Source organism: Bacillus sp. DB-2 (genome assembly GCF_003315125.1).
Classification (GTDB): domain Bacteria; phylum Bacillota; class Bacilli; order Bacillales; family Bacillaceae_G; genus Bacillus_A; species Bacillus_A mycoides.
In genome coordinates, this window is sequence record NZ_QNRN01000008.1 from 1 (window position 1) to 57,671 (window position 57,671).

The following is a 57,671-nucleotide window of genomic DNA, read 5'->3' on the forward strand; positions in this document are numbered from 1 at the left end:
TTAGTCATGAAAAATCCCCTCCAAGTAATAGTGTAACATCCATGTATGTACATGGTCTTTTTACACTGTCTACCTAAAGGGGATAATATCAATATAATGGTCTCATTTTTTTATCGGTATGTGAAAACTTTGTTCTATCTTCTGAAGCGAGCTTGCACTTTATTTCTCTTACGATCTCTGTGTAAGACGAAGCCGCCGAAAATATAAAACCCGAGTGCAAAGCAAAGAGCGCCGATTAAAAATTGTAACCATAATATAGGGATTGGGGAGAATAAAATCCCAAATACAGTATCTCTCATTAGTTTAATACCAAGCACGGCTAATGAAATTGGGATGAGTGCTAATGATAGAGCGAGGTAACGCTGCATACATAACGCTCCTTTTCAGATTATTTTGTGTATTTTAATGATGTTATATGGAATGGGGGTTTGTCAAGAGGTTGCTGAACGAGTAAGATAAGAATGTGAAAAATTTTGCAGAGATACTTCGAGAGGAAGTGTAATGTATGAAACAAAATGTGTTAATTGTTGGAGCAGGTGAAGGTGGGAGTACACTGCTGAGTCTGTTGCAAAATTCGAATATATTTCAAATTATAGGGGTTATTGATATTAATCCAATTGCGAAAGGATTACAAATCGCAAAGGAACATGGAGTTCCGATTGGTGATAGTGTAACTCCGTTTCTTTCTATGCATATTGATGTAATGTTTGATATGACAGGTGATTATGATTTACATAAAGTGTTATTGGGAAGTAAGCATAAAGATACTCTTCTTATACCAGGGGATATTGCAAAAATTGTTACGAGACTAGCGCATGAGAAGGAAAGTTTAATTGGAAAGCTAGAAGAACAGACGCAACAAGGGAATTTAATTTTAAATTCAACGCATGACGGTATGATTGTTATAGACCAAGAGGGACAAGTTCGTCTGTTTAATAAAAGCGCAGAGCGTATTACTGGATATAAAAAAGAGGAAGCAATAGGGAAATATATTTTAGAAGTTATTCCAACGAGTAAGTTGCTTCGTATTATACGCACGAAAAAAATAGAAGTGAATCATGAACTGACGTTAGAGAATGAAAAAAAGATTATTACAACGCGTATTCCGATATTAAAAGAAGGTGGAGAGGTTCAAGGGGCATTTGCGATTTTTAAAGACATTACAGAAGTTGTAGATTTAGCGGAAGAAGTTACAGACTTAAAAGAAATTCAAACGCTACTTGAGGCGATTATTAACTCATCTGAGGAAGCAATTTCGGTTGTTGATGAGAAAGGAAGAGGACTAGTTATAAACCCTGCTTATACGAAGTTAACGGGTTTGACTGAAGAAGAAATTATTGGGAAGCCGGCTACAACTGATATTGTGGAAGGTGAAAGTATGCATATGAAAGTACTTCGGACGCGCCGAGCGGTACGAGGAATACATATGAAGATTGGGCAAAAAAAGCGAGATGTAATTGTAAACGTAGCACCGGTTATTGTCGATGGAATATTGAAAGGGAGCGTCGGGGTAATTCGCGATGTATCAGAAATTCAAAAGTTAACAAATGAATTGAATAGGGCAAGACAAATTATTCGAACGTTAGAAGCAAAATATTCATTTGATGATATTGTTGGTGATTCAGATGAAACGACGGCAGCTATTGAACAAGCAAAACTTGGAGCGAATACACCGGCAACAGTATTGCTTAGAGGGGAATCTGGTACGGGGAAAGAGTTATTTGCACACGCTATTCATAACAGTAGTAATCGAAAATACAATAAGTTTGTACGAGTAAACTGTGCTGCTATTTCTGAGACCTTATTAGAAAGTGAATTATTCGGTTATGAGGAAGGTGCGTTTTCTGGAGCGAAAAGAGGCGGGAAACGAGGATTCTTTGAAGAAGCGAATAATGGAAGTGTTTTTTTAGATGAAATCGGAGAGTTATCTGCAAATACGCAAGCGAAGCTCCTTCGTGTGCTACAAGAAAAGGAAATTGTGAAAGTAGGGGGAACGAAAGCGATACCTATTAATGTTCGAGTGATCGCTGCGACGCATGTGAATTTAGAAAAAGCTATTTTAGAAGGGAATTTCAGAGAGGACTTATATTATCGTTTAAATAAAATCCCGATTCAAATTCCTTCCCTTCGTCAGCGTAAAGGAGATATACCAGCGATTGCAGAAAGGTTAATTCAAAAAATTAATCAAGACTATGGTCGTAATGTAGAAGGACTCACCGATTCAGCCGTTTCGTATTTACAATCATATGAATGGCCAGGGAATGTTAGGGAACTTGAAAATATTTTAGGACGAGCTATTATCTTTATGAATTATAACGAGATATATATTGATGTACATCATTTACCGCCTTTACATAAAGAAGAACAAGTAGAGACGAAACAAAATAATTTATTACCTGAATTAGAAGAGAAGGCCCTTGAACACCTAGTGACAGAATTTGAGGGGAATATTATCCGTGAATATTTAGAGAAATTTGATGGGAACAAAACGAAGACTGCAAAAGCGTTAGGAATTTCAGTTCGAAACTTATATTACAAGCTAGAAAAGTATGACTGTGCAAAAAATAGCATGCAATAAATTGCGTACCGTGCAATTTATTGCATGGTATACAAAAAGCGACAAAACGAGACAGAATATTTCGTTGTTTTCCAAAGTATTGATTTTACTGCATTTTGAATGCGTTTTCATTATTGGTAAGACCACTTTTAAAAGTTGGCACGGTATTTGCTTAATGAATAGACGAGGGACGACGGAAAGGGTTGATTACAAAATATGAAGTTAGAACACTTAATTGATCAAGCAGCAGGACAGCCTAAAAAAACTGTGGCTGTAGCAGTAGCTGAAGATCATGAAGTAATTGAAGCTGTAGCGAAAGCAATCAAGTTACAGCTAGCTCAATTTCGTCTATATGGAAATCAAGAGAAAATAATAGGGATGCTACAAGAGCATGGGTTACAAACTTCAGAACATATTGAAGTGATTGCAGCAGCGTCAAGTGCTGAGGCTGCAGAACTTTCTGTTAAATCTGTAAGCAATGGCGAAGCAGATGTGCTAATGAAGGGGAACATCCCAACAGCAAATATTTTGAAAGCTGTATTAAATAAAGAGTGGGGACTTCGTAAGGGCAGCGTGCTTTCACATGTTGCAGCGTTTGAAGTTCCAAATTACGATCGTCTTATTTTTGTTACAGACGCAGCGATGAACATTGCACCTGATGTAACACAAAAAGCTGCTATTATACAAAATACTGTAGAAGTTGCCCAGGCAATAGGAATTGATTTGCCGAAGGTAGCGCCAATTGCAGCGGTAGAGGTTGTTAATCCTGCGATGCAAGCGACAATTGATGCAGCGATGTTAACTCAAATGAATCGCCGCGGACAAATTAAAAATTGTGTCGTTGATGGACCACTTGCTTTAGATAATGCAGTATCACAAATTGCAGCAGAACATAAAGGCATAGTAAGTGATGTAGCAGGTAAGGCAGACATTTTACTCGTCCCAACGATTGAAGCTGGAAATGTGCTATATAAATCACTCGTCTATTTTGCAAATGCAAAGGTAGGAGCGATGATTGCTGGCGCTAAAGCACCGATTGTTTTAACATCACGTGCTGATTCAGCAGAAACAAAAGTATATTCATTAGCATTGGCAGTTGCGACTGCTTCAAAATAAACCAAATAGGGTAAAACAATTAGGGGGAAACGACAATGACATTAGAAATCTTCGAATACTTAGAAAAATATGATTATGAGCAAGTGGTATTTTGTCAAGATAAAGAATCTGGTTTAAAAGCAATCATTGCAATCCATGATACAACACTTGGACCAGCTCTTGGTGGAACAAGAATGTGGACATATGATTCTGAAGAAGCGGCGATTGAAGATGCATTGCGTCTTGCAAAAGGGATGACATACAAAAATGCAGCAGCTGGTTTAAACTTAGGTGGTGCAAAAACAGTAATTATCGGTGATCCACGTAAAGATAAAAGCGAAGCGATGTTCCGTGCATTAGGACGCTACATTCAAGGACTAAACGGACGTTACATTACAGCTGAAGATGTTGGTACAACAGTAGATGATATGGATATTATCCATGAGGAAACTGATTTTGTAACAGGGATTTCACCATCATTCGGTTCTTCTGGTAACCCATCTCCAGTAACTGCATACGGTGTTTACCGTGGTATGAAAGCAGCTGCAAAAGAAGCATTTGGTACAGATAACCTAGAAGGAAGAGTAATTTCTATTCAAGGTGTTGGTAACGTAGCGTATCACCTATGCAAACATTTACACGCTGAAGGAGCAAAATTAATCGTTACAGATATTAATAAAGAAGCTGTACAACGTGCAGTAGAAGAATTCGGTGCAACAGCAGTTGAGCCAAATGAAATTTACGGTGTTGAATGTGATATTTACGCACCATGTGCATTAGGCGCAACAGTTAATGATGAAACTATTCCACAACTTAAAGCAAAAGTAATCGCAGGTTCTGCAAATAACCAATTAAAAGAAGATCGTCACGGCGACCTTATTCATGAAATGGGTATTGTATACGCACCAGACTATGTTATTAATGCAGGTGGCGTAATTAACGTAGCAGACGAATTATATGGATACAATAGAGAACGTGCATTAAAACGTGTTGAGTCTATTTATGACACAATTGCAAAAGTAATCGAAATTTCAAAACGCGATGGCATAGCAACTTATGTAGCAGCAGATCGTCTAGCTGAAGAGCGCATTGCAAGCTTGAAAAACTCTCGTAGCACATACTTACGCAACGGTCACGACATTATTAGCCGTCGCTAATCATTCATATATAACTTTTACAAAAGGTGTGGTTACCTCTTATGAGGTTTCCACTTCCTTTTAAATTTATTAGTGGAGGTAGCAACATTGTCTGTAAATCGAATTCTTGTTATTAACCCAGGTAGTACATCCACAAAGATTGGTGTTTTTGATAATGAAAGACCCGTTCTAGAAGAAACTATTCGTCATGACGTAGAACAGATTGGAAAATATAAGCGAATTATCGACCAATATGAGTTTCGTAAAGAAACGATTTTAGAAGTTCTACATTCTCATGGTATTAACATTTCAAAATTAAACGCTGTTTGTGGGCGTGGTGGATTACTTCGTCCAATCGAAGGCGGTACGTATACAGTAAACGATGCGATGTTAGAAGATTTGAAAAATGGGTTTAGCGGTCATCACGCTTCAAACCTTGGAGGCATTTTAGCATATGAAATTGCTTCTGGATTAAACATTCCTGCATTCATTGTGGATCCTGTCGTTGTAGATGAAATGGAGCCAATTGCTCGTATTAGCGGTATTGCTGGTATGGAACGTAAAAGTATTTTCCATGCATTAAACCAAAAAGCGGTTGCTCGTAAAGTAGCAGATGAATTAAATCACAAATATGAGGATTTAAATTTATTAGTTACACATATGGGCGGCGGTATTACAGTTGGTGCTCATAAAAAAGGAAAAGTTATCGATGTGAATAATGGCTTAAACGGAGAAGGACCATTTAGTCCAGAGCGTGCTGGTACAGTACCAGTAGGACAATTAGTTGAAATGTGTTTTTCTGGTGAGTATTACCGAGACGAAATGGTTAAAAAACTTGTCGGACAAGGTGGACTTGTAAGTCTTATCGGTACAAACGATGCAATTAAAGTAGAACAAATGGTTGAAAAAGGTGATCCTGAAGCAACACTTATTTATAAAGCAATGGCGTATCAAGTTGCAAAAGAGATTGGCGGAGCTAGTGCTGTACTTCACGGGAAAATCGATGCAATCGTATTAACTGGTGGACTTGCGTACAGTAAAATTCTTGTCGATGAAATAAAAGAACGTGTTCACTGGATTGCAGATGTTATCGTACATCCAGGAGAAGATGAATTACAAGCGTTAGCAGAAGGAGCACTTCGTGTATTACGTGAAGAAGAAGCTCCAAAAGAATATATTGTACGAGAAAAACAAACAGTAGCTAGGGGTTGAGATAATGGCAAGAGAATATGATTTAGTCATCGTTGGCGGCGGTACTGGTGGATATGTTGCTGCTATTCGTGCATCACAACTAGGGTTAAAAACTGCACTTGTTGAAAAAGAAAATCTTGGTGGTACTTGTTTACACAAAGGATGTATTCCTAGTAAAGCTCTTTTACGTAGTGCGGAAGTATACGCAACTGCTAAAAAAGGAGAAGAGTTCGGAGTTATTGCAAGTAATGTAGAACTAAACTTTGCTAAAGTACAAGAGCGTAAAGAGAAGATTGTAACGCAGCTTCATAAAGGCGTTCAGCATTTAATGAAACAAGGTAAAATTGATGTGTTTGAAGGTATTGGCCGTATTCTTGGCCCATCTATTTTCTCTCCAATGCCAGGTACAATTTCAGTTGAACTTGCAAGTGGAGAAGAGAATGAAATGTTAATTCCAAAAAATGTACTTGTTGCAACAGGTTCTCGCCCAAATTCATTACCAGGATTAGAGTTAGACGGAGAGTATGTAATGTCTTCGGATCATGCCCTAAAAATGGAAACGCTTCCTAGCTCAATCATTATCGTTGGTGGCGGTGTAATTGGTATTGAGTGGGCATCTATGCTTGCTGACTTCGGTGTAGAAGTTACTGTATTAGAATATGCGAAAAACATATTACCACTAGAAGATAATGACGTTTCAAAAGAAATGCAACGTCTATTCAAGAAAAAAGGTATTAAAGTGGTAACTGGTGCAAAAGTATTACCAGAAACATTGGTAAAAGATAATGGAGTAACAATTCAAGCTGAACATAACGGTGAGAACAAAGCATTTAAAGCAGAAAAAATGCTTGTATCTGTAGGAAGACAAGCGAATACGCAAAATATGGGCTTAGAGAACACAGATATTGTTGTGGAAAAAGGATACATTCAAACAAATGAGTTTTATCAAACGAAGGAATCTCATATTTACGCAATTGGAGATGTAATCGGTGGCTTGCAACTTGCTCACGTTGCTTCTCATGAAGGAATTGTTGCAGTAGAACATATCGCTGGTAAAGAAGTTACACCAATTGATTATTCTATGGTATCAAAATGCGTATATAGTAGTCCAGAAGTTGCTTCTGTCGGCTTAACAGAACAAGAAGCAAAAGAAAAAGGCTATAAGTTAAAAGTAGGTAAGTTCTCATTCCGTGCAATCGGAAAGGCACTTGTATACGGAGAATCAGACGGTTTTGTAAAACTTGTAGTTGATGAAGAAACAAATGACATTCTCGGTGTTCATATGATCGGACCACATGTAACAGATATGATTTCTGAAGCTGGTCTTGCAAGAGTACTTGATGCAACACCTTGGGAAGTGGCACATACAATTCATCCGCATCCATCATTATCTGAGGCGATTGGTGAAGCTGCACTTGCTGTAGATGGAAGAGCGTTACACGCATAAAAATGTGGATTTAGGAGGTTATGAAAAATGGCAGAAGTAAAAGAAAAGCGCCATGAAGAGCTTGGCTTAAGCGATGAGCAAGTATTAGAAATGTTCCGTACGATGTTACTTGCACGTAAAATTGACGAACGTATGTGGTTATTAAACCGTGCAGGTAAAATTCCATTCGTAATTTCTTGTCAAGGACAAGAGGCTGCACAAGTTGGAGCGGCGTTCGCTCTTGATAGAGAGAAAGATTATGCATTACCATACTACCGTGATATGGGTGTTGTACTAGCGTTTGGTATGACAGCTAAAGAGCTTATGTTGTCTGCTTTCGCAAAAGCTGGAGATCCAAACTCTGGTGGTCGTCAAATGCCTGGTCACTTCGGTCAAAAGAAAAATCGTATTGTTACAGGATCATCACCAGTAACAACGCAAGTACCACATGCAGTTGGTATTGCACTAGCTGGAAAAATGGAGAAGAAAGATTTAGTAACGTTCGTTACATTCGGAGAAGGCTCTTCAAACCAAGGTGACTTCCATGAAGGAGCAAACTTTGCTGGTGTACACAAACTACCTGTTATTTTCATGTGTGAAAATAACAAATATGCAATCTCTATTCCAGTTGAAAAACAATTAGCATGTAAAAACGTATCAGATCGTGCAATTGGTTACGGCATGCCTGGATATACAATAGACGGAAACGATCCGCTTGCAGTATATAAAGCTGTAAAAGAAGCAGCAGACCGAGGTCGTCGTGGTGAAGGTCCGACTTTAATTGAAGCAGTATCATATCGTTTAACAGCACATTCTAGTGACGACGATGATCGTGTTTATCGTGATAAAGAAGAGGTAGAAGAAGCGAAGAAAAAAGATTCAATTATAACATTTGCAGCTTATTTAAAAGAAGTTGGTGTGTTAACTGAGGAATTTGAAAAACAAATGCTAGACGAAATCATGCATATCGTAAATGAAGCAACAGAATATGCAGAAAATGCTCCGTATGCAGCACCTGAAGATGCATTGAAGCACGTATACGCAGAATAGGGGGGAACGTTTCATGGCTGTAATGTCTTATATTGATGCTATTACATTAGCAATGCGCGAAGAAATGGAACGCGATGAGAAAGTATTCGTTTTAGGAGAAGATGTTGGTAAAAAAGGTGGCGTGTTTAAAGCGACACACGGTTTGTATGATCAATTTGGTGAAGATCGTGCGCTTGATGCACCGCTTGCAGAATCTGCAATTGCTGGGGTAGCAATTGGTGCGGCAATGTATGGTATGCGTCCAATCGCTGAAATGCAGTTTGCTGATTTCATCATGCCAGCAGTAAACCAAATTGTTTCTGAGGCAGCAAAAATTCGTTATCGTTCTAACAACGATTGGACTTGTCCAGTTACAATTCGTGCGCCATTCGGCGGGGGTGTTCACGGTGCATTGTATCATTCACAATCTGTAGAAGCGATGTTTGCAAACCAACCAGGTTTAAAAATTGTTATCCCTTCTACACCATATGATGCAAAAGGCTTATTAAAAGCTGCAATTCGTGATGAAGATCCAGTATTATTCTTTGAGCATAAGCGTGCATATCGCTTAATTAAAGGTGAAGTGCCAGAAGATGACTATGTATTACCAATCGGAAAAGCAGATGTAAAACGCGAAGGTGATGATATTACTGTTATCACTTACGGATTATGTGTTCACTTTGCTCTTCAAGCAGCTGAGAAGTTAGCACAAGATGGAATCTCTGCACACATTCTTGATTTAAGAACGGTATATCCGTTAGATAAAGAAGCTATTATTGAAGCGGCTTCTAAAACAGGTAAAGTTCTTCTTGTAACAGAAGACAATAAAGAAGGAAGTATTATAAGTGAAGTGGCAGCTATTATCGCTGAAAATTGCCTGTTTGATTTAGATGCACCAATTGCACGTCTTGCAGGCCCAGACGTTCCAGCAATGCCATATGCACCAACAATGGAAAAATTCTTTATGGTAAATCCAGATAAAGTTGAAAAAGCAATGCGTGAACTTGCGGAATTTTAATCGGGGGGACTATACATGGCTGTAGAAAATATTACAATGCCTCAGCTCGGGGAGAGCGTTACAGAGGGCACAATTAGTAAGTGGCTCGTTAATGTTGGCGATCACGTAAATAAGTATGATCCGCTTGCAGAAGTAATGACGGACAAAGTAAATGCCGAAGTACCATCTTCTTTCACTGGTATTGTGAAAGAGTTAATAGCTGGCGAAGGTGAAACGTTAGCCGTAGGTGAAGTTGTTTGTGTCATTCAAGTAGAAGGCGCAGATGAAGTAGCAGCAACAACTGTAGAGGAAAAAACGAAAGAAGAACCAAAGGCAGATATAACTACGCCTGAAAAAGCACCGAAAGCAAAACAACCAACTGATGGAAAACCACGTTTTTCACCAGCTGTTTTAAAACTTGCGGGTGAGCATAATGTTGATTTAGATTTAGTAGAAGGTACGGGAGCAAATGGCCGTATTACTCGTAAAGATATTTTAAAGCTAGTGGAATCTGGAAATATTCCGCAAGCAGGTGCCAAGAAAGAGGAAGTTGTTGCAGTAGCAGAGCGTCCAGAAGCACCAAAATCAGCGGCAGTAGCACCGGTAGCGCAAAAAGTAGAAGCTGCAAAACCAGTTTCTGTGCCGACAATGCCTGGAGATATCGAGATTCCGGTAACAGGTGTGCGTAAAGCAATTGCAGCAAATATGTTACGCAGTAAACATGAGGCACCTCATGCTTGGATGATGATTGAAGTAGATGTGACAAACCTTGTATCATACCGTAACTCAATTAAAGGCGATTTCAAAAAGCGTGAAGGCTTTAACTTAACGTTCTTTGCTTTCTTCGTAAAAGCAGTAGCACAGGCGTTAAAAGAATATCCTCAAATTAACTCAATGTGGGCTGGCGATAAAATAGTTCAGAAGAAGGACATTAACCTTTCTATCGCTGTTGCAACAGAGGAAGAACTATTTGTACCAGTAATTAAGCACGCGGACGAAAAAACGATTAAAGGCATCGCTCGTGAAATTACAGAGCTTGCAGGAAAAGTACGTACGAAATCGTTAAAAGCGGACGAAATGCAAGGCGGAACATTTACAATTAATAACACAGGATCATTCGGTTCTGTTCAATCTATGGGTATTATTAATTACCCACAAGCGGCTATTTTACAAGTTGAATCAATTGTAAAACGCCCAGTAATTATGGATAATGGTATGTTCGGTGCTCGCGACATGGTTAACTTATGTTTATCACTTGACCACCGTGTACTAGATGGCCTAATTTGTGGTAAGTTCTTAGGACGTGTAAAAGAAATTTTAGAAAATACGTCAGAAAATAATACATCTGTATATTAATAAAAAGCTCGCTTATGCGAGCTTTTTATCATCTTATTTCTTCATCTGCATCCTACTATATGTACAAAACTTTTCCCAGTAATCTTACAATGAACGATTATGTATTAGAAATTTACGAAAATACATTGCTGATATATGGTATATAGATATAAAATAAGAAAAGAATAATTTTTTTGGCAAATCTTACTGATGAAACTGTAGTATAATATATTGTATTGTATGAAAAAGAGAGTTATTCTATATAAGTGTTTTATAGATAATGTGTAATCAGTCGTCAAAACATGAAGAATGTTGACTCCTGGTTTTTTATTTTGCTGTAACAATGTTTCAGGAGGATGTCATGAAAAGAAGTACCGAGTTTCTAAAAAGTTTAGATGTAAAATTAATTTTAATTTTGTGTGCATTTTGTGTTATAAGTATAACTGCTATATATAGCAGTCAGCAAACCGGACAGTATGGAGATGCAAACTTTGCTATGAAGCAGGGAGTTAACTACATAATTGGGGTTGTATTGTTACTTCTTGTTGCTAGCATCGACTTAGATCAGTTGCAAAAATTGTCTTGGCCGCTTTATATTGCTGGGTTTGCTTCACTTATTCTTTTGAAAGTATTACCAGCATCAGGTTTCACACCTGAAAAGTTAGGGGCAAAAAGGTGGTTCGTTTTTCCAGTACTTGGACAAATTCAGCCATCCGAGTTTTTCAAAATCGCATTGCTTCTTGTAGTAGCAAGTATAGCAGTGAAGCATAATGCACAGTATATGGCAAGGACATTCCAAACGGATTTAAAATTAGTAGGTAAAATTATGCTAGTATCCCTCCCGCCTATGGCCGTTGTATATAGCCAACCGGATACAGGTATGGTGTTCTTATATGCAGCAGCTATCGCGTGTATTTTATTTATGTCAGGAATTCAAAAGAAATTAATTGCGTTATGTACAGTCATTCCGGTGACCATATTGTCTACATTAATATTTATATTTGTAAAATATCCAGATTTCTTCTTTAATAAATTAGTTACTTTGTTAAAACCTCACCAACAATCACGTATTATAGGTTGGCTAAATCCATTTGAGAATGCAAATGAAGGCTATCAAACACAGCAATCGATTTTAGCTGTAGGTAGTGGAGGTATGGAAGGGAAAGGATTCGGTGAAGGGAACGTCTATATTCCAGAGAAACACACTGACTTTATTTTCGCTACAATTGCCGAAGAAGGTGGATTTATAGTAGCGGCGTTAGTTGTGTTCTTGTTCCTATTACTACTATATCGAACAATTATTATCGGTTATTCTGCTGATAATTTATTTGGTACATTATTATGTGCTGGATCAATAGGAATACTAACGGTTCAAATATTCCAAAACATCGGTATGATCGTTGGATTAATGCCTGTAAAAGGTATCGCATTACCTTTCTTATCATATGGGGGAAGTTCCTTATTTTCGAATATGATTATGATGGGGCTCATATTATCGGTACGGAAAACGTATAAAAAATATATGTTTTCAGTTAAGTAAAAAAGCTAGTTCGTGTAAAAACGAACTAGCTTTTTTACATATATGCCCTTAAACGTTGCAAACTAAGACAGAATAGCAGTTTGAGACGGGTAAGGAGTGCAAAGTGATGCATATGCATATTTTTGAAGGAGCACGGCATCTATCTAATGGTGAATGGGTTATTCGAGCTATCATAGCATACATATTTTTAATATTAGTTGCGAAAGCGATGGGACAAAGGTCCATCGCACAACTTCGTTTTTTAGATGTCGTATTAGTATTATTGCTTGGTGGGAATATTTCTAACGCATTATCTGATGAAAAAGTGGGGTTACTCGGCTCGATGATTACAACGTTCATACTCGTTGTACTTCACATTATAAGCTCAGTCTTAATGTTGAAATGGGATAGATGGAGACGATTTTTAGAGCCAGCACCTATTATTCTTATACACAATGGTTCCATTGATTTTAGCAATTTGAAAAAAGCGAGAATTACGGTGGAATATTTATTTTCGGAAATTCGTATGCGAAATGTGAGCGATATTCAAACGATTAAATTAGCATTGTGGGAAGCGAATGGTGTTGTTTCTATATTTCAGTATCCAGAATATGAAGCAGTTTCGCGGCTTGATCTGAAAGTGGCGGGAAGAAGATCTCCAGTTTCTTTTGTATTAGTAAAGGATGGGAGGATTCAGCAAGATGTTCTAGCTTTAGTAGGAAAAACAGAAGAGTGGGCGAAAGAGTGTTTAGAGAAGAGTGCAGAAATCGAATCCATTATGTTAGCTACAGTAGATGAAGCGCATAAAATAAATGTTTTGTTAAAAAAATGAAAAATATACGCATTTTGTCGTTTCATACATATGATACAATAGTGTGGACAACGAAAAAGGAGGGATACGATGGGATATGTAGAGGAATTACGAAAAGTAGTTGGTCATCGCCCTTTAATTTTAGTTGGTGCTGTTGTACTCGTTATAAATGAAAGTGGATATGTATTATTACAGCAAAGAACAGAGCCGTACGGAAAATGGGGGTTGCCTGGCGGGCTAATGGAGCTTGGTGAATCACCAGAAGAAACAGCTTACCGTGAAGTATATGAAGAGACAGGAATAGAAGTAAAGAACCTCCGATTAATCAATGTATTTTCTGGAGCGAACTATTTTTCAAAATTAACAAACGGTGATGAGTTTCAATCCGTAACGACAGCCTATTATACCGATGAATACGAAGGGAATTTTGTTATGAATAAAGAAGAAGCGGTTCAGCTTAAATTCTTCCCGGTAACAGAGCTACCTGATTATATTGTAGGATCGCATAAAAAAATGATTACGGAGTATATAAAGGCTATGGGAAATAAGATATAATATAATGAAAGAGATACAAAAACACAGTTCTGGTCGGTAGTCCAGACGCATGATTTCATGTCAGTAACCTTCCCCTCCGGGATGTCCAGTATTTCTAATTTTTTTAAAGGAGGGGCTGTCAATGGATTTGACAGTATATCACGATGGTCAATTTTTCATAGGAATTATTATGCATAAAGAAAAAGGGAAATTGTATGGAGCAAGGTATATTTTTGGAATGGAACCTTCAGATGAAGAAGTACTTATATTTGTGAATGGTCCAATGTTAGCATATTTCCAGCACGTTGCAAAATGCGGTGTGGAAGTGAAAGAAAAACAGCGTCCCAAAAATATAAAACGTATCATACGACAAGCGGCAAAAGAAGTAAATGTAAAACGTTTTACTAAGGCACAAGAAGCGATTAGTTTATCTTATGAATTGTATAAACAAGAAAAGAAAGTGCAGTCTAAAGAGAAGCGAGAAGCTGAAAAACAAAGAAGACGTTTAATTAAAGTACAAAAAGCAAAGCAAAAGCATCGTGGCCATTAAAAAAAGGTGTTAGAGCAAGGGCTCTAACACCTTTTCTATGCCTAAATACAAGTAAACTTACTTGTATTTCATAAACATTAACTGGTAAGATACAAATAGGTAGAATTAGAGGAGGGAAAAGATTGATTAACTTTAACTTTTTTATGAATGATGTTGTCCGTCAAGCGCGTGAAGAGATTGTCTCTGCGGGATATACAGAATTGACGACACCAGAAGCAGTCGAAGAAGCATTTAAAAGAAATGGTACAACACTTGTAATGGTAAACTCTGTATGTGGTTGTGCAGGTGGCATTGCTCGTCCTGCTGCTGCACATTCCGTACATTATGATAAACGCCCTAACCACCTTGTAACAGTATTTGCGGGTCAAGATAAAGAAGCAACAGCAAGAGCTCGTGAATATTTTGAAGGATATCCACCTTCATCTCCATCATTTGCGTTATTGAAAGATGGAAAAATTGTAACGATGGTAGAACGTCATGAAATTGAAGGTCATGAACCAATGCAAGTAATTGCAAAACTACAATCTTATTTCGAAGATAATTGCGAAGAACTATAAGGAAGAAAAAAAGGCGGTACGTCCACAATCAAGTGGGTGTACCGCCTTTTTTATTTAGTTTTTAAAATAATTAAACATGCAGGAAGTTGTTGTTTTATGCATGTTTTTATGCATTGGCGACAGCTTTAATGCTGTTCTTTTATTTATTTTTATTTTAAATATTGCATAAAAATGAAAGTGCTGATACAATACAAACATCGAATAAATATTCTATTAAACTTTTAAATATACATTATTAGGGGGAAGAAAGATGAAGAAGTTATTATCAATATCATTTGCACTTATTTTAATTGTAAGTATGTTCAGTGCTTGTAGTAATGGGGAAGAAAAGGCGAATGGCAAAAATAAAAAAGTACTCGTTATGGGGACTTCAGCAGACTATAAACCGTATGAATACGTGGAAGCTTCAAAAAGTGATGAAATTATCGGCTTTGATGTTGATATTGCCAAATATATCGGAAAAGAACTTGGATACGAAGTGAAAGTGAAAGACATGGATTTCGGCGGATTATTAGCATCTCTTAATTCAGGAAAAGTTGATTTCGTTATGGCAGGTATGACGCCAACTGCAGAGCGTAAAAATAATGCTGATTTCACAGATATATATTTTGTTGCTAAAAATATGATCGTTTCAAAAAAGGGTTCTAATATTAAATCGTTAGAAGATTTAAAAGGGAAAAAAGTAGGGGTACAAACAGGGTCAATTCAAGAAGAAAAGGCAAAAGAATTTCAGAAACAAGTCGATTTCAAAGCTGAGGGACGTGACCGTATACCAGAAATCGTACAAGAAATTAAAGCTGGTCGTTTTGATGCTGCAATTATAGAAGACACGGTTGCAAAAAATTATTTAGAAAAAATGAAAGAACTACAAGGAATTGAAATTCAAGAAGCTCCAGAAGAAGTAGGGGCAGCAATTGCTCTTTCAAAAAATAGTGATAAAACAGAAGAATTTAATAAAGTAATTAAGAAAATGCAAGAAAATGGAGAGATGGATAAATTAGTTAAGAAATGGTTTGGCAGCGGAAAATAAGCTGCCTTTCACTTTTCTGTGAGGGGAATGAAAAGGATGAATTTGGATTTTTCGGCAATTACGCCTTCAATACCATATATATTAAAGGGCTTAGAAGTTACATTAAAAATTGTAGCTGCATCAGCTTTAGCAGGATTTATTTTAGGGACGTTATTAGCACTTTGCAAAATTGCTAGAATACGAGCATTAAATATTGCAGCAGATATATATACTTCAATATTTCGTGGTACACCACTAGTATTACAATTAATGATTATTTATTTCGGTGTTCCGCAAATGATTGGATATGAGATACCAGCCTTTTTAGCAGCTGTACTTGCATTTAGTTTAAATTCAGGTGCATATATGTCAGAAGTAATTCGTGCCGGCATTCAAGCGGTTGATAAAGGACAAACAGAAGCAGCTATGGCTTTAGGGATTCCTTACGGGAAAATGATGAAAAATATTATTTTTCCTCAAGCTTTAAAAAATATATTACCAGCACTTGTAAATGAATTTGCGACTCTTACGAAAGAATCGGCTGTAGTAACTGTAATTGGAGCCACAGATTTAATGCGCCGTGCTTATATTGTAGGCGGTGAAACGTTTAAATATCTTGAACCATTACTGTTTGTTGGACTTATTTATTATATGTTAGTCATTATTCTTACATTAGTCGGGAAAGCCATTGAAGGGAGAATGAAGAAAAGTGATTAAAGTTGAAAACCTTCATAAGTCATTTGGAAAAAATGAAGTATTAAAAGGAATTACAACAACGATTGAAAAAGGAGAAGTTGTTGCAATTATCGGACCGTCTGGATCTGGAAAGTCAACGTTTTTACGCTGTATGAATGTACTAGAAGCACCGACAAATGGTCAAATTTGGATTGGAACGGAAGAAGTAACGAATCCGAAAACAAATATTATGCATGTTCGTGAAAATGTCGGAATGGTATTTCAACATTTTCACTTATTCCCTCATATGACTGTATTAGAAAATATTACGTATGCTCCTATCAATGTAAAAGGAGTAACGAAGCAAGTGGCTGAGAAAAAGGCTCAGGAACTTTTGGATAAAGTAGGACTGCTTGATAAGAAAGATTCATATCCAAATCGTCTTTCAGGAGGACAAAAGCAACGTGTAGCAATTGCAAGAGCGTTAGCGATGGAACCGGAAGTTATGTTATTTGATGAACCGACCTCTGCGCTAGATCCAGAAATGGTGAAAGAAGTGTTAGAAGTTATGAAATCATTAGTTACGACAGGAATGACGATGGCAATCGTTACACATGAAATGGGATTTGCAAAAGAAGTAGCAGATCGTGTTCTCTTTTTAGATGGTGGAAAGCTCGTAGAAGATAGTAATCCGGAAGAGTTTTTTACAGCACCAAAAAGTGACCGTGCAAAAGAATTTTTGCAAAAGATATTGTAATATGTGAAGGGTACGTGAATAATAGGTAGAAAAGGATGACATTGCGTCATCCTTTTTTTATACTATTTTTAAATACGTTTATACATATAGGAGTAATGATATGCTTAAAATTGGATATAGAACAGTGAAAACAGCGCTTGGAACGGGTGCTGCAGTTTTTATTGCTCAGCTATTAGGATTAGAATTTTATAGTTCAGCTGGTATTTTAGTCATTTTATGCGTGCAAAATACGAAACGAAAATCAGTTCAAGTATCGTTGCACCGTTTTTTAGCTTGTGTATTATCAATGGTATTTGCGTTTTGTATTTTTGAAACGATTGGTTATACACCACTAGCGATTAGCGTATTACTGCTTACCTTTATTCCAACTGCAGTTATGTGCAAAATTCAAGAAGGGATTGTCACGAGCTCGGTTATCGTTATGCATCTGTATTCATTAAAGCAAATTACATGGTCTATAGTTGGTAATGAAATTGCTATATTAACGATTGGAATTAGTGTTGCTTTATTAGTAAACATGTACATGCCAAGCAGTGAGAATAAACTGAAAGAGTATCAAGGAAAAATAGAAGAGCATTTCAGAACGATTTTGTTTGAAATGGTCGTTTATTTACGGAATCGAGATAGTAATTGGAGTGGGGCCGAATTAATTGAAACAGAAATGATGCTGAAAGAAGCGAAAGATTTATCATTTAAAAAACTTGAGAATGAATTTATGCGTGAAGATGACTATTATTATCGGTATTTTGATATGCGTATGCAACAATTTGAAATTTTGGAGCGCATGATACCATTAGCTGCATCACTATCTTGGACGTATGAACAAGCTGATATGATTGCAGACGTAATTGAAAATATAGGGAATTCTATTCGACCTGAAAGTACAGGGGTCATTTCGTTAAGACAACTTCAAGAAATGCGAGAAGTATTTAGAGAAATGCCTTTACCAGTCTCGCGAGAAGAATTTGAAATACGTGCAAAACTTGTTCAACTTGTTTATGAGATGGAGCAATATTTACTCATTAAAAGTCGTTTTAGGGGAAAGGATAATATAAAAGAACTTATTTAGAAGGTAGGAACTATATATGCCGTATCTTCTTTCTTTATTATTATGTCTTTCTCTATCACCGATCTGGCCTCTTGGTGATAACCCACGTGCTGGAGATCCTTTTATAATTGTAAATAAAGCAACGAATAAACTAGCTTACATCGATGATGGGAAGATCCAAAAGGTTTTTCCAGTAGCGACAGGAAAAACAAATGAATTAACCCCAGAAGGAACCTTTGACATTGTATTGAAGGCGAAGGATCCCTATTATATTGCGAAGGATATTCCTGGGGGCTCTCCAAAAAATCCACTTGGATCGAGGTGGATGGGATTTAATGCAAGAGGAACGGATGGAAGTAAGTATGGGATACACGGGACAAACCAGCCTAGTTCAATTGGAAAATATATTTCGCAAGGATGTATAAGAATGAAGAAACATGATGTGGAATATTTGTTTGATCGTATTCCAATTGGAACAAAAGTATCGATTGTGAAATCGAAAAAAACATTTCAGCAATTGGCGAAGGAAAAAGGGGCCATAGTATTTGGAAAAGTCAACGAAACGGTTGGCTTTTTCTTTTATTATAAGTTGTCTTGACATGTGTACATAACCATGCGTTAATGAGAATATATAAAGATAATTGAGTAAAGGGGTTGCTCATATGTATTTAAATCCAAAAATTTCTTACATGCAGTTTTGTGTTGGTTTTCTATTTGTTATTACATTCATATTGGCAACTTTTAATATATGTTCTTACGTTGTAGCGATTGTATTTATGGCATTACTCAATCTTACTTTTGTTATTGGGGCATTTCAGCAGAAACAATATACAAGTTTTGTAATAGCACTTGTAATGGCCTTTTCCTTTAGCATTGTAGCAATTGTAATATATATAAAATAAAATGTTCATTACAAGATAGACTATCTCGATTTCGAGATGGTCTATTTTGTATGTGTAAGCAGTAAAAAAAGGACGAGTGAATCGTCCTTTTTACCAAAACATACTTGCGCCAGTAAGTAATGTTGTTACAAGCATAGAAATTAACATTATATAAACCATAATTTTTTGAGCTTTTTTATGCATCGTTAAACCTCCTTGCAAATCAGTACAATTTCATTGTAACGAGAAATGAAATTGTGGACAAGGGGAGAGAAAGGACAAAATTCGGGAAGGGGGTGCAAAATATTACAGGGAATTTGAGCATACGTAGAGAATATGTTAAAAGATAGATTATTAATTTTTTGTTATGCAAGCTGAAGAATGGAGATACAATGATGAAAATATACGAGACAGATCGTTTACATTTAAGAGAAATTGATGAGTCGTATGCGGAAAAAGTTCTTCAATATTACGACAAAAATCGTGAATTTTTAAAAGCGTGGGAAGAGTATAGACCGGAGGGTTTTTTCACGTTAGATTATCAAAAGAAAAAGTTACAAAAGGATAGAAAAGAGTTCGCGGAAGGCAAGATTATCAGGCTTTGGATTTTTAAAAAGGGTGATGATACAAAAATTATTGGATGTATTTCATTTAATCTAATTGTTCGCGGAATTTATCAATCTTGTGTACTCGGTTATAAATTAGATAAGGAAGAATTGAATAAAGGTTACACAACAGAAGCGCTTAGAAAAGCAATTCAAGTTACCTTTGAAGAATTTCATTTACATCGTATAGAAGCACCAATTATGCCACGAAATTTAGCATCTATACAAGTAGTGACGAAGATAGGATTTCAATATGAAGGTGTATCTCGAAAAATGCTAATGGTAAATGGCATCTGGGAAGATCATATGCGCTGGGTATTGTTAAACGAGTAATAGAAGGCAGATGGGTATCTAGATGTGTTAACCATCTGTTTTTTGTCTTGTATTTCGAAACTTTTGCGAAATTCTGTTATAATTAATGTTGTTACATACATAATGGTAGTGCAGGAGGCGCAGTCTTATGATTAATCAAGAACGTTTAGTAAATGAATTTATGGAGTTAGTACAAGTAGATTCTGAAACGAAATTTGAAGCAGAAATTTGCAAAGTGTTAACAGAGAAATTTACTGTTTTAGGTGTAGAAGTATTTGAGGATGACACGATGGGTGTGACTGGTCATGGTGCAGGTAACTTAATTTGTACTTTACCAGCAACAAAAGACGGTGTTGATACAATTTATTTCACTTCTCATATGGATACAGTAGTTCCTGGTAATGGAATTAAGCCTTCTATTAAAGATGGATATATCGTATCAGATGGTACTACAATTTTAGGAGCCGATGACAAAGCTGGATTAGCATCTATGTTTGAAGCGATTCGTGTCTTAAAAGAGAAAAACATTCCTCATGGTAAAATTGAATTTATTATTACAGTTGGAGAAGAATCTGGTCTTATTGGCGCAAAAGCGTTAGACCGCGAGCGCATTACAGCAAAATATGGTTATGCATTAGATAGTGATGGAAAAGTTGGTGAAATTGTAGTTGCAGCGCCAACACAAGCGAAAGTGAATGCGATTATTCGCGGGAAAACAGCTCATGCTGGCGTAGCACCAGAAAAAGGTGTATCTGCAATTACTATCGCAGCAAAAGCAATCGCAAAGATGCCACTTGGTCGTATCGATTCTGAAACAACTGCAAATATTGGACGTTTTGAAGGTGGTACACAAACAAATATCGTTTGCGATCATGTTCAAATCTTTGCAGAAGCTCGTTCTTTAATAAATGAGAAAATGGAAGCACAAGTTGCAAAAATGAAAGAAGCATTTGAAACAACTGCAAAAGAAATGGGTGGTCATGCAGACGTTGAAGTAAACGTTATGTATCCAGGATTTAAGTTTGCTGCTGGCGATCACGTTGTAGAAGTTGCGAAACGTGCAGCTGAAAACATTGGTCGTACGCCTTCTCTTCACCAAAGTGGTGGCGGAAGTGATGCGAACGTAATCGCAGGACATGGTATCCCAACAGTTAACTTAGCAGTTGGTTATGAAGAAATTCATACAACAAATGAAAAAATTCCTGTTGAAGAATTAGCGAAAACAGCAGAATTAGTTGTAGCTATTATTGAAGAAGTAGCGAAGTAAGTAATAAAAAAAGACGCGTGAACCAATTATGGTTTACACGTCTTTTTTTTATTTTGATTCAATTGCTTTCACAAGGCGGATAAGCCAATATAAGAAGACCCACGGAAGTACATAAGTTGTTGTAAAACGTATGAAATGAGAGAAGATTCCTAAAGCGTAAATGTTAATGTTAAAAAGGGGAAGTAACAAATAATTAATCGCAAGGATTACTATAATAATAATAAATACATAATTGAGTTTATTATGTTGTTTCATAACGATTCATCTCCTTTACAATAATATCCATTTGTTACGTACAGTATAACAAAAAATAGATAGAGAAAAGCCCATAATTATTATAAAGTGTAAAGAAATTTGATATAATGAAGGAACAAATGTTCTTTGAGGGGTGAGTAGTATGCGAGAAATGTATCCGAAAAATGGTCGTGTCATTTTACATGTAGATATGAATTGCTTTTTCGCATCTGTTGAAATTGCTCATGACCCATCATTACAAGGAAAGCCATTAGCGATTGCGGGGAATGAAAAAGAGAGAAAAGGGATTATCATAACATGTAGTTATGAGGCGAGAGAATATGGAATACGTACGACGATGCCTCTATGGGAAGCGAAGCGATTATGCCCGCAATTAGTTGTGAGGCACCCTAATTTTACATTATATCGAGAAGCTTCATTTCAAATGTTTCAAATTCTTTCCCGTTTTACAGAAAAAATACAACCGTTTTCTATAGATGAAGGGTATTTAGATATTACAGATTGCTATGCGCTCGGTTCGCCTCTTGAAATAGCGAAGATGATTCAACAAGCGTTACTAACAGAGTTACAGCTTCCATGTAGCATTGGGATTGCCCCAAACCTTTTCCTAGCAAAGACTGCTTCAGATATGAAAAAACCTCTTGGAATTACAGTACTTCGAAAACGTGATATCCCAGAAATTATTTGGCCACGATCAGTTGCAGAGATGCATGGAATCGGAGAGAAAACAGCTGAAAAACTAAAAGACATTCATATACATACAATTGAACAGTTAGCAAAAGGAGACGAGCATATCATTCGCGCTAAAATTGGAAAGCACGGTGTTGATTTACAAAAACGTGCAAAAGGTATGGATGACAGGGAAGTTGATCCGAATCAAATGGGACAACATAAAAGCGTTGGAAATTCGATGACTTTCTCAAAGGATATGGACGAAGAAAAAGAATTACTTGATATGTTAGAAAGATTATCGAAATCAGTAAGCAAAAGGCTACAAAAACGAACTCTCGTTAGTTATAACATTCAAATTATGATTAAATACCATGATCGTCGCACGGTAACACGGAGTAAACGATTGAAAAATGCAATATGGGAAGAACGGGTTATTTTCCAATCAGCATCACGTTTATGGAAGCGACACTGGGATGGTGATTCTGTTCGTCTGTTAGGTGTTACAGCTACTGAATTAGAGTGGAAGACAGAATCAGTGAAACAGTTAGATTTGTTTTCATTCGAAGAAGATGCGAAAGAAGAGCCGTTACTTGCTGTTATTGATCAAATTAATGAAAAGTATGGAACACCTCTTTTACAGAGAGGTAGTCAATTATTGCGTAAGCAAGAAAAGTCGTTTCAGCAAAAATTAGAAAATAAGTTTATGTAGAAGGTTTTAGAGATTTAAACCCTTCTTTTTTAGCCCCATACTAAGTTGAAACAAAAAGATTGAATGAGTATGGATTACTTTTAGTTATTCCTAGCGGTTGATAATAACTTGAAAATAAAACAGAAGGTGTCATGAATATTAAATCTTCTGTTTTATTCATGACACCTTTATGATTTAACTTGCTTCTAAGTCTAGTGTTGTCTTCCACCCCGCGGCAGTAACACCAGATTCTAAAAGCATTCTACTTACTATTTTTTCAATTAAGACAGCTGCATTTGTATTGCAATGTAATGTAGCTTGTATACATACTTTTTGGTTAGAATCAACGTCTTCACTGTACAATTCTTTTAAACCGATACCTTCAGAACTTACCATGTGCATGAGAAGAAAACGAATATGTGCTTCATTTTCTTCTGAACAAGTAAGAGAAAGTAAGTAGTTTGTTTGCTCGGGTAAATCTTCTTTTGATTTATTATTCATAAATAGAGCGATTGGGCGTAGTAGTATATTTGCTAGTAAGACGCCGGCTGCACCTAGCATAGCTGCAACGAGGAAGCCAGCACCTGTAAGAGTACCAACAGCAGCTGCACACCATAAAGTTGCCGCTGTATTTAACCCTCTAATACTAAAACCGTCACGAATAATAACACCGCCTCCTAAAAAGCCAATACCACTAACAACTTGAGCGGCGATGCGTGATGGACTAGCATCATGATCAAGCATGACGGATAATAAAACAAATATACAGGCGCCAAGTGATACGAGAGCATTTGTCCGCAAACCAGCCATTCGATGTCTCCATTGTCTTTCCATTCCGATGCAAGCTCCTACAATAATTGCTATAAATAACCTTAATACGATGTCATACCATATCATCATGGTCACCTCCATACATATAAGTACATGTTATATTTTTTGAGAATGAGTGAGAAATACCCACTCATTCTCATTTTTACAACCAGCTATGGAATTTTTTAATATAAAGCTTTTTCAGGAATTGTGTTAAGAAAGCATAGCCTAATAATATTCCTATGAGCCACGGGAAATAGCTTAGTGGTAATGCTTGTAAACCAATTGCTGCACCAAGTGGTGAGAATGGAATGTAAATTCCGATTGCCATAATACAAGCGGTTAATACAAGAACTGGTATTGATGCTGTACTTTGAATAAACGGAATTTTCTGTGTTCTAATCATGTGGACAATTAATGTTTGAGTTAGTAACCCGACGACAAACCAACCAGATTGGAATAGCGATTGTTCTCCAGGTGTATTTGCACCGAATACATTCCACATGACAACGAATGTGATAATATCGAATATAGAGCTAATTGGACCGATGCAAATAATGAAGTTACGCAAGTTTGCAGTATCCCATTTTCTAGGCTTCTCTAGAAATTCGTTATCCATTTTATCCCATGGGATTGAAAGCTGTGAAATATCATAAAGTAAGTTTTGAATTAAGAGATGAATTGCAAGCATCGGTAAAAATGGAATGAAAGCACTTGCTATTAATACACTAAATACATTTCCGAAGTTAGAGCTCGCCGTCATTTTGATATATTTTAAAATATTGCCGAACGTAGTACGTCCCTCTAAAATACCTGCTTCTAATATAGTTAAACTTTTTTCGAGTAAAATAATATCAGAAGATTCTTTTGCGATATCGGTAGCGGTATCAACAGATATTCCAACGTCAGCTTCACGTAATGCCACGGCATCGTTAATGCCATCGCCCATGTAACCTACAGTATGACCATTACCTTGTAATACGTGAATAATACGAGATTTTTGCATTGGATTTAGTTTTGCGAACACTGTTGTTTCTTCTGCCAGTTTTGCTAATACTTTATCTGGTAAAGAATCGATTTCGTAACCGAGGACAGGCTCTCCTATATTTAATCCAACGTCTTTACAAACCTTTCTTGTAACAATTTCGTTATCACCAGTTAAGATTTTCACTTGTACGCCGTGTTTTTGCAATGCTTGAATTGCAGAAGCAGCAGATGGTTTTGGTGGATCTAAAAAGCCGATATATCCAGTAAGGATCATAGCGGATTCATCTTGTACTGCATAAGCTTTATGATAAGGTTTGTTATCTTTCTTGTATGCTACAGCGATGACACGCATTCCTTCACTATTTAAAGTTTCGCTAAGATGTTTTACATTTGCTCTCATTTCTTCAGTGAGAGGGACAATTTGCCCATCAACTTCAGTGTAATTACAAATTGATAAAATTTCTTCTACGGCACCTTTACAAACCATTGTATGTTCACCTGAAATATCTTTCACGATGACAGACATACGACGACGAGCAAAATCGAATGGAATTTCATCTAGCTTTTGAAAAGCTGATGGATCAAATTTATGGTTTTCCTCTGTATGTTCAATAACAGCTTTATCTATTAAATTTTTCAATCCCGTTTGATAGAAGCTATTTAAATAGGCAAAGTGTAATACACGATCGCATTCATTTCCGTTAGGATCTAAATGACGAACTAGGACAACTTTATCTTCTGTTAAAGTTCCAGTTTTATCTGTGCAAAGAATGTTCATAGCACCTAAGTTTTGAATAGAGTTGAGCTGTTTTACAATTACTTTTTGTTTAGACATGTTAACGGCACCTTTAGCTAAATTAGCAGTTACAATCATTGGCAGCATTTCAGGTGTAAGACCAACTGCAACAGCAATAGCAAAGAAGAAAGCTTCTTGCCAATCTCCTTTTGTGAATCCATTAATGAGAAGGACAATGGGTGCCATAATAAGCATGAATGTGATTAAGAGCCAACTTACTTTGTTTACGCCTTTATCAAAGCTTGTTTCTGCACGTTTTCCGATAACCTTTTTTGCTAAAGAGCCGAAATACGTATCCGTACTAGTTGAGACAACAACAGCTTTTGCGCTACCGCTAACAATATTTGTACCCATAAAGCAAAGGTTTTCCATATCGAGCGGATTGTAATTTTTTTTCATGTTTTTCGGTAATATATGTTTATTTTCCGTATGGTAGCAGTTTTCGTATTTTTCTACAGGAAGTGCTTCCCCGGTTAAAGAAGACTGATTAACAAATAAATCTTTTGCGGATAAAATACGCACATCAGCTGGCACGATATCACCAGCTGAAAGTGAAATAATATCGCCAGGTACAAGTTCTTCAATTGGAATTTCTGTTGTGTAATTTCGATTTAAATTTGTTACGTTTTTTGTTTCGTGTACAAATCCATCTATTCTAAAGACACTCGCAGTTGTTCGAACCATAGCCTTTAACTTATCCGCCGCTTTCTGAGAGCGGAATTCTTGTAAAAAGCGAATCGTTGCACTTAGCAGTACCATTACAGATACGACAATTGTTCCTTGTATATCATCTGTGAAAAAAGAGAGTGCTCCAAGAGCTAACAAAACAAAAATAAATGGATTTTTAAATGCCAGCAGAAATTGAATATACCATGGCAATGTTTTATTATGAGCAATTTCGTTCGGACCGTATAAAGAAAGTCTACGAGACGCTTCTTGTTTAGAGAGACCATCTTGTGTTGTTTCTAAGAGTTTTAACGCAGAGTTTACATCCTGTGTTGCAACTTCCACTAATAATTCGTTATTTGCTTTCATGCTATCTTGATCGTAAGCATGCTTTGTTTCTTGTCTTTGTAAATTTAACATTGGTAGTTCCTCCTCTTTCATGAAGGAGGAAACAATCTGTTACTCGACTATTTAAAATTGGGAGGAACAGCTTCTTTCCTACCTACATGGTGAAATATTAACGTAAAACATATGGGTATCTGGGCCGAATCATCACTTGCCACTGTTCCTCACCTCCGTACAATTAGTAGTTTCTGAATATGCTATGTTTGTTTCATAGTAAGGTGCATAAAGACATAAAAAAGACCTTTACTCAAAACGAGTAAAGGTCTGAATTCGTAGTCAAAAAGAGTCAACAACAAAGACTGTTAGTAAACATAGATAAAAACAGTTTTTGTGTATGACAAAACATACGCACCTCTCCCTCGTTGAGTTTTAGCACTGTATAGCATAGGTACTGAAACCAGCTACGTTAAGAAAGGCCTTCATTCCGACCTTTCCTGTTGACCCATTGGCGTCTCTCGACATTTTTGGGCAGCAGCGTTTCTCTATACAGGAGCCTCACCTAACAGAGACCATATTCAATTACAAGTTGAATGTTAGCACTGTAAAATCGTAGTGTCAATATCTTTTTAATCTATTTTTTCGAAAAATCAAATAGATTTATGATGGCTATATAGTAGGAAATAAGCGGAGTTTTTGAAATAAGGCGGGAAAATAAATACTTTAATGAACATAAATAAAAAGCACTGTAATCAGTGCTTTTTTATTTTAGATTATGAGATTGTAGCATTTTCAAAAATAACAATTTCTGAACTGTTTGTTGTTGAAACGCGTTGTGCGTAATATGTTAAAGCTGAAGAAATATATGTTGGTAACGAATCATTTGTATGTGTTGTTGTATATTCATGGATTAATTCTTTTAAAGTCGTCCATTCTAATTGTGCTGGGTGATCAGAAACGAAAGAACTTACCCAGCGATCAAATGAAGATGAAAAATCAGTTTGTAAACGAAATGCTTCTTTCATAATAAAACGCTCCCTTAAAATGTAGTATAATCATTTTAACATAAAACACGAATGATTACTAAGTTTTTTGATTATAACGTTCGTGTTATATAGTTGTCTAGATGATTGGTTATGTAAATTCGATTTGCCATTTGAAATAACATTCCGTAAGATGAAAGATAGATTATATAAAGAGCTGGAGGAAAGAAAGTGGAATTTGTATTTTTAGGAACTGGTGCAGGTGTTCCTTCGAAAGGAAGGAATGTTTCAGCAATTGCTCTGCAATTGCTAGAAGAACGAGGACAGACTTGGTTATTTGATTGTGGCGAGGCGACGCAACATCAAATATTACATACATCAGTACGTCCACGCCGCATTGAAAAAATATTTATTACGCATTTACATGGTGATCATATTTTTGGGTTGCCTGGTTTATTAGGAAGCCGTTCGTTTCAAGGAGGGACTACACCTTTAACAGTGTATGGACCAAAAGGAATTAAACAATTTATTGAAGTGGCATTATCAGTAAGTACGACACATGTTAAATATCCGCTTGAAATCGTTGAGATTACGGAAGAAGGTATTGTGTTTGAGGATAATGAATTTTGTGTAGAAACAAAAAGGTTATCACATGGAATTGAATGTTTCGGATATCGAATTGTAGAGAAAGATATACAGGGAGCTCTTTTAGTGGATAAGTTACTGGGAATGGGTGTGAAACCTGGTCCAGTTTTTAAACGCTTAAAAGATGGTGAAGTAGTTGAATTAGAGAATGGCACAGTGTTAGATGGAAAAGATTTTATTGGCCCGCCTCAAAAAGGAAGAGTTATTACAATTTTAGGCGATACACGATATTGCGAAGCGAGTAGAGAGCTTGCGCAAGATGCTGACGTACTTGTTCATGAAGCAACTTTTGCGGCAGAAGATGAACAACAAGCGTATGATTATTTTCATTCCACATCTAAGCAAGCTGCGAGTATTGCACTTCAGGCAAATGCAAAACGCTTAATATTGACTCATATTAGTTCTCGTTATCAAGGAGATACATATAAGGAATTATTGAAAGAGGCAAGAGAGCTATTTTCTAATACAGAAATAGCTACGGATTTAAAATCATTTCCAGTAGACAGATAATAATGTTGTGAAAAAATGGTGACGATAGGTTGCCATTTTTTTTATTTCTAAAAAAAATTAAAAATAAAACTGTTATCATTTTATTTTTATATAGGATGACACAGAAAGTTTTAATGATGTGAAGATATAGGGTAAAAATACATAATACCGATTATTTAGAAAAACTGTTATATAAGTCAGACGACATACGAGTGGTACAAGTAGCAAAAATGGATTTTTATTCAGAACTTTTAAAATTCATTAAAAGTAAGCGTTTTATTAAAAACAAGCTATAATGAGGGCAGATTATAATTTATTGTAGGCTACATGCGTTTTAGCCATTTGTCATAACAAGTGAAGTTGACTAAATCGTGAGAGAGCAACATGGAAATTATAATAGGAAGGATATTACTATTATTTGTACTAAGTCTTTTTTCACTTTTTAGCTTTAAAACATCAAAAGGTATGAAAGCAATGGGAGTTTCACTTGTTTATGCTATGCTTGTAAGGGGTTCTGTGTTAAACTTTGGATTGCTACCAGACTTTATTATGGACTATCTTATATTATTTTTAAATGCAGGTAATGCTAAGTTTCTTATTTATTATTATAACTGGTATTATTTCAGGATATATTGCTTCACTGTTATTCAAAAACTATCCAATTCTTACAGCGGAACAAATTCGTGGTACGACTGGAACAGCAACCGATTCGGTAGCTTAATAGAATAGTAAATAATTTTTTCATAGAGGTTTAGGGGGAGTTATGATGAAGTATCGCTCAGTGTTTGATATTATTGGTCCGGTTATGATTGGTCCATCAAGTTCACATACAGCAGGCGCGGCAAGAATGGGGCAAGTTGCTCGTCAGCTGTTTCGTCATGAACCAGAGAGAGTTAGCATTTCATTATATGGTTCATTTGCAAAAACATACCGTGGTCACGGTACGGATGTAGCGCTAATCGGTGGAATACTAGGATTTGAAACAGATGATTTACGTATTCCAAGTGCGTTAGATATTGCAAAAGAACGCGGGATTGAAGTGGAATTCATTGAAGAAGATGCAAATGCTCCGCATCCAAATACAGCGAAAATTCGTCTGTATAAAGGTGAAGAGGAAATTGAAGTTGTTGCTTGCTCAATTGGTGGCGGTAAAATTGAAGTTGTAGAATTAAACGGATTCGATCTTCAATTAACAGGCACGAGTCCAGCACTACTTATTGTAAATAACGATCGCTTTGGTGCTATCGCAGCTGTAGCTTCAATCCTTGCTAAGCATGAGATTAACATAAGTACAATGAGTGTTTCTCGTAAAGAAAAAGGAAGAAGAGCGCTTATGGTCATTGAAACAGATGAATTATTAGCAGATGAAGTAATTGCGGAAATAAATGGGCAACAAAATATTTGTCAAGTAACTATTATGGATTAATTGCAGGGGGGACACACCATGTTTCGGAACGCAGCGGAACTAGTGGCGCAAGCTAAAGAGCAAAATGTAAAAATCGCAGAAATTATGATTCAATGTGAAATGCAAACAAGAAATATCTCACGTGAAGAAGTAATTGCTGGAATGGAAAAGAACTTAGTCGTGATGGAACAAGCAGTAGAACGCGGTATTCGTGGTGTGAAATCACCGACTGGTTTAACTGGCGGGGATGCTGTGAAAGTCCAAGCGTATATGCAGAGTGGAAAAGGCTTATCTGGAGATACGATTTTGGACGCAGTGAGTAAAGCTGTTGCGACAAATGAAGTAAATGCGGCGATGGGAATTATTTGTGCAACACCAACAGCAGGGTCTGCTGGAACAGTGCCAGGTGTACTGTTTGCACTGCAAGAAAAATTACAGCCGACACGCGAAGAAATGATTGAATTTTTATTTACAGCAGGAGCTTTCGGTATGGTTGTTGCGAATAATGCTTGTATTTCTGGCGCGGCAGGTGGTTGCCAAGCTGAAGTAGGTTCAGCAAGTGGAATGGCAGCTGCAGCAGCAGTTGAGATGGCTGGTGGAACACAAGATCAAGCAGCTACAGCGATGGCGATTTCATTAAAGAATATGCTTGGTTTAGTATGTGATCCTGTTGCAGGGCTTGTAGAAGTACCTTGTGTAAAACGTAATGCAGCAGGAGCTGCGAATGCCATGATTTCAGCTGATTTATCATTAGCTGGTGTAACTAGTACAATTCCATGTGATGAAGTCATTGAGGCGATGTTTAGAATTGGACAAACGATGCCAGTAGCACTTCGTGAAACAGCAGAAGGTGGCCTTGCAGCAACACCGACAGGTCGTCGTTTGCAAGAAGAGATTTTTGGTAAGAGTAATAACTAAAAGCATATCATATGATTAAAGTAAAAACGGAGCTCAAATAAAGTTGAGCTCCGTTTTTTATTTTTCTTTTGCTATTTCTTCTAATGTTTTTCCAAGATCGTGTGATCGTTTCGTTGCTTGTGTAATACATGAGATTAATGCTTGTTGAAAATTATGCTCCTGTAATACTTCAATACCTGCTTCAGTTGTTCCGCCAGGAGAAGTAATTTCTTTTCGCAAAATAGAAGGGTGTTTTTCGCTTGCTTTTAGCATTTCAGCAGAACCAATCATCGTCTGAAGAATAAGAGATTTTGCAACATCTTCTTTTAAACCAATTTTTTTTGCTGCCTCTTCCAGTGCTTCTACCACGTAATAAATATAAGCTGGTCCACTTCCGGATAATGCAGTGATAGCATGCATATCTTCTTCTTCTACTACAGAGACGAGACCAATCGTTTCAAATAAAGATGTTGCAGTGCGAATATGTTCCTCTGTTGTGTGTTCTGAAGGTGAGATAGCGGTAGCGGATTTTAAAATGGCTGCAGATGTATTTGGCATTGCACGAATAATCGGAACGTCTTTTTGAAGTAGGTTTCTAATTGAATGAGTAGAAACACCTGCTAATAACGAAATAATAAGCAAGTCATTATTTATGTATTCTTTAAGAGGAATAACCGCTTCTGCGACATCTTTTGGCTTCATAGCTAGAAAAAGAATATTTGCATCAGCAAGTAATTCCTTTTTATTATGTGTACCTTTGACACCGTATTTTTTATGTAACTCCTGTAATCTTGTCTCGTTAGAACGATTACTTACAGTGACGTGTTCTCCCTTAACAACATTTGCGTTTAATAAGCCACCAATAATCGCTTCGGCAATAGAGCCTGCACCGAGAAAGGAAATGTTTTGCATAGACATGATGTGCCTCCTTTAAATTTGGTTAGAAATACTTATAAATGTACATACATTCGTTTTTTTATGGAAAAGACCTCTTTTTATCTGAAAATAATGACAAATTTATAGGGAAGTTGTAAACTGAAGAGGTATTCATTTTTGAACCGGAAAAAGACAGGGGGGGCTAAGCATGACGGCGATTCATCGAATGGAGATTCCTGTTCCATTTGCAGTTGAGACAGTGAATGTGTTTTTAGTTGAGGGAGAAACATTAACGTTAATTGATACAGGGACAAATACAGAAGAAGCAAAGAAAGCACTAGAAAGTCAATTAGGTGCATTAGGATATAAGATAGAAGATATTGAAACGGTAGTGATTACGCATCACCATGCGGATCATTGCGGACTTTTAAATACATTTTCTGAAAAAGTAAAGATTATCGGACATCCTTGGAATGAACCGTGGATTACACAGAATGCTGAATTTTTAAAGAGGTATCATGAATTTTTTAAAGAGACAGCCTTGCAGTTCGGCGTTCCAGCAGTATTTCTGAATGGTGAGGCGTTATTGACGACGAAGACACTTAAATATTCTTGTAATAGATCGTTAACACATACCGTGAGAGAGGGAGATCGTATAGATTCGTTACCTGGATTTATAGTGATTGAAACCCCGGGTCATGCTTCCACTCATATTTCATTATATAGAGAATCTGATGGAATATTAATTGGTGGGGATGCTCTCATTAGTCATATTTCTTCAAATCCAATATTAGAACCACCATATGAAGGGCAAACAGAAAGAGCGCATCCTTTATTGCAGTACAATCAAACGTTAAAACGTTTAAGTGAAATGAATATTTCACGGATTTTATCAGGGCATGGGGAAGATGTTCTGAATGTGAAACAACTTATTGAAACAAGATTACAAAAGCAAGAGACACGTGCTTTTAAAGTGCTTGAACTATTAAAGGAAAAGCCAATGACAGCATTTGAAGTGTGTGTAAAACTATTTCCGGTATTATATAAAGAGCAATTGCCACTTACTATCTCAGAAACTGTTGGACAATTAGACTTTTTAGCATATAATCAACAAGTGATGATTGATGAATCTTCACAACAATTGATTTATTATGCAAAGTAGGTGACAGCAATGACGGGACGTTTACAAGAAAAAGTAATCGTCATTACAGGTGCTTCTAGTGGAATTGGAGAGCAAGTTGCAATGCAGGTTGCAGAGCAAGGGGCGACGCCGGTATTAATGGCTCGAACAGAAGAGAAGCTACAAGCATTAGCAGACAAAATTAAAGTAACTTATAATACGCCTTGCTATTACTATGTATTAGATGTAAGTGAAGAAACGAAAGTACAATCTGTTTTTTCAAAGGTATTACAAGAAGTAGGACGTATTGATATATTGGTAAATAATGCTGGGTTTGGTATTTTTAAAACGTTTGAAGATGCTTCAATGGATGAAGTAAAGGATATGTTTCAAGTAAATGTATTTGGATTAGTAGCTTGTACGAAAGCGGTATTACCTAATATGGTAAAAAGGAACGAAGGACAAATTATTAATATTGCTTCATTGGCTGGAAAAATTGCAACTCCGAAGTCGAGTGCTTATGCAGCAACAAAACACGCTGTATTAGGATTTACGAATAGTTTACGTATGGAGTTATCTAACACAAATGTATATGTAACAGCAATTAACCCAGGACCGATAGAAACGAACTTTTTTGAAATAGCCGATCAATCAGGTACATATGTGAAAAATATGGGACGTTACATGTTAAAACCAACATATGTAGCAGAACAAATCGTAAAGGCGATGCAAACGAAAAAACGTGAAGTAAACTTGCCGAAGTGGATGGGAATGGGCCCGAAGCTCTACGCATTATTCCCAGGTTTATTTGAACGCGTTGCAGGCAAATCATTAAGTAAAAAATAGGAGATTTCCATATGGAAATCTCCTATTTTTTATTTTCCAGTCACATAATCGTAAACGATATCCTCAACAGCCTCGTATACATCAATTTCAGTATTTAAATGAATTATCATTTGAATATGTTTAATTAGCATTTCCTGATCCTCTTTTGAAACAGGATTACATTGATATTGCCGAAAACTTTTTATAATCATTTTCTCAATTAATTTTTTATTCATGTTTTTCCCCGCCTGTATGTATACATGTATTGTTTTATTGTACTTGAAGTGAAATAAAAATACTACTATGCACTATTTTTGCATAAAAATCCACGTATATATATCGCTTTTATAGTGAGGTTAATATTTTGAAGTTTTTAAAAATTATAAATATTTAATTGACTTTATAATTATGCAATATTATAATCAAACTTAATTTAAAGAATAGATATGAGGAGGAGCTTATGAAAGTCGCAATTATTGGAGCAACTGGATATGGAGGTATTGAGTTAATTCGGTTATTAGAGCAACATCCATATTTTTCGATAGCATCTCTCCATTCTTTTTCACAAGTTGGTGAATTTATAACAAATGTATACCCGCATTTTCGAAATGTTCTTGTCCATACGTTACAAGAAATTGATGCGGAGAAAATAGAGAAGGAAGCTGAAATTGTATTTTTAGCAACTCCAGCGGGAGTATCGGCAGAGTTAACACCAAAATTATTGGCAGTAGGTTTAAAAGTAATTGACCTATCTGGAGACTTTCGTATGATAGATCCCTCGTCATATGAATTGTGGTATAAAAGGCCAGCTGCACAGGAAGAACTTCTTAGGAAAGCAGTATATGGATTAAGTGAATGGAAAAGGCCTGAGATCCAAAATGCAAATTTAATTGCAAACCCAGGATGTTTTGCTACAGCTGCATTATTAGCGGTAGCGCCGTTAGTACGTAGCGGCATGATTGAAGAAGCTTCGATTATTATTGATGCGAAATCAGGAGTATCTGGAGCGGGCAAAACGCCAACAACAATGACTCACTTTCCTGAGTTATACGATAACTTACACATTTATAAAGTTAATCAGCATCAGCATGTTCCTGAGATTGAGCAAATGCTTGCAGAGTGGAATCGTGAAACGAAGCCAATCACGTTTAGTACACATTTAATACCGATATCACGAGGGATTATGATTACACTTTATGCGAAAGTGAAAGAGGAAATGAAAATAGAGCAACTTCAAAAGTTGTATGAAGAAACGTATGAATACTCAGCTTTCGTTCGAGTTCGCTCGCGAGGAGAATTTCCAAGTCCGAAAGAAGTAAGGGGCTCAAATTATTGTGATATTGGGATAGCTTACGATGAAAGAACAGAAAGAGTTACGGTCGTTTCTGTTATAGACAATATGATGAAAGGTGCGGCAGGGCAAGCAGTTCAAAATGCAAATTTATTAGCGGGACTAGAAGAGACAACGGGTTTACAGCATATGCCGCTTTATCCATAAGGGGGAAATTATGATTAAAGCATCGTCTATTACAAAATTAGCAAATGGTTCAATTGTTACACCAAAAGGCTTTTTGGCAATCGGTACTGCAAATGGTCTGAAAAAGGATATGGGTGCAATCGTTTGTGAGGTGCCAGCATCATGTGCCGCTGTGTATACAACAAATCAAATACAAGCAGCACCGTTGCAAGTAACGAAGGATAGCATAGCAGCAGAAGGGAAATTACAAGCAATTGTTGTAAATAGCGGCAATGCAAATGCTTGTACGGGGATGAAAGGATTGCAAGATGCTTATGAGATGCGAACATTAGGAGCGGAACACTTTGGAGTAAAAGAAAAGTACGTCGCAGTCGCTTCAACAGGTGTAATTGGAGTACCTTTACCGATGGATATCATTCGAAAGGGAATTGAATCTCTTGTGCCAACAAAGGAAGTAAGTGAAGCTTATTCTTTTTGTGAAGCAATTTTAACGACAGATCTTATAACGAAAGAAACTTGCTATGAGATGATAATTGATGGGGAAGCAGTGATCATTGCTGGGGTCGCAAAAGGTTCAGGGATGATCAAACCGAATATGGCAACGATGCTTAGTTTTATTACAACAGACGCCAATATAGAGCATGAAGTATTGCAAACAGCATTATCACAAATTACGAATCATACGTTTAATCAAATTACGGTGGACGGAGATACTTCTACAAATGATATGGTCATCGCTATGGCAAGTGGATTATCAGAAACGAAAACGATGAATATGGAACATGAAGACTGGGAAACTTTCGTAGTTGCTTTACAAAAGGTATGTGAAGATTTAGCGAAAAAAATTGCACAAGATGGTGAAGGTGCTACGAAGTTAATAGAAGTAAACGTGTTAGGGGCTAGAACAAATGAAGAAGCAAAGAAAATTGCAAAACAAATAGTCGGTTCCAGTCTTGTGAAAACAGCGATATACGGTGAGGACCCAAATTGGGGACGAATTATTAGTAGTACTGGACAGAGTGAAGTAATTATTAACCCAAATACAATTGATATCACTCTTCAATCTATTGTCGTATTAAAAAATAGTGAGCCTCAAATGTTTTCTGAAGAGGAAATGACAAAGAAATTACAAGAACATGAAATAAAAATTGATGTGTGTTTACATTTAGGAGATGAAACGGGATCAGCTTGGGGCTGCGACTTAAGTTATGAATATGTGAAAATAAATGCTTGTTATCGTACATAAGGAGAGAGAAGATGAGTGATTATATTGTAGTTAAATGTGGCGGTAGCATGTTGAATCGATTAAATAGTGTCTTTTTTGATTGTATAAAGAAATTGCAAAATAAGTATAAGGTTGTTATTGTCCATGGCGGTGGCCCAGAAATTGATGCCAAGTTAGAAGACTCTAATATCGAGATAGAAAAGAAAGATGGATTAAGAGTAACGCCGAAAGAGGTTATGGATGTTGTTCAAATGGTGCTATGCGGAAGTACGAATAAAAAATTCGTAATGAATTTACAAAAACATGATTTACTTGCGGTGGGGCTTTCTGGATGTGACGGTAATTTACTTCAAGTTCAACCTGTTGGCGAAGCGATAGGATATGTAGGAGAAGTAAGTTATGTAGAAACAGCCCTATTGAAAGGGTTGATAGATATGAATTATATTCCTGTCATTGCCCCAATTGGGATAAATGGTAATGAGGTTTATAACATAAATGCAGATACCGCTGCAGCTGGAATAGCATATGCACTATCCGCAAAAGAACTCATTTTTATAACGGACGTAGATGGAGTATTACACGAAGGAAGATTGGTAAAGAAAACGGATGAATATGAAATTCTTACTTTTATAGAACAAGGCGTCATTACAGGTGGAATGATTCCGAAAGTACAGGCGGCACTTACATCGTTAAAAATGGGAGTGAAAAAGGCTAGTATCGTAAATGGTACAAAGGATTTTACTGAGGTTACAGGAGAGTGTGTTGGAACTACGGTAACAAAAGGAGTGAGTATTGTATGACAAGTCATCTTTTTCAAACGTATGGGAGAAGAACTATTGACTTTGTAAAGGGCAATGGGGCGAAAGTTATTGATAAAAGTGGTGAGCAATATTTAGATTTTACTTCTGGTATTGGAGTATGTAACTTAGGACATTGTCATCCTACGGTTGTAAAGGCAGTAGAAAAGCAACTTAGAAATATATGGCATATATCTAACTTATTTACGAACTCCTTACAAGAAGAGGTCGCATCATTATTAACAGAAGATACAGCATTAGATCATGTGTTTTTTTGTAATAGCGGGGCGGAGGCAAATGAAGCGGCTTTAAAGCTAGCACGTAAGCATACTGGAAAATCTCTCGTAGTAACATGTGAGCAATCTTTCCACGGGAGAACATTTGGAACGATGAGTGCAACAGGGCAAGATAAAGTGAAAGAAGGATTCGGTCCATTACTTCCGTCTTTTTTACATATACCATTTAACGACATACGAGCATTAGAGGAAGTAATGAATGAAGAAGTTGCGGCGGTAATGGTAGAAGTTATTCAAGGAGAAGGAGGAGTAATATTAGCTGATCCATCCTTTTTGAAGGAAATTGAAAAACTATGTAATGAGTACAATGCTCTTTTTATTATAGATGAAGTACAAACTGGAATAGGCAGAACAGGAACACTATTCGCTTATGAGCAAATGGGAATAGTTCCTGATATCGTTACCATCGCAAAGGCGCTTGGGAATGGTATTCCAGTTGGAGCGATGATTGGCCGGAAAGAACTAGGTTCTTCTTTTACTGCCGGGTCACACGGTTCAACTTTCGGTGGGAATTATATTGCTATGACTGCAGCGAAAGAAGTATTGCAATTCATTAAGGAACAATCGTTTTTTAAAGAGGTACAGGAAAAGGGCGAGTACGTATTAAAGAAATTGCAAGAAGAATTACGACACGTTGAATGTGTTCAAAATATTCGTGGTAAGGGACTTATGATTGGAATCGAATGTAAGCATGAGGTTGCAAATGTCATAGAACAACTAGAAAAAGCAGGACTTCTCGTATTACAAGCAGGGCCTAATGTTATAAGACTATTACCACCACTTATTGTAACGAATGAAGAGCTAGAACAGGCAATATATATGATGAAAAGAGTGGTTTGTACAAAAAATGCATCAATAATATAAGGGGGAAATTTCATGTCAACTGTACAAGTACCGAAATTAAATACGAAAGATCTTTTAACGTTAGAAGAATTGACGCAAGAAGAAATCATTTCTTTAATTGAGTTCGCTATATATTTAAAAAAGAACAAGCAGGAGCCTTTATTACAAGGGAAAATATTAGGTCTCATTTTTGATAAACATTCAACCCGTACGCGCGTTTCTTTTGAAGCAGGAATGGTACAGCTCGGAGGACATGGAATGTTTTTAAGTGGAAAAGAGATGCAAATTGGCAGAGGAGAAACGGTGTCAGATACTGCGAAAGTACTATCTCATTATATTGATGGAATTATGATACGCACATTTTCGCATGCGGATGTAGAGGAGCTTGCAAAAGAGTCCAGTATCCCAGTTATTAACGGTTTAACTGATGATCATCATCCTTGCCAAGCGTTGGCAGATTTAATGACGATATATGAAGAAGTTCATACGTTTAAAGGGGTTAAATTAGCTTATGTAGGTGATGGGAATAATGTATGTCATTCACTATTGCTAGCGAGTGCAAAAGTCGGAATGAATATGACTGTGGCAACGCCTGTTGGGTATGAGCCGAATGAAGAAATTGTTAAAAAAGCATTAGCGATTGCTGATGAGACAGGGGCTGAAATTGAGATTTTGCATAATCCTGAATTAGCGGTAAGTGGAGCAGATTTTATTTATACTGACGTTTGGATGAGTATGGGCCAAGAAGGAGAAGCAGAAAAATATACTTTATTCCAGCCTTTCCAAGTAAATAAAGAGCTTGTTATACATGCAAAGCAAACATATCGTTTCCTGCACTGCCTGCCTGCTCATCGTGAAGAAGAAGTAACTGGAGAGATTATAGATGGGCCACAGTCTATCGTTTTTGAGCAAGCTGGTAACAGGTTGCACGCGCAAAAAGCTTTATTAGTGAGTTTATTTAAAAATATAGAAGAGCCTTCCTAAAAGGGAGGTTTTTTTATATTGAAATGTCGGATGTATATTTAGTTAATTATCTCTATATCATTTATAATAAAAAGAGAAAACTAAATTTGTTTTTCATATCATGTAAGGACATACTAGATAAAAAAATATAGTTAAAGAGATGATGAATTTGAAAACAACTAAGAAAACATATTCGTTTTTTCAGCGGATGTGGAGAATATTAAAGTTTCAATATTTTAAGTTACTTCGATCGCCAGAAGGAGCAAAGAAAGTGTCACTAGGTTTTGCTATTGGATTTGGTTTAGAAATGTTGGTGATTTATACGGCATCGCTCGTATATTTAATATTTTATCCAATTGTCAGGTTAGCAAAGGGATCTTTTCCAGCCGCAGTCATTGGTAATATTATTGGGAAAATATCGTTTCTCCCAGTATTTTTATTTCCGTTTGCTTATGCGCTAGGAAAAATGATTTACCCATTTCATGTACAGAAAATACATCATGAACCATTTACGATATCAGATTTGTTTTCGAGCCATATTTTTACGATGTTAAAGAGCTTATTACAGAGTGAAGTATATGTATTAATTGGTATGACGATAATAGGAATTGTGTTTGGGGTAATTTCATATTTCGTTGTGCATTATTTATATGAAAAGAATCGTAAGTTACGTTTGAAGAAAAGAAAGAAACAAGTGAGAGAACCACTTGTTCAAATATAAAGAATGTCACATTCATTTTCTCCTTTGAATATGTTTAAGAAAAAGGGGGAGAGAATGAATGTATTATTACTACGTACCTCAAGTATATCCATATACAAATTATTATCCTGTAACTGGAGTGAGACAGCAATTCGGAGTATATCCGCAGCAACAAATGCAACAGCCTGAGCAGCAACCTGTTCAAGAACGAAAACCGTATTTAATGACATGGCCGTATTCAAATGTATACTATGGTAATTATTACGAATCATAAAGCTGCTTCTATTTAGAAGCAGCTTTATGCGTTTGTTTTCAAAATTAAATTTTGAATGGTTTTAAGAGAATAAATGAGCTTTTCACGCTCTTCCTCAGATAATGTTTGAAAATTTTCTTTTAGTTTGCCTAAAATGAATTGTTGATACTGACTTACTAACAATTTCCCTTCAGTTGTTAGGGAAATTAAAATGACCCTTCGATCTTTTTCGCTATAATGACGCTCTATTAGCTCTTCTTGAATAAGTTTGTTTAATAGAGGGGTCATGTTAGGCCGTGAAATCGCTAGCCGCTTGCCAATTTCTGAAACTGCTAATGTACCATTTTCATGCAAAAGCAGTAACACTTGCGTATGTGATGGCGGCATATGTCTTTGAGAAGAAAACTCTCCAGGAAGCATAAATTTGCGATAAAAAAGAGGCACTAGCGAAAGAAGATGATCAACAATACGTTCCCACTCGCGTGATTCCATATAACGGCCCCCTTCCACTATCATTGTAACAAAAAAGACAAGGTATAAAAATAGAATTGTTTCATGTTAGCCTTAATATTTGTAGGATAACACTTGCTTTGTAAATGTATTGGCAATAATCGCATAACCGTTATCATTTGGGTGTACTTGGTCAAATAGTAACTCTTTTTTATCATTCGATATTAATTTGCGAATTGGTAAAACGATCGACGGTTGATGTGCTTTTGAAATAGAATAAATAGAATCATTCCAACCGTCTAAAAACATATCTGCATAACTTGCGATGGAGTCCTCTAGTTGTAAAGGGTTATAGAGTTCAGAGAGAATGAGTAAAGCATTCGGATTTTGATCTCGAACGGTCTTTACAATGTTTTTTACATCCGTTTCAAAACGGGCTTTTTCTTTATTTAACATTTTAATACCATCTATAACACCTACATCACGATTTAAGCGGAATAAATTATTTCCTCCAATACTAATAGTAATGATATTTGCTTCCCTAATTTTTTGTTGAACATCTTCTGATTGAACTTTTTTTGCGAGACGATCTGTAGTAAGACCGTTTATCCCAAGGTTTTCTACTGTAATTGGTTTATGGATTTGTGTTTCTATTTGTCTAGAAGCTAATTCGGCAAATCCCCCTTGTGTAGATCCATATCCTTTTGCAAGTGAATCACCTAATACGAGGTGATAAAAAGAGTCATTCGTTTGCTTATAAATCCAACTCGGAGCAGATGTTTTTTCTGCTTTTCCTTCAGTTTCTTTTTGTTCTATCTCATCGTTCTTTTCAAAATTAGAACAAGAAATGATTAGAAGGAGGAGACAAACAATTGTTAAGATGACTTTTTTCATAAATTCATCCTCCTTGTAATTGGTAATTGTATCATATTCAGCAGTATTAGCAATGTAAGGGCATATTATATGTTTATGAAAAGTTTATAATAACTTTACAGAAAATTTGTTGAAGTTTGTCAAAAAATATTGACGATACGAAAGAACTTTATATATGATAATGTCAGATAAGGTGAAATTCTACTTAGTGGGAGCGTTATCTCCCGTTAATTGTTAGTTTTCATCAATCGGGCGTTTAAGGGGACTACTCGTTAGCGCAAGATGAAATGAAAATCGTGTCTCTAATAGAAGAAAAAAGGTATGTGGTTAGAGACAGATAGGGGTTCATTTCATTATTTCTGGTAATTGTATAAGGGGGATTTTTTGTGAAAAAGTCAAAAAAAATGCTAGCTGGAGCAACACTTGCTATTGGCGTTATAGCACCGCAAGTGTTGCCGACAACAGCTCATGCAGAGGAAAAAGCTGGGGAGAGTATAGTTAACTTACGAATTTTAGAAACATCAGATATTCACGTTAACTTAATGAATTACGATTATTATCAAACGAAAACAGATAATAAAGTAGGTCTCGTGCAAACTGCAACACTTGTTAATAAAGCACGTGAAGAAGCGAAGAACTCTGTCTTATTTGATGATGGGGATGCATTACAAGGTACGCCGCTTGGAGATTATGTAGCGAATAAAATAAATGATCAGAAGAATCCTGTTGATTCTAGTTATGTACATCCACTATATCGTGTAATGAATTTAATGAAGTATGACGTCATCTCTCTTGGGAACCATGAATTTAACTACGGTTTAGATTATTTAAACAAAGTGATTAGTAAAACAGAATTCCCAGTTATTAACTCAAACGTCTATAAAGACGATAAAGATAATAATGAAGAGAATGACCAAAATTACTTTAAACCATATCATATTTTTGAAAAAGAAGTAGAGGATGAATCTGGTCAAAAGCAAAAGGTGAAAATCGGTGTAATGGGATTTGTTCCACCCCAAGTTATGAACTGGGATAAAGCAAATTTAGAAGGAAAAGTAAAAGCGAAAGATATTGTTCAAACAGCGAAGAAAATGATACCGAAAATGAAAGAAGAAGGTGCAGACGTTATCGTTGCGTTAGCTCATTCAGGTGTTGATAAGAGTGGATACAATGTTGGCATGGAAAACGCTTCATATTATTTAACAGAGGTTCCTGGTGTAGATGCAGTATTAATGGGACATTCACATACTGAAGTGAAGGATGTATTTAATGGTGTTCCTGTTGTAATGCCTGGTGTTTTTGGAAGTAACTTAGGTATTATTGATATGCAATTGAAAAAGGTAAACGGAAAATGGGAAGTACAAAAAGAGCAATCGAAGCCGCAACTTCGTCCGATTGCTGATAGTAAAGGGAACCCATTAGTACAATCTGATCAAAGATTAGTTAATGAAATTAAGGATGATCATCAAGCGACAATTGATTATGTGAATACAGCTGTAGGAAAAACGACAGCGCCAATTAATAGTTATTTCTCATTAGTACAAGATGATCCTTCTGTACAACTTGTGACAAATGCACAAAAATGGTATGTAGAAAAACTATTCGCTGAAAACGGACAATATAGTAAATATAAAGGAATTCCAGTATTATCTGCAGGGGCGCCATTTAAAGCAGGTGGCCGAAACGGTGCTACATACTATACGGATATTCCAGCAGGGACGTTAGCAATTAAAAACGTAGCGGATTTATATGTATATCCAAATACGTTATATGCTGTAAAAGTAAACGGGGCACAAGTGAAAGAATGGCTTGAAATGTCTGCTGGTCAATTTAATCAAATTGATTCAAAGAAAACAGAAGAACAACCATTAGTAAATATAGGTTATCCTACATATAACTTTGATATTTTAGATGGCCTAAAATACGAAATTGACGTAACGCAACCAGCGAAATACGATAAAGATGGCAAAGTTGTAAATGAAAATACGAATCGTATTGTAAATATGACGTATGAAGGTAAGCCTGTAGCTGACAATCAAGAGTTTATTGTGGCTACAAACAACTATCGTGGAAGTAGCCAAACGTTCCCTGGTGTAAGTAAAGGCGAAGTTGTATACCAATCACAAGATGAAACGCGTCAAATTATTGTGAAGTACATGCAGGAAACACCAGTTATTAATCCAACAGCAGATCAAAATTGGGCGTTTAAACCGATTATTGCAGATAAATTAAATACAACATTTGATTCTTCACCAAATGCACAAAAATATATAAAGAAAGATGGAAAAATATCATATGTTGGACCATCTGAAAATGAATTCGCTAAATATGCAATTGATATAACGAAGAAGAATGATGATAAGGAAACTGGTGGAGAGAATCCAACGACACCGCCAACAGGTGAAGGCAATAATGGAGAGAATCCAACGACACCACCAACAGGTGAAGGTAATAATGGAGAGAATCCAACGGCACCGCCAACAGGTGAAGGCAATAACGGAGGAAATCCAACGACACCACCAACGGATGAAGGTAATACTGTTAATGAACCAAAACAAGATGGAAACAACGCGGGATCTGGACAAACTACAACAGATAATCAAAATGAAAAAGAAACAACGAAAGTAAGTGAAGGTAAAGAAGAACGTGATTTACCGAAAACAGGTACAAGTGTTGCTTCTACAATTGGAGCAGGTCTGGCGTTTGTTGGAGCGGGATTACTTATGTTATTTAGAAGAAAGAAAGCGAATAGATAGTACAGTATTGTAAAAAGGATTACCGTAATCGGTAATCCTTTTTTTCATATATATTATGAAACTGGTACTGTTTTTTCTTTCTTCCATGAAAGACCAAATCCAGTGAAACCAACAATAATTGTTAAGACCGGGCAAGCTAAACAGAAGATTGCGAATGGAACGTAATCAAATGTCGGAACGCCAAGGACATTCGATAAGAATACGCCACTTACTCCCCATGGTACGAGCGGGTTAATAACTGTACCTGCATCTTCTAATACTCGTGATAAATTACGACGTTCTAAACCGACTTCATCGTATTTGTTAGCGAATGCTTGTCCTGTTAAAACGATGGATAAGTACTGCTCACCAAGTAAGAAGTTTACACCAATTGCAGTTGAAGCAGTAGAAATAATTAAGCGTGTGCTATTTTTTACAAAGCTAGAGATAATATTCATCAGCTGCGTGATAATGCCCATTCCTTGTAGTAATCCTCCCATACAAAGAGCTAGGAAAATAAGAGCAATCGACATCATCATACTTTGTAGACCACCGCGAGATAGTAAGCTATCAATGTCTTTAATACCAGTTTTAGAAACGTAGCCGTCTTGCATAATTTTCATTAAATCAGCTAAAGAAGTGCTAGGTTTAAAAATAAAGAGAATAATAATTCCTACCACAATTCCTGCAAGTAATGTTGGAACTGCTGGAACTTTTTTAAATGCGAATAGGAACAGTAATAAAATTGGAATAAGTGTAACGATAGAAATCGTTGTGTTTTGTTCTAACGTGCTAATAAAGTTTGTGAAGTCAACGTCTCCACTAGTACCGCTTCCTAAAATGAAAAATGCGATAAAAGCAATAATAAAAGCAGGAACTGTTGTCCAAAGCATGTTACGAATATGCTCAAATAAATCTACACCTGTTACAGCAGGAGCTAAGTTTGTTGTATCAGATAAAGGAGACATTTTATCTCCAAAGAATGCACCAGAAATAATTGCACCAGCGATCAGAGCTGGATCGTATCCGAGAGCACTACCCATTCCCATAAAGGCAAGTCCTACAGTTGCGGCAGTCGTAAAGGCACTACCGATACTCGTTCCAACAATTGCACAAACAACAAAAACAGTTGGGACGAAAATTTTAGGAGATACAAGCTGGAAGCCGTATACCATTAAAGTTGGAATTGTTCCAGCAGCGATCCAAACACTAATTAATACGCCCACAAGTAAGAAAATAAAAATAGATGGAATACCAGCTGAAATACTACTTATCATTCCTTTTTCCATAGTAGACCAAGAAATTTTTTTCATAAATCCAAATGCTAATAAAAGAACGATACCAAATAAAATTGGGATGTGTGGTGAAACTTCTAATTTGATAACACTAAAGCCAATACAGAAAAAAATAAAAATTGTTAAAAGAACAGATTCAATTTTTGAAACCATTGTTTTCCCCTCCTAAGTAATTTAAAATAGCTCTTTTTTATATAAAATTCGCCAATATTGTATATTTCCTTCTAAAATTTAGAATTTTGTGACAAATTACCGGTAATTGTCAACATCTCAATATGATACGGAAATGATTGGATAAAAAAACGCCCCTGCATATAATTATGCAGGGACGAAGAAATCGCGGTACCACCCTAGCTTGTGAAAGGAATGTATCACAAAATAAAGGGTCATATGATATGCGCTAATAAAATAAAAACGCCCCTGCAATATATGCAGGGACGAAAAATTCGCGGTACCACCCTAAATTGTGAAACAGTTTCGTTTCACCACTCTTTAGACATAACGGTCTAAACCGTCTTTCACTACTCCTCACGTTTCGTAAAAGAAGCTCCAGGGGGTAATTCATAAATCGCTCTGTACTGGTTCGCACCGACCACCAGCTCTCTGAAATCAGAAAACGAAATACTACTAAATCCTATCAACGCCGATTCATATGATGTTAGTTAAATTTTTATCATATATTCATCATACATGTCAATAAAAACATTCGATATTTTTTTAGGGAAATAAAGGAGAAATGTTTTTAATACTGTAAAAGTGTGCGTTATAATGAATTTGAAAGGGGAGGAAAGAGTGAAGAAAAAAATAATTCTTTTTACCACCTTACTAGTCGTTGGCGGAAGTGCTGGAATTTACACAGCTTTTGCAGCTGAATCAGAGCAGTCGAAACAAAAGCAAATACAGCAGTCAGAAGTGAAGAAAGTGAAAGAAATTGAAGAGAAGAAATCGATGGAAAAAGCAGCTATGAAACTAGGAGTTTCTACTGAGGGGAAAACAAAAGAAGAGGTTACAAAAGAAGTAGATACCGCTAGATTTGAGCAGCGCCATGATTTGTTAATTGAGCATGCTAAGCAACTTGGAATTGATGCAGAAGGAAAAAAAGATGAAGAGATTATTTTAGAAATTGGAAAGATACAACATGGAAAGTAGAACAACTTATCGTATGATAAGTTGTTCTTTTTTAAGAATTATTTGATTTAAAAATAATTGACAGTCATTTATTTTTAATGTTAACTTTATTTATAAATAAGTTAACATTAGGGGTGGCAATTGTGGCTGTTAATAGTAACATGAGTGAAAAATCATCTTATACATATGAAGAATTATCGAAGAAGAATAAAGATTACGTATGGCACCCATTTACACAAATGAAAGATTATTTAGAAGAAGATCCTGTCATTATTGAACGTGGAGAGGGAAGAAAGCTATACGATGTAAATGGAAATGAATATTGGGACGGTGTTTCATCTATTTGGTTAAATGTTCATGGGCATCAAGTACCAGAACTAGATGAGGCAATTCGCGAGCAATTAAATAAAATTGCTCATTCTACTATGCTAGGACTTGCTAACGTTCCATCTATTTTATTAGCAGAAAAAATAATTGAAGTTGTACCAGAAGGTTTGAAGAAAGTATTCTATTCAGACTCTGGTTCTAGCGCCGTTGAAATTGCAATTAAGATGGCCTTTCAATATTGGCAGCATAAAGGAAAACCGAAAAAACAAAGATTTGTTACATTAAAAGAAGCATATCACGGTGACACGATAGGTGCTGTTTCAGTGGGGGCAATAGACTTGTTTCACCAAGTGTATAGTTCACTATTATTTGAGGCAATTAAAATGCCGTATCCATATACATATCGTTCTCCTTATGGAGATAATAAGGAACAAATTGTAAAGAAACATTTAGAAGAAATGGAAGAAATGCTACAAGAAAAACATGAAGAAGTAGCAGCTATTATTGTGGAGCCATTAATGCAAGGTGCTGGTGGGATGATTACAATGCCAAAAGGATACTTAAAAGGGCTTCGCCATTTATGTACAAAATACAATGTATTATTTATTACAGACGAGGTAGCGACTGGATTTGGGCGTACCGGAAAAATGTTTGCATGTGAACACGAGGATGTGACGCCAGACATTTTAACAGCCGGAAAAGGTTTAACAGGTGGTTATTTACCGGTGGCAATTACGGTAACGACAGATGAAATTTATAATGCCTTTTTAGGAGGCTATGAAGAACAAAAAACGTTTTTCCATGGTCATAGTTATACAGGGAATCCGTTAGGTTGTGCCGTAGCAATTGCAAATTTAGAACTATATGAAAAAACTAATTTAATAGAAGATGTTGCGCATAAAGCAGAATATGTAGCGGCACAATTAGAAGCTCTTAATGAATATAAGCACGTAGGAGATATTCGTCAGTGTGGGCTAATGGTTGGTATTGAACTTGTGAAGAATAAGGAAATGAAAGAATCGTTTGAATGGACAGAAAGAGTCGGTGTTCAAGTGTGTAAACGCTCAAGAGAGCTGGGCATGATTTTGCGACCACTCGGTAATACGATTGTATTTATGCCTCCTCTTGCATCTACGGTGGCTGAGATTGATGAGATGTTACGCATTTTATATAAAGCAATCTCGGATGTTACGGAGGGAGAGTAATGAGTGGTTTCTTTATAACAGCAACGGATACAGAAGTTGGCAAAACGGTAGTGACAGGAGCATTGGCAGGTATATTTCGAGAGCGTGGACATAATGTTGGTGTATATAAACCGTTGCAAAGTGGACATGTTGCATCAAATCCTGAGGGTGATGCAGCAAGGTTAAAAGCATTATCGGGTGTACCGACAGAAGAGGATGAAATTTGTCCTTATTCCATTGAAGAACCACTTGCTCCGAGACTTGCCATGAAAAGAGCTGGAAGGACAGTAACGTTAAAAGAAATTACTGCTCACTATAATGAACTACTAAAAGAGTTTAATAGCCTATTTGTAGAAGGAGCTGGTGGGCTTGCAGTTCCATATACAGAAGATGCTTTAGTGATTGATTTTGCAAAAGAATTACAGCTCCCTCTTATTGTAGTAGCGCGTCCGACACTAGGGACAGTTAATCATACTGTCTTAACAATTTCTTATGCAAAGGCACACGGTTTAACAGTAGCAGGTGTAATTTTGTCTGGTTGTAAAGAATGTGAAAAAGAAAGAGTGCAAGAAAACAAAGAAATGATTGAGGAGTTAAGTGGAGTACCTGTTTTAGGGTTATTACCATTCCTTGAAGGTGAGTTTACAAGGGAAGAATTATTGGAATCGGCAAAAGAACATATTATGATTTCAAAATTAGAGGAGCTCATCCAAAATGAATCAAATGTGGCGCACGCATCTTCAATCTAAAGTAGAACAATTAAAGGAGCAAGGGCAGTATCGTAATTTACATGTAACAGAGAAAGCGGAAGAGACATGGCTTATTCGAAATGAGAAAAGGATGCTAAATTTAGCATCAAATAATTATTTAGGGTTAGCTGGAGATGAAAGGTTGAAAGAAGCTGCTATTGTCTGCACAAAAAAATATGGAACTGGAGCGACTGCCTCTCGTCTCGTTGTAGGAAATTATCCACTGTATGAAGAGGTTGAGAGAAGTATATGTGATTGGAAAGGTACTGAAAAAGCTTTAATTGTAAATAGCGGGTATACAGCAAATGTAGGTGCTATATCTGCTTTATCCTGTCGTCACGATATGGTTTTTAGTGATAAATTAAATCACGCAAGTATTGTTGATGGAATTATATTAAGCGGAGCAGAGCATAAAAGATATCGTCATAATGATTTGGATCATTTAGAAAAGATGTTGCAAATAGCGTCACCAGAAAAGAGAAAATTAATCGTAACAGATACGATTTTTAGTATGGATGGAGATATTGCATATTTGAGAGGCTTAGTTCAGCTGAAAGAGAAATACGGGGCAATCATTATAGTTGATGAAGCACATGCAAGTGGAATATATGGAATCGGTGGAGCCGGATTATCTCATGTAGAAAAAGATATTGCTCAAAAAATTGATATACATATGGGGACGTTTAGTAAGGCTTTAGGGTGTTATGGTGCGTATTTAACGGGCGATTCCATTTATATAGAGTATTTACAAAATATGATGAGAAGCTTGATTTTTACTACAGCTTTACCACCAGGAACATTAGGGGCGATCCGAAAAGTAATTGAAATTGTGAAAGAAGATAACGAAAGAAGAGAGCGACTTATAGAGAATGGTGCATATTTCAGGACGCATTTACAAGAAGCTGGTTTTGATATTGGGAATAGCTCAACTCATATTGTACCGATTGTAGTTGGGTCAAATGAAAATACTTTACGGTTTAGTGAAAGGTTACAAGAGGTAGGTATCGCAGCCATTGCAATTCGTCCGCCGACTGTTCCAGTTGGTAGTTCTCGAGTCCGTTTTGCAGTTACGTCACAACATACAATAGCCGATTTAAAATGGGCTATTCAGCATATTATACGCATTGGTAAAGAAGAGGGGTTTTTAGTATGAAAGAGCTAAAGCTTATTTTTATTCCAGGATGGGGAATGGAAGAAGGTGTTTGGACTTTGGTTCTGCCGTATTTTAAAGGATATTCTGTTCAATGTATAGATTGGCGTAACGTGAAAGAACAAAGTGAATTTGCAGGGCGAATAATAGATGTAGCGCAGGATGAAAATGTAATTTTAGTTGGATGGTCACTAGGAGCGTTAGCGGCAGTACAAGCTTATAAAAAGATTAAGGCCCAAGGTATGGTACTAATTGGTGGTACCGCTAAATTTACCAATACAAGTGACTATACAAGTGGATGGAATTCCTTGCATCTAGAACGTATGAAAAAGAATTTAACGAGAAAAAAAGAAGATACTTTGAAGCGTTTCTATGAAAATATGTTTACAAAAAGTGAGCTGAGGGAGAATACGAGTTTTGAAGAGATTGCGCAGAAGTTTAAAGGAGACTCGATTCAGTCTTTACAATTAGGCTTAGATTATTTAATAGAAACAGATATGAGAAATGAAGTAATAGATATGAAAGCCCCGCTGTTACTCCTTCATGGAGAGCAGGATGTAATATGTCCATTGTCTGCAGCCCATAGTATGGCGAATAATACGAATGCCAACCTAAAAGTAGTAAGCGGTGCTGGGCATGCATTATGCGTAACGAATTTTGAATATTGCGCAAATGAAATTATTCAATTTGTAGAGGGGATACGACATGATCAACAAAACGTTACTGCAAAAACGGTTTAACGGGGCGGCTGTATCCTACGATCAATATGCAAATGTACAAAAAAAGATGGCGTATTCGTTACTTTCTACATTGAAGGAACGATATAGTGAAACATCATCGATACGTATTTTAGAACTTGGATGCGGGACAGGATATGTAACAGAGCAATTATCAAATTTATTTCCGAAAGCTCATATTACAGCTGTGGATTTTGCTGATGAGATGATTGCAGTCGCGAAAACTAGAAAAAGTTTGGAAAATGTGATGTTTCGATGTGAAGATATTGAACAATTAAAATTAGAAAATTCATATGATGTCATCATTTCAAATGCTACATTTCAATGGCTTAATGATTTAAAAGAGACAGTGAAAAATTTATTTAACTATTTGTCTGAAGAAGGAATATTATTATTTTCCACGTTTGGTAATACGACTTTTCAAGAATTGCATACGTCTTTTCAGCGTGCTAAGAAAGAAAAGGGGATACACAATTGTACTTCAATAGGACAACGATTCGTTTCGACAGAACAGTTAGTAAATATATGTGAAATGCCATTAGGAAATGTACATGTTTCTGAAACATGTTACATAGAAAGATTTGCAGAAGTTAGGGAGTTTCTACATTCTATTCGAAAAGTAGGAGCGACCAATAGTAATGAAGAGTCTTATTGTCAAAGCCCTTCACTCTTTCGTACGATGCTTCGTATATACGAAAGAGACTTCACGGAAAAAGAAGGGATAGTAGCAACATATCATGCTTTATTTACGTATATAACAAAAGAGGGGAAGAGATGAAATGAAACAAGTGCAAATAAAAAGGGATTGGAAAAAACTTGCATACGACGTAGTAGAAGAGAAAATGATTGCGAAAGAAGATGCAATTGCAATATTAGAAGCTGATGATACAGAGGTTTTAGAAATTATGAATGCAGCTTACATCATTCGCCATCATCATTTTGGTAAGAAAGTAAAGTTGAACATGATTATAAATACGAAATCTGGATTATGCCCTGAAGATTGCGGGTATTGTTCACAGTCTATTATTTCAGAAGCACCGATTGATAAGTATGCATGGTTAACACAAGAGAAAATTGTTGAAGGAGCGCACGAAGCAATTCGTCGTAAAGCAGGTACATATTGTATTGTTGCATCTGGTCGTCGTCCGACGAATAAAGAAGTGAATCACGTTATTGGAGCAGTTAAGGAAATTCGTGAAACGACAGATTTAAAAATTTGCTGTTGTTTAGGATTTTTAAATGAAGATCAAGCAGGTCAGTTAGCAGAAGCTGGTGTGCATCGTTATAATCACAATTTAAATACGCATGCCAACAATTATGATAGCATTTGTTCAACGCATACGTATGACGATCGTGTTGATACAGTCCAAAAAGCGAAGCAAGCCGGTATTTCTCCATGCTCTGGAGCAATTTTCGGAATGGGAGAAACGATTGAACAGCGCGCTGAAATTGCATTTGAATTACAACGTTTAGATGCGGATTCTATTCCATGTAATTTCCTTGTTGCTGTAAAGGGTACTCCGCTTGAAGGACAAAAAGAATTAACACCTGTAGAATGTTTAAAAGTGCTGGCGATGATGCGTTTTGTAAATCCAACAAAAGAAATTCGTATTTCAGGTGGTCGAGAACTTAATTTACGTTCTGTACAGCCACTTGGTTTATTTGCAGCAAACTCTATCTTTGTCGGGGACTATTTAACAACAGCTGGACAAGAGCCGACTGCGGACTGGGGTATGATTGAAGATTTAGGATTTGAGATTGAAGAATGTGCGCTATAAGATAGATGAAAAGCAAACTCTTTAAAGGGTTTGCTTTTTTTTGTAAATAAAATGTAATAAAAGTCCATTAACGCTTGATAGTAGTCACTTTTGGACGAGAAAAATAATTTTGTGGACGAATTTTCCAAGCCCTAATTGTACATAGTAAAAATGTAATTTATATCGGGTTGGAGGATTTTACATGTACAAATACATATTAACTATTATGACCTGTCTGATTTTAATAAAAGCGATAAGTGCTGATCCAGTTAAGGCGGCTGAAAATCCTGAACAAAAAGAAATGCAACAAAGAATTGAACAGCATTTTCGAACGAAAGCTGAACATTTTGGGCTTGAAACAGAAGGAAAAGATTTAAAAGAAGTGAGGAAGGAAATTTCTATTATAGAAGAAGCGGAAAAGAGAGAAAATGTGTGGAGAACAGCACAAGCTCTTCGTATAAAAACAGAAGGAAAAACGATGGATGAATTAATAGAAGATGTACGAAAAAAGGTGAGAAAATAAAAAAGAGGCCGTAGCCTCTTTTTTAAGCCCATTGTTTTGATAAATGAGCCATTTCGATCGCAGCAACTGCCGATTCATATCCTTTATTACCAGCTTTTGTACCTGCACGTTCAATCGCTTGTTCAATTGTTTCTGTCGTTAATACACCGAAAATAACTGGAATGTCCGTTTGTAGTGATAAAGACGCAACACCTTTTGCTACTTCATTACAAACGTAATCGTAATGTGTTGTAGCACCGCGAATTACTGTACCTAATGTAATAACAGCATCATATTTTCCGCTATTGGCCATCTTTTTAGCGATTAAAGGAATTTCAAATGCACCAGGAACCCATGCAACATCAATATCATTCTCTTCTACACCGTGACGCTTTAATCCATCTAAAGCTCCGCCAAGTAACTTACTTGTAATAAACTCATTAAAACGTCCAACAACAACCCCAACTTTTAATCCTGTACCAACTAAATGACCTTCGAATACCATAATGTATCTCTCCTTTAATTATAAAGTGAAACTATAATCAGTGGGGGGATTCATCCCCCGCTGATTATTAGCCCGCACCAATCGGGCCTTTACGGGCAGCCCGACTCCCACCTAACTTCTTTGCTCCAGCCGAATTTTGAGGTGGGAGTTTTACTGCCCGTTAATGCGGGATAAGTTTAGTAAATGTCCTAATTTGCTGACTTTCGTTTGTAAATACGTTTTGTTTTCTTCTTTTGTTGGCATTTGCAACGGTACCCGCTCGGTTACTTCTAAATCGTAACCTTGTAAGCCAGCAATTTTTCGTGGATTATTCGTTAATAATCGTAAACTTTGTAAGCCTAAATCTTTTAAAATTTGAGCACCAATACCGTAATCACGAAGATCAGCTGGGAATCCAAGTTTTTCATTTGCTTCTACAGTATCTAACCCTTCTTCTTGTAACTTATAAGCGCGAAGCTTATTCAGAAGGCCAATGCCTCGTCCTTCTTGTCTCATATAGAGAAGAACACCTTTTCCTTCACGCTCAATTTGAGCAAGTGCAGCATGTAACTGTGGTCCGCAATCACAGCGGCACGAACCAAATGCATCTCCTGTTAAGCATTCTGAATGAACGCGTACAAGTAAAGGTTCGCCTGTTGAAATATCACCTTTTACGAGCGCGATATGTTCTTTCGTATCTAATGAGTTAGAATAGCCAATTGCATGGAAATTACCGAAATCTGTAGGTAATGTAATTTCCACTTCTCTCGTCACAAGTGTTTCGTGATGGCGGCGATAAGCAATTAAATCTTCTATTGTAATCATTTTTATATCAAATTGTTTTGCGCACTCTAGTAAATCAGGTACACGTGCCATCGTACCGTCCTCATTTATAATTTCGCAAATGACTCCAGCTGGCTCAGCTCCGCAAAGTTTTGCTAAATCAACAGCAGCTTCTGTATGACCTGCGCGGCGAAGGACGCCACCTTCTTTCGCAATTAATGGAAAGATATGTCCAGGGCGGTTAAAATCAGTTCCTTTAGATGCGGGATTTAATAATTCCTGTATTGTTGTAGCACGCTCATGAGCACTAATGCCTGTTGTTGTAGAAACGTGATCGATGCTTACTGTAAAAGCAGTGTGATGTGAATCTGTATTATGAGATACCATTGGTTCTAACTGTAGACGTTCTGCGTACTCCTCCGTAATGGGTACACAAACGAGACCACGACCGTGTGTAATCATAAAATTAATCGTTTCTGGTGTAATGTACTCTGCTAAAGCAATAAAATCGCCTTCATTTTCTCGGTTTTCATCATCACATACGATAACAACTTTTCCTTGTTTTAAATCTTCTAGAGCTTCTTCAATACGATGAAACATTGTGCTTCCCCCTTATAGAAATCCGTTTTCTTGTAAAAAGTTTTCGGTCATTGACCCTGTTCTTTTTACTGGCTTTGAAATAAAGCGTTCGATATATTTTCCAATCATGTCACACTCAATGTTTACGATGTCTCCGGCTTTTTTTTCTCCGATGACAGATTCACTTACTGTGTGCGGGATGAGTGAAATTGTAATTGAAGATTCGTCTATATCAAATATTGTTAAGCTAGTGCCATCAACAGCAACGGATCCTTTATGCAAACAATAGCGTAGTAATTCATCAGAAATTGCTATTTTGTAATAGATGGCATTGTAATGTTGTTTTTTAGTTAAAATCGTACCGATGCCATCGATATGTCCGGTAACGAAATGGCCACCGAATCGTCCATTTGCAGCCATCGCCTGTTCTAAATTCACTTTGGCACTGGGCTTTAGCATACGAAGTGATGTTGCTTTCATTGTTTCAGGCATTGCGTCGACAGTGAATGAAGTAGTCGTAAAAGTAGTTACTGTTAAGCAAATGCCGTTAACCGCGATACTATCACCTAATTTGACATCGGATAAAATTTGATTCGCGCTAATAGTTAGCTTCATTGCTTCACCACTTTGAGTCATGCTTGATATCGTTCCTAACTCTTCTACGATTCCTGTAAACATTCCGTCACCTCGCTTTTTAAGGTTGCAACAATTTTTATGTCATTACCGATTTGTTTCATCTCTTGAATTGTTAAGGAAAGTGCATCTTGTAACTTCGAAAAACCAGCTCCGCCAAATAAGGTGGGTGCATCTTTTCCACCAATTAATTTCGGGCTTATATAGGTCACGATTTCATTAAAACTATTTGTTTTTAAGAAGTTTGCATGCACCGTTTGACCACCTTCAACGAACAGAGAAAGAATTTGTTTCTCACCGAGCAGGGATAGGACATCTTGTATTTCAATTTGCTGTGTTTTCATTTGGAATACAGCTATATTGTTAGATTCATAAGACGCTATTTTCTCTTTGTTTACATCCTTACCGACAATAATCCATGTCGGAGTTAAGCCATCTGTTATGACATGAGAAGATGGCGGCGTTCGTAAGTGGGTATCTAAAATAACGCGTATAGGATGTTTACCTCCGTTTGAAATTCGTGTTGTTAAGTGTGGATTATCAGTTAGAACTGTATTCACACCGACTAGAATAGCATCATGTATATGACGATATTGGTGAACGTCAGCGCGTGCTTCTTCGCCTGTAATCCACTTACTTTCACCGGTTACAGTTGCTGTTTTTCCATCTAAGCTCATTGCTGTTTTTATTGTTACAAAGGGACGTTTCGTTTTCATATAGTGAAAAAAGTATCGATTTAATAAAGTGGCTTCCGCCTCAAGAACACCAGTAGTTACCTCGATTCCAGCTTCTTCTAATCTCCTTTTTCCATTTCCGGAAACGAGTGGATTGCAATCAAGAGTAGCAATTACAACACGCTGAACTCCTTTTTCAATGAGTAATTCACAGCAAGGGGGTGTTTTTCCAAAATGGCTACACGGTTCAAGTGTTACATAAACGGTAGCGTCTTTTGCTCTTTCACCAGCCATGTGAAGAGCATGAACTTCAGCATGTTTTTCACCAGCACGCATGTGGGCACCCATTCCAACGATTTTCCCATCTTTAACAACAACGGCACCAACCATAGGATTTGGGCTTGTTTGTCCCGATGTTCCTTGTGCTAACTGCAAGGCAATCCTCATATATTCTTGATCTGTCATTCTTTTCACCTCTCCTGAAAAAATCAAAAAACCCCAAGGATTTTATATCCTTGGGGTTTGGGAGACGTGATTTCTAGAAATATAGTTCGAATACGAAAGTATAGGAAAGAAACCTAACGATGACTGATATTTTGGCATAAGGAAAAAACCTAGCAAAATATCAAATTCTTTCAACGCTAGTCGTATCTTTTTATTTCAGTATAGAAACATAAGTATACAAAATAAAACATATATAAAGATTCAAAATGAAACTTTAAAAATATGCATACTGAAATAAAAGTGTATTCGCTATATAAAATTACTAGAAAACATATCCTTCTCCCATCCAGACTATACTGTCGGCCCTAGAGTTTCACTAGATCCACCGTTTTCGCGTTGAAAACGGGTCACGGACTTAGAAGCTATCGCTTCATCACCGCCGGTTGGGAATTTCACCCGACCCCGAAGGATGTTGTTTGCTCACATTATAGCACAAAAAAGAAAAAAGCAAAGTGGAAAATATTCGAATGTGAAGAATTGTGTGAAAATATATGCCGATTTGAATGGGGACGGAAGTAATAGAAATGTTGAAAGGGGAAGGGCTGTATAGGCTTTGATCAAAAGAAAAAACATACACAAATAAATGTGCATGCTCTTTAAATATTTATTCTGCCTCTGGTGCTCTAACAACAGACTCGAATTTTCCTTTATGCGAAGCATCGCAATAAGGCATGTTTTTTGATAAACCACAACGACATAAAGAAAATGCTGGTTTTGCTGGGAATACATTCCCTTGTGAGTCAACTAATTCCACGTCCCCTGTAACGCGAAAAGAGCCATTATCATTCACTTTAATTTGTACTTTTGCCAACGTTATCCCTCCTTT

The 57,671-nt window shown here is 36.6% G+C and carries 60 protein-coding genes, 2 riboswitches and 1 other annotated feature; of the genes, 44 read left to right on the forward strand and 16 right to left on the reverse strand.

Translation table 11 applies throughout. The annotated features are described in order from the left end of the window. Window positions 1-134 precede the first annotated feature (134 nt). Window positions 135-368: a DUF2627 domain-containing protein gene (locus DET63_RS14755; protein ID WP_002111735.1), complete on the reverse strand. Its 234-nt coding sequence runs from the start codon at window positions 366-368 to the stop codon at window positions 135-137. A 137-nt stretch (window positions 369-505) separates the two neighbouring features. On the opposite strand from DET63_RS14755, the gene DET63_RS14760 reads away from it, so the two are divergent. From DET63_RS14760 to DET63_RS14855, 19 genes are all read left to right on the forward strand, one after another. Next, window positions 506-2,578, forward strand: a complete 2,073-nt coding sequence (locus DET63_RS14760) for a sigma-54 interaction domain-containing protein (protein ID WP_113937095.1) — start codon at window positions 506-508, stop codon at window positions 2,576-2,578. A 195-nt stretch (window positions 2,579-2,773) separates the two neighbouring features. Beyond that, entirely contained in the window at window positions 2,774-3,673 is a 900-nt protein-coding gene (yqiS, locus tag DET63_RS14770; protein WP_002033959.1) for a phosphate butyryltransferase, read from the forward strand. A gap of 35 nt (window positions 3,674-3,708) precedes the next feature. Beyond that, entirely contained in the window at window positions 3,709-4,809 is a 1,101-nt protein-coding gene (locus tag DET63_RS14775) for a leucine dehydrogenase (protein ID WP_002015088.1), read from the forward strand. A gap of 87 nt (window positions 4,810-4,896) precedes the next feature. After that, entirely contained in the window at window positions 4,897-6,000 is a 1,104-nt protein-coding gene (buk, locus tag DET63_RS14780; protein WP_002088555.1) for a butyrate kinase, read from the forward strand. Between the two features lie 4 nt (window positions 6,001-6,004). Next, entirely contained in the window at window positions 6,005-7,426 is a 1,422-nt protein-coding gene (gene lpdA, locus DET63_RS14785) for a dihydrolipoyl dehydrogenase (RefSeq protein ID WP_002033960.1), read from the forward strand. A 27-nt stretch (window positions 7,427-7,453) separates the two neighbouring features. Next, complete coding sequence (gene bfmBAA, locus DET63_RS14790; RefSeq protein ID WP_002033961.1) at window positions 7,454-8,455, forward strand: 3-methyl-2-oxobutanoate dehydrogenase subunit alpha; 1,002 nt, start codon at window positions 7,454-7,456, stop codon at window positions 8,453-8,455. Window positions 8,456-8,468: 13 nt separating this feature from the next. Then, a complete protein-coding gene (gene bfmBAB, locus DET63_RS14795) occupies window positions 8,469-9,452 on the forward strand; it encodes a 3-methyl-2-oxobutanoate dehydrogenase subunit beta (RefSeq protein ID WP_000290070.1) in 984 nt (327 codons plus the stop codon). Window positions 9,453-9,467: 15 nt separating this feature from the next. Beyond that, a complete protein-coding gene (locus DET63_RS14800; RefSeq protein ID WP_113937096.1) occupies window positions 9,468-10,787 on the forward strand; it encodes a dihydrolipoamide acetyltransferase family protein in 1,320 nt (439 codons plus the stop codon). Window positions 10,788-11,127: 340 nt separating this feature from the next. Continuing rightward, complete coding sequence (locus DET63_RS14805) at window positions 11,128-12,306, forward strand: FtsW/RodA/SpoVE family cell cycle protein (RefSeq protein WP_113937097.1); 1,179 nt, start codon at window positions 11,128-11,130, stop codon at window positions 12,304-12,306. Between the two features lie 106 nt (window positions 12,307-12,412). After that, window positions 12,413-13,117 carry a DUF421 domain-containing protein gene (locus DET63_RS14810; RefSeq protein WP_113937098.1) on the forward strand — a complete coding sequence of 235 codons (705 nt, stop codon included), beginning with the start codon at window positions 12,413-12,415 and terminating at the stop codon, window positions 13,115-13,117. A gap of 69 nt (window positions 13,118-13,186) precedes the next feature. After that, the gene (locus DET63_RS14815) at window positions 13,187-13,651 is read left to right on the forward strand and encodes an NUDIX hydrolase (RefSeq protein WP_113937099.1); all 465 of its coding nucleotides are present in this window, start codon (window positions 13,187-13,189) and stop codon (window positions 13,649-13,651) included. A gap of 121 nt (window positions 13,652-13,772) precedes the next feature. Beyond that, window positions 13,773-14,180, forward strand: coding sequence for a YjdF family protein (locus tag DET63_RS14820; RefSeq protein ID WP_113937100.1), 408 nt, complete (start codon window positions 13,773-13,775; stop codon window positions 14,178-14,180). 143 nt (window positions 14,181-14,323) lie between these two features. Then, window positions 14,324-14,737 (forward strand): BrxA/BrxB family bacilliredoxin, encoded by a 414-nt coding sequence (locus DET63_RS14825; protein ID WP_002015097.1) that lies wholly within the window; start codon window positions 14,324-14,326, stop codon window positions 14,735-14,737. Between the two features lie 250 nt (window positions 14,738-14,987). Continuing rightward, the gene (locus DET63_RS14830) at window positions 14,988-15,767 is read left to right on the forward strand and encodes a transporter substrate-binding domain-containing protein (RefSeq protein WP_002015098.1); all 780 of its coding nucleotides are present in this window, start codon (window positions 14,988-14,990) and stop codon (window positions 15,765-15,767) included. 36 nt (window positions 15,768-15,803) lie between these two features. Then, window positions 15,804-16,463 carry an amino acid ABC transporter permease gene (locus DET63_RS14835; protein WP_002015099.1) on the forward strand — a complete coding sequence of 220 codons (660 nt, stop codon included), beginning with the start codon at window positions 15,804-15,806 and terminating at the stop codon, window positions 16,461-16,463. Then, window positions 16,456-17,178 (forward strand): amino acid ABC transporter ATP-binding protein, encoded by a 723-nt coding sequence (locus DET63_RS14840; protein ID WP_002165089.1) that lies wholly within the window; start codon window positions 16,456-16,458, stop codon window positions 17,176-17,178. The genes DET63_RS14835 and DET63_RS14840 overlap by 8 nt, the downstream gene beginning before the upstream one ends. A 100-nt stretch (window positions 17,179-17,278) precedes the next feature. After that, window positions 17,279-18,247, forward strand: coding sequence for an aromatic acid exporter family protein (locus DET63_RS14845; RefSeq protein WP_113937101.1), 969 nt, complete (start codon window positions 17,279-17,281; stop codon window positions 18,245-18,247). Window positions 18,248-18,263: 16 nt separating this feature from the next. Beyond that, complete coding sequence (locus DET63_RS14850; RefSeq protein WP_002015103.1) at window positions 18,264-18,824, forward strand: L,D-transpeptidase; 561 nt, start codon at window positions 18,264-18,266, stop codon at window positions 18,822-18,824. 64 nt (window positions 18,825-18,888) lie between these two features. Beyond that, a complete protein-coding gene (locus tag DET63_RS14855; RefSeq protein WP_002088543.1) occupies window positions 18,889-19,128 on the forward strand; it encodes a DUF3894 domain-containing protein in 240 nt (79 codons plus the stop codon). 90 nt (window positions 19,129-19,218) lie between these two features. On the opposite strand, the gene prli42 is transcribed toward DET63_RS14855, so the two are convergent. After that, a complete protein-coding gene (prli42, locus tag DET63_RS30270; protein WP_000549036.1) occupies window positions 19,219-19,311 on the reverse strand; it encodes a stressosome-associated protein Prli42 in 93 nt (30 codons plus the stop codon). A gap of 188 nt (window positions 19,312-19,499) precedes the next feature. On the opposite strand from prli42, the gene DET63_RS14860 reads away from it, so the two are divergent. Further along, window positions 19,500-20,045 (forward strand): GNAT family N-acetyltransferase, encoded by a 546-nt coding sequence (locus DET63_RS14860; protein WP_002015105.1) that lies wholly within the window; start codon window positions 19,500-19,502, stop codon window positions 20,043-20,045. A 127-nt stretch (window positions 20,046-20,172) separates the two neighbouring features. Beyond that, a complete protein-coding gene (locus DET63_RS14865; RefSeq protein ID WP_113937102.1) occupies window positions 20,173-21,291 on the forward strand; it encodes a tripeptidase T in 1,119 nt (372 codons plus the stop codon). 48 nt (window positions 21,292-21,339) lie between these two features. Here DET63_RS14865 and DET63_RS14870 read toward each other — a convergent pair whose 3' ends face one another. Beyond that, window positions 21,340-21,546, reverse strand: a complete 207-nt coding sequence (locus DET63_RS14870) for a hypothetical protein (RefSeq protein ID WP_000809197.1) — start codon at window positions 21,544-21,546, stop codon at window positions 21,340-21,342. Window positions 21,547-21,688: 142 nt separating this feature from the next. Between DET63_RS14870 and DET63_RS14875 the strand changes: the two genes are divergently transcribed. After that, entirely contained in the window at window positions 21,689-22,927 is a 1,239-nt protein-coding gene (locus tag DET63_RS14875) for a DNA polymerase IV (protein ID WP_113937103.1), read from the forward strand. Window positions 22,928-23,101: 174 nt separating this feature from the next. On the opposite strand, the gene DET63_RS14880 is transcribed toward DET63_RS14875, so the two are convergent. The 3 genes from DET63_RS14880 to DET63_RS14890 all read right to left on the reverse strand — a co-directional run bounded on the left by DET63_RS14880 (window position 23,102) and on the right by DET63_RS14890 (window position 27,532). Next, window positions 23,102-23,803, reverse strand: a complete 702-nt coding sequence (locus DET63_RS14880) for an MgtC/SapB family protein (protein ID WP_016096135.1) — start codon at window positions 23,801-23,803, stop codon at window positions 23,102-23,104. Between the two features lie 76 nt (window positions 23,804-23,879). Then, window positions 23,880-26,585 (reverse strand): magnesium-translocating P-type ATPase, encoded by a 2,706-nt coding sequence (gene mgtA, locus DET63_RS14885; protein ID WP_113937104.1) that lies wholly within the window; start codon window positions 26,583-26,585, stop codon window positions 23,880-23,882. 331 nt (window positions 26,586-26,916) lie between these two features. Beyond that, window positions 26,917-27,084: riboswitch (M-box (ykoK) riboswitch) on the reverse strand. 196 nt (window positions 27,085-27,280) lie between these two features. Next, complete coding sequence (locus DET63_RS14890) at window positions 27,281-27,532, reverse strand: DUF3932 family protein (RefSeq protein WP_000656495.1); 252 nt, start codon at window positions 27,530-27,532, stop codon at window positions 27,281-27,283. Window positions 27,533-27,721: 189 nt separating this feature from the next. Between DET63_RS14890 and rnz the strand changes: the two genes are divergently transcribed. The 4 genes from rnz to sdaAA all read left to right on the forward strand — a co-directional run bounded on the left by rnz (window position 27,722) and on the right by sdaAA (window position 30,947). Beyond that, the gene (rnz, locus tag DET63_RS14895; protein WP_113937105.1) at window positions 27,722-28,645 is read left to right on the forward strand and encodes a ribonuclease Z; all 924 of its coding nucleotides are present in this window, start codon (window positions 27,722-27,724) and stop codon (window positions 28,643-28,645) included. A 363-nt stretch (window positions 28,646-29,008) separates the two neighbouring features. Beyond that, window positions 29,009-29,353, forward strand: coding sequence for a hypothetical protein (locus DET63_RS14900; protein ID WP_113937106.1), 345 nt, complete (start codon window positions 29,009-29,011; stop codon window positions 29,351-29,353). A gap of 37 nt (window positions 29,354-29,390) precedes the next feature. Then, entirely contained in the window at window positions 29,391-30,050 is a 660-nt protein-coding gene (gene sdaAB / locus DET63_RS14905) for an L-serine ammonia-lyase, iron-sulfur-dependent subunit beta (protein WP_002088527.1), read from the forward strand. Between the two features lie 18 nt (window positions 30,051-30,068). Next, window positions 30,069-30,947, forward strand: a complete 879-nt coding sequence (gene sdaAA, locus DET63_RS14910; protein WP_002033842.1) for an L-serine ammonia-lyase, iron-sulfur-dependent, subunit alpha — start codon at window positions 30,069-30,071, stop codon at window positions 30,945-30,947. 57 nt (window positions 30,948-31,004) lie between these two features. Here the strand turns inward: sdaAA and proI are convergent, their stop codons facing one another. Next, entirely contained in the window at window positions 31,005-31,844 is an 840-nt protein-coding gene (gene proI / locus DET63_RS14915; protein WP_002129014.1) for a pyrroline-5-carboxylate reductase ProI, read from the reverse strand. A gap of 166 nt (window positions 31,845-32,010) precedes the next feature. On the opposite strand from proI, the gene DET63_RS14920 reads away from it, so the two are divergent. After that, complete coding sequence (locus DET63_RS14920) at window positions 32,011-32,964, forward strand: MBL fold metallo-hydrolase (RefSeq protein ID WP_113937107.1); 954 nt, start codon at window positions 32,011-32,013, stop codon at window positions 32,962-32,964. 9 nt (window positions 32,965-32,973) lie between these two features. Further along, on the forward strand, window positions 32,974-33,768 hold the full coding sequence (locus tag DET63_RS14925) for an SDR family oxidoreductase (RefSeq protein ID WP_002129013.1): 795 nt from the start codon (window positions 32,974-32,976) through the stop codon (window positions 33,766-33,768). Between the two features lie 29 nt (window positions 33,769-33,797). Here DET63_RS14925 and DET63_RS14930 read toward each other — a convergent pair whose 3' ends face one another. Beyond that, window positions 33,798-33,983 carry a YqzH family protein gene (locus DET63_RS14930; protein ID WP_002033845.1) on the reverse strand — a complete coding sequence of 62 codons (186 nt, stop codon included), beginning with the start codon at window positions 33,981-33,983 and terminating at the stop codon, window positions 33,798-33,800. Between the two features lie 224 nt (window positions 33,984-34,207). Here DET63_RS14930 and argC point away from each other — a divergent pair, with 224 nt between their 5' ends. From argC to DET63_RS14965, 7 genes are all read left to right on the forward strand, one after another. Beyond that, window positions 34,208-35,245 (forward strand): N-acetyl-gamma-glutamyl-phosphate reductase, encoded by a 1,038-nt coding sequence (argC, locus tag DET63_RS14935; RefSeq protein WP_113937108.1) that lies wholly within the window; start codon window positions 34,208-34,210, stop codon window positions 35,243-35,245. Window positions 35,246-35,255: 10 nt separating this feature from the next. Continuing rightward, complete coding sequence (gene argJ / locus DET63_RS14940; protein WP_113937109.1) at window positions 35,256-36,470, forward strand: bifunctional glutamate N-acetyltransferase/amino-acid acetyltransferase ArgJ; 1,215 nt, start codon at window positions 35,256-35,258, stop codon at window positions 36,468-36,470. 11 nt (window positions 36,471-36,481) lie between these two features. Beyond that, window positions 36,482-37,249 (forward strand): acetylglutamate kinase, encoded by a 768-nt coding sequence (gene argB / locus DET63_RS14945; RefSeq protein ID WP_016096141.1) that lies wholly within the window; start codon window positions 36,482-36,484, stop codon window positions 37,247-37,249. After that, window positions 37,246-38,406, forward strand: a complete 1,161-nt coding sequence (locus tag DET63_RS14950; protein WP_113937110.1) for an acetylornithine transaminase — start codon at window positions 37,246-37,248, stop codon at window positions 38,404-38,406. The genes argB and DET63_RS14950 overlap by 4 nt, the downstream gene beginning before the upstream one ends. 12 nt (window positions 38,407-38,418) lie before the next feature. Continuing rightward, on the forward strand, window positions 38,419-39,369 hold the full coding sequence (gene argF, locus DET63_RS14955; RefSeq protein WP_002014968.1) for an ornithine carbamoyltransferase: 951 nt from the start codon (window positions 38,419-38,421) through the stop codon (window positions 39,367-39,369). 148 nt (window positions 39,370-39,517) lie between these two features. Further along, window positions 39,518-40,069: a DUF2062 domain-containing protein gene (locus DET63_RS14960; RefSeq protein WP_002088510.1), complete on the forward strand. Its 552-nt coding sequence runs from the start codon at window positions 39,518-39,520 to the stop codon at window positions 40,067-40,069. A gap of 58 nt (window positions 40,070-40,127) precedes the next feature. After that, complete coding sequence (locus DET63_RS14965; RefSeq protein ID WP_113937111.1) at window positions 40,128-40,322, forward strand: hypothetical protein; 195 nt, start codon at window positions 40,128-40,130, stop codon at window positions 40,320-40,322. A gap of 24 nt (window positions 40,323-40,346) precedes the next feature. On the opposite strand, the gene DET63_RS14970 is transcribed toward DET63_RS14965, so the two are convergent. After that, on the reverse strand, window positions 40,347-40,793 hold the full coding sequence (locus DET63_RS14970; RefSeq protein WP_113937112.1) for a MarR family winged helix-turn-helix transcriptional regulator: 447 nt from the start codon (window positions 40,791-40,793) through the stop codon (window positions 40,347-40,349). 72 nt (window positions 40,794-40,865) lie between these two features. Beyond that, a complete protein-coding gene (locus DET63_RS14975) occupies window positions 40,866-41,645 on the reverse strand; it encodes a GDSL-type esterase/lipase family protein (protein WP_113937113.1) in 780 nt (259 codons plus the stop codon). A gap of 365 nt (window positions 41,646-42,010) precedes the next feature. Here DET63_RS14975 and cpdB point away from each other — a divergent pair, with 365 nt between their 5' ends. After that, window positions 42,011-44,380 (forward strand): bifunctional 2',3'-cyclic-nucleotide 2'-phosphodiesterase/3'-nucleotidase, encoded by a 2,370-nt coding sequence (gene cpdB / locus DET63_RS14980; RefSeq protein ID WP_113937114.1) that lies wholly within the window; start codon window positions 42,011-42,013, stop codon window positions 44,378-44,380. 53 nt (window positions 44,381-44,433) lie between these two features. On the opposite strand, the gene nhaC is transcribed toward cpdB, so the two are convergent. Further along, window positions 44,434-45,807, reverse strand: a complete 1,374-nt coding sequence (nhaC, locus tag DET63_RS14985; protein ID WP_113937115.1) for a Na+/H+ antiporter NhaC — start codon at window positions 45,805-45,807, stop codon at window positions 44,434-44,436. Between the two features lie 277 nt (window positions 45,808-46,084). Then, window positions 46,085-46,304, reverse strand: a binding site (T-box leader). Between the two features lie 142 nt (window positions 46,305-46,446). On the opposite strand from nhaC, the gene DET63_RS14990 reads away from it, so the two are divergent. The 8 genes from DET63_RS14990 to DET63_RS15025 all read left to right on the forward strand — a co-directional run bounded on the left by DET63_RS14990 (window position 46,447) and on the right by DET63_RS15025 (window position 53,209). Next, the gene (locus DET63_RS14990) at window positions 46,447-46,803 is read left to right on the forward strand and encodes a hypothetical protein (RefSeq protein WP_113937201.1); all 357 of its coding nucleotides are present in this window, start codon (window positions 46,447-46,449) and stop codon (window positions 46,801-46,803) included. 77 nt (window positions 46,804-46,880) lie between these two features. After that, on the forward strand, window positions 46,881-48,314 hold the full coding sequence (gene bioA, locus DET63_RS14995) for an adenosylmethionine--8-amino-7-oxononanoate transaminase (RefSeq protein ID WP_113937116.1): 1,434 nt from the start codon (window positions 46,881-46,883) through the stop codon (window positions 48,312-48,314). Beyond that, entirely contained in the window at window positions 48,314-49,042 is a 729-nt protein-coding gene (bioD, locus tag DET63_RS15000) for a dethiobiotin synthase (protein WP_113937117.1), read from the forward strand. Before bioA ends, bioD begins: the two co-directional genes overlap by 1 nt. Then, window positions 49,008-50,195 (forward strand): 8-amino-7-oxononanoate synthase, encoded by a 1,188-nt coding sequence (gene bioF, locus DET63_RS15005; RefSeq protein ID WP_113937118.1) that lies wholly within the window; start codon window positions 49,008-49,010, stop codon window positions 50,193-50,195. Before bioD ends, bioF begins: the two co-directional genes overlap by 35 nt. Further along, window positions 50,192-50,932 carry an alpha/beta fold hydrolase gene (locus DET63_RS15010; protein ID WP_113937119.1) on the forward strand — a complete coding sequence of 247 codons (741 nt, stop codon included), beginning with the start codon at window positions 50,192-50,194 and terminating at the stop codon, window positions 50,930-50,932. The genes bioF and DET63_RS15010 overlap by 4 nt, the downstream gene beginning before the upstream one ends. Next, on the forward strand, window positions 50,898-51,707 hold the full coding sequence (gene bioC / locus DET63_RS15015; RefSeq protein WP_113937120.1) for a malonyl-ACP O-methyltransferase BioC: 810 nt from the start codon (window positions 50,898-50,900) through the stop codon (window positions 51,705-51,707). Before DET63_RS15010 ends, bioC begins: the two co-directional genes overlap by 35 nt. A gap of 1 nt (window position 51,708) precedes the next feature. Then, complete coding sequence (bioB, locus tag DET63_RS15020) at window positions 51,709-52,707, forward strand: biotin synthase (protein WP_113937121.1); 999 nt, start codon at window positions 51,709-51,711, stop codon at window positions 52,705-52,707. Between the two features lie 181 nt (window positions 52,708-52,888). Beyond that, on the forward strand, window positions 52,889-53,209 hold the full coding sequence (locus DET63_RS15025) for a hypothetical protein (protein WP_002088493.1): 321 nt from the start codon (window positions 52,889-52,891) through the stop codon (window positions 53,207-53,209). Between the two features lie 22 nt (window positions 53,210-53,231). On the opposite strand, the gene ribH is transcribed toward DET63_RS15025, so the two are convergent. The 5 genes from ribH to DET63_RS15050 form a co-directional block, all read right to left on the reverse strand. Then, on the reverse strand, window positions 53,232-53,693 hold the full coding sequence (gene ribH / locus DET63_RS15030; RefSeq protein WP_000230892.1) for a 6,7-dimethyl-8-ribityllumazine synthase: 462 nt from the start codon (window positions 53,691-53,693) through the stop codon (window positions 53,232-53,234). A 150-nt stretch (window positions 53,694-53,843) separates the two neighbouring features. Beyond that, on the reverse strand, window positions 53,844-55,055 hold the full coding sequence (gene ribBA / locus DET63_RS15035; protein WP_113937122.1) for a bifunctional 3,4-dihydroxy-2-butanone 4-phosphate synthase/GTP cyclohydrolase II: 1,212 nt from the start codon (window positions 55,053-55,055) through the stop codon (window positions 53,844-53,846). A 12-nt stretch (window positions 55,056-55,067) separates the two neighbouring features. Further along, entirely contained in the window at window positions 55,068-55,712 is a 645-nt protein-coding gene (gene ribE / locus DET63_RS15040; RefSeq protein WP_113937123.1) for a riboflavin synthase, read from the reverse strand. Then, entirely contained in the window at window positions 55,694-56,806 is a 1,113-nt protein-coding gene (gene ribD / locus DET63_RS15045) for a bifunctional diaminohydroxyphosphoribosylaminopyrimidine deaminase/5-amino-6-(5-phosphoribosylamino)uracil reductase RibD (protein WP_113937124.1), read from the reverse strand. Before ribD ends, ribE begins: the two co-directional genes overlap by 19 nt. 309 nt (window positions 56,807-57,115) lie before the next feature. Then, window positions 57,116-57,259: riboswitch (FMN riboswitch) on the reverse strand. 190 nt (window positions 57,260-57,449) lie between these two features. After that, complete coding sequence (locus DET63_RS15050; RefSeq protein ID WP_001151582.1) at window positions 57,450-57,656, reverse strand: CDGSH iron-sulfur domain-containing protein; 207 nt, start codon at window positions 57,654-57,656, stop codon at window positions 57,450-57,452. Window positions 57,657-57,671: the final 15 nt, after the last annotated feature.

Excerpts from the sequence above, each read along its gene's own strand:
- DET63_RS14755 (WP_002111735.1), bottom strand. The coding sequence starts at position 368 with ATGCAGCGTTACCTCGCTCTATCATTAGCACTCATCCCAATTTCATTA.
- DET63_RS14760 (WP_113937095.1), top strand. The coding sequence starts at position 506 with ATGAAACAAAATGTGTTAATTGTTGGAGCAGGTGAAGGTGGGAGTACA.
- yqiS (WP_002033959.1), top strand. The coding sequence starts at position 2,774 with ATGAAGTTAGAACACTTAATTGATCAAGCAGCAGGACAGCCTAAAAAA.
- DET63_RS14775 (WP_002015088.1), top strand. The coding sequence starts at position 3,709 with ATGACATTAGAAATCTTCGAATACTTAGAAAAATATGATTATGAGCAA.
- lpdA (WP_002033960.1), top strand. The coding sequence starts at position 6,005 with ATGGCAAGAGAATATGATTTAGTCATCGTTGGCGGCGGTACTGGTGGA.
- bfmBAA (WP_002033961.1), top strand. The coding sequence starts at position 7,454 with ATGGCAGAAGTAAAAGAAAAGCGCCATGAAGAGCTTGGCTTAAGCGAT.
- bfmBAB (WP_000290070.1), top strand. The coding sequence starts at position 8,469 with ATGGCTGTAATGTCTTATATTGATGCTATTACATTAGCAATGCGCGAA.
- DET63_RS14800 (WP_113937096.1), top strand. The coding sequence starts at position 9,468 with ATGGCTGTAGAAAATATTACAATGCCTCAGCTCGGGGAGAGCGTTACA.
- DET63_RS14805 (WP_113937097.1), top strand. The coding sequence starts at position 11,128 with ATGAAAAGAAGTACCGAGTTTCTAAAAAGTTTAGATGTAAAATTAATT.
- DET63_RS14810 (WP_113937098.1), top strand. The coding sequence starts at position 12,413 with ATGCATATGCATATTTTTGAAGGAGCACGGCATCTATCTAATGGTGAA.
- DET63_RS14815 (WP_113937099.1), top strand. The coding sequence starts at position 13,187 with ATGGGATATGTAGAGGAATTACGAAAAGTAGTTGGTCATCGCCCTTTA.
- DET63_RS14820 (WP_113937100.1), top strand. The coding sequence starts at position 13,773 with ATGGATTTGACAGTATATCACGATGGTCAATTTTTCATAGGAATTATT.
- DET63_RS14825 (WP_002015097.1), top strand. The coding sequence starts at position 14,324 with ATGAATGATGTTGTCCGTCAAGCGCGTGAAGAGATTGTCTCTGCGGGA.
- DET63_RS14830 (WP_002015098.1), top strand. The coding sequence starts at position 14,988 with ATGAAGAAGTTATTATCAATATCATTTGCACTTATTTTAATTGTAAGT.
- DET63_RS14835 (WP_002015099.1), top strand. The coding sequence starts at position 15,804 with ATGAATTTGGATTTTTCGGCAATTACGCCTTCAATACCATATATATTA.
- DET63_RS14845 (WP_113937101.1), top strand. The coding sequence starts at position 17,279 with ATGCTTAAAATTGGATATAGAACAGTGAAAACAGCGCTTGGAACGGGT.
- DET63_RS14850 (WP_002015103.1), top strand. The coding sequence starts at position 18,264 with ATGCCGTATCTTCTTTCTTTATTATTATGTCTTTCTCTATCACCGATC.
- DET63_RS14855 (WP_002088543.1), top strand. The coding sequence starts at position 18,889 with ATGTATTTAAATCCAAAAATTTCTTACATGCAGTTTTGTGTTGGTTTT.
- prli42 (WP_000549036.1), bottom strand. The coding sequence starts at position 19,311 with ATGCATAAAAAAGCTCAAAAAATTATGGTTTATATAATGTTAATTTCT.
- DET63_RS14860 (WP_002015105.1), top strand. The coding sequence starts at position 19,500 with ATGATGAAAATATACGAGACAGATCGTTTACATTTAAGAGAAATTGAT.
- DET63_RS14865 (WP_113937102.1), top strand. The coding sequence starts at position 20,173 with ATGATTAATCAAGAACGTTTAGTAAATGAATTTATGGAGTTAGTACAA.
- DET63_RS14870 (WP_000809197.1), bottom strand. The coding sequence starts at position 21,546 with ATGAAACAACATAATAAACTCAATTATGTATTTATTATTATTATAGTA.
- DET63_RS14875 (WP_113937103.1), top strand. The coding sequence starts at position 21,689 with ATGCGAGAAATGTATCCGAAAAATGGTCGTGTCATTTTACATGTAGAT.
- DET63_RS14880 (WP_016096135.1), bottom strand. The coding sequence starts at position 23,803 with ATGATATGGTATGACATCGTATTAAGGTTATTTATAGCAATTATTGTA.
- mgtA (WP_113937104.1), bottom strand. The coding sequence starts at position 26,585 with ATGTTAAATTTACAAAGACAAGAAACAAAGCATGCTTACGATCAAGAT.
- DET63_RS14890 (WP_000656495.1), bottom strand. The coding sequence starts at position 27,532 with ATGAAAGAAGCATTTCGTTTACAAACTGATTTTTCATCTTCATTTGAT.
- DET63_RS14900 (WP_113937106.1), top strand. The coding sequence starts at position 29,009 with ATGGAAATTATAATAGGAAGGATATTACTATTATTTGTACTAAGTCTT.
- sdaAB (WP_002088527.1), top strand. The coding sequence starts at position 29,391 with ATGAAGTATCGCTCAGTGTTTGATATTATTGGTCCGGTTATGATTGGT.
- sdaAA (WP_002033842.1), top strand. The coding sequence starts at position 30,069 with ATGTTTCGGAACGCAGCGGAACTAGTGGCGCAAGCTAAAGAGCAAAAT.
- proI (WP_002129014.1), bottom strand. The coding sequence starts at position 31,844 with ATGTCTATGCAAAACATTTCCTTTCTCGGTGCAGGCTCTATTGCCGAA.
- DET63_RS14920 (WP_113937107.1), top strand. The coding sequence starts at position 32,011 with ATGACGGCGATTCATCGAATGGAGATTCCTGTTCCATTTGCAGTTGAG.
- DET63_RS14925 (WP_002129013.1), top strand. The coding sequence starts at position 32,974 with ATGACGGGACGTTTACAAGAAAAAGTAATCGTCATTACAGGTGCTTCT.
- DET63_RS14930 (WP_002033845.1), bottom strand. The coding sequence starts at position 33,983 with ATGAATAAAAAATTAATTGAGAAAATGATTATAAAAAGTTTTCGGCAA.
- argC (WP_113937108.1), top strand. The coding sequence starts at position 34,208 with ATGAAAGTCGCAATTATTGGAGCAACTGGATATGGAGGTATTGAGTTA.
- argJ (WP_113937109.1), top strand. The coding sequence starts at position 35,256 with ATGATTAAAGCATCGTCTATTACAAAATTAGCAAATGGTTCAATTGTT.
- argB (WP_016096141.1), top strand. The coding sequence starts at position 36,482 with ATGAGTGATTATATTGTAGTTAAATGTGGCGGTAGCATGTTGAATCGA.
- DET63_RS14950 (WP_113937110.1), top strand. The coding sequence starts at position 37,246 with ATGACAAGTCATCTTTTTCAAACGTATGGGAGAAGAACTATTGACTTT.
- argF (WP_002014968.1), top strand. The coding sequence starts at position 38,419 with ATGTCAACTGTACAAGTACCGAAATTAAATACGAAAGATCTTTTAACG.
- DET63_RS14965 (WP_113937111.1), top strand. The coding sequence starts at position 40,128 with ATGTATTATTACTACGTACCTCAAGTATATCCATATACAAATTATTAT.
- DET63_RS14970 (WP_113937112.1), bottom strand. The coding sequence starts at position 40,793 with ATGGAATCACGCGAGTGGGAACGTATTGTTGATCATCTTCTTTCGCTA.
- DET63_RS14975 (WP_113937113.1), bottom strand. The coding sequence starts at position 41,645 with ATGAAAAAAGTCATCTTAACAATTGTTTGTCTCCTCCTTCTAATCATT.
- nhaC (WP_113937115.1), bottom strand. The coding sequence starts at position 45,807 with ATGGTTTCAAAAATTGAATCTGTTCTTTTAACAATTTTTATTTTTTTC.
- bioA (WP_113937116.1), top strand. The coding sequence starts at position 46,881 with ATGTTAACTTTATTTATAAATAAGTTAACATTAGGGGTGGCAATTGTG.
- bioD (WP_113937117.1), top strand. The coding sequence starts at position 48,314 with ATGAGTGGTTTCTTTATAACAGCAACGGATACAGAAGTTGGCAAAACG.
- bioF (WP_113937118.1), top strand. The coding sequence starts at position 49,008 with ATGAATCAAATGTGGCGCACGCATCTTCAATCTAAAGTAGAACAATTA.
- DET63_RS15010 (WP_113937119.1), top strand. The coding sequence starts at position 50,192 with ATGAAAGAGCTAAAGCTTATTTTTATTCCAGGATGGGGAATGGAAGAA.
- bioC (WP_113937120.1), top strand. The coding sequence starts at position 50,898 with ATGATCAACAAAACGTTACTGCAAAAACGGTTTAACGGGGCGGCTGTA.
- bioB (WP_113937121.1), top strand. The coding sequence starts at position 51,709 with ATGAAACAAGTGCAAATAAAAAGGGATTGGAAAAAACTTGCATACGAC.
- DET63_RS15025 (WP_002088493.1), top strand. The coding sequence starts at position 52,889 with ATGTACAAATACATATTAACTATTATGACCTGTCTGATTTTAATAAAA.
- ribH (WP_000230892.1), bottom strand. The coding sequence starts at position 53,693 with ATGGTATTCGAAGGTCATTTAGTTGGTACAGGATTAAAAGTTGGGGTT.
- ribBA (WP_113937122.1), bottom strand. The coding sequence starts at position 55,055 with ATGTTTCATCGTATTGAAGAAGCTCTAGAAGATTTAAAACAAGGAAAA.
- ribE (WP_113937123.1), bottom strand. The coding sequence starts at position 55,712 with ATGTTTACAGGAATCGTAGAAGAGTTAGGAACGATATCAAGCATGACT.
- ribD (WP_113937124.1), bottom strand. The coding sequence starts at position 56,806 with ATGACAGATCAAGAATATATGAGGATTGCCTTGCAGTTAGCACAAGGA.